Genomic DNA, 44,048 nt, shown 5'->3' with positions numbered 1-44,048 from the left:
GCCCCGGGCCGGGCCCGGGGCCCGGCCCCGGCCCGGGGCCCGGGCCGGGGCGGGGGGGTCGCCCGCCCGGGCCGCCCCCGGCGCACGCCGTTCACCACCCTCGTGCATCATGTCCGTGATCATGCGGGGGGTGTGATGGCGTTGTTCGCGCCGAAGTGTCCGGTGGAGCCGGACGAACGGGTCTGGATCGAGGAGTCGATGGCCTGGCTGGCGGCCGAGTTCGGCCGCGGGGTGCTGGACCGTGCCCCGGTGCTGCCGACGGCGGACTTCTTCCCCGGGCCGTACCGGGGGTCCGCGGAGGACATCCGGCGGGTGATCGCCCAGATCTGCGGCTACCTGGAGGTGCCGCCCAACCGGCTGACCATCGAGATCGAGCCGGACGACGGCGAGCAGGCGATGGTCGACGAGCTCCGGCTCAACCACAGCTCCCGCTTCGCCGCCGGGCACTACCGGCGGGAGAACGGGCGCCCGGTGATCGCCGTCGCCCAGCGCCAGGCCGCCCGTCCCGTCGCCCTGGTCGCCACCGTCGCCCACGAGCTGGGCCACGTCCGGCTCCTCGACGAGCAGCGGATCTCCCGGGACCGGCGCGACCACGAACCGCTCACCGACCTGCTGACGGTGCACTTCGGCCTCGGCGTCTTCACCGCCAACTCCGCCTTCGAGTTCCGTCGGAGCGACCGCGGTTGGTCGTCCTCGCGGCTCGGCTACCTGTCCGAGCGGATGCTCGGCTACGCGCTGGCCTGCTACGCCCACCGGCGCGGCGAGAGCGGGCCCGAGTGGGCCCGGCACCTGACCACCAACCCGCGGGCCTACCTCAAGCAGGGCCTGCGCTACCTGGAGCGGAACCCGCCGAGCGCGTGACGGGGGCGGGCTCCGGCCGGGCCCGACGGCCGTCGGCCACTCCGCGAGTTCGGCCACTCCGGGAGTTCCACCGAGAGGGCGTGCCGGAACACGTTGCGCGGGTCCCAGCGGGCCTTGACTCCTTGCAGGCGCGGGTCGCCGGGGTGCACGGCGGCGAGGCCCCCGGCCGTGGTGAGCAGGGTGCGGCGGGTCGGCCGCGCGGCAGGTTCCTCGCTGTGACTCATCGTCAGCCCCCGTACGGTGACGCCGGGTTGCCCCATGGGCAGGTCGTCCCCTCAGCATGCCCGTACCCACCGGCCCGTGCCCAGGGGTGTGGCCGGACGGCCGGAAGTGGCGCCTGCGGGCCCGCCCGACCCCCGGTCCGGGGCGGCCCGCCGGGGCCCGCCGGGGGTGCGTCGGAGGTACGTCGGAGGTACGTCGGCACAGGTCACGGCAGGGGGCCGGGGCGTCCGGCAACCCCCTCCCGGGCACCGGCAGTTGGGGATGATTTCAAATCTCGAGCACCTGTTTCACACATCCCCCTCATCGGGCGCCCCGGATGCTCTACATTGATTTTCGTGCCGCACGATCGGGCGTGAGGGGTGACACGTGATGATCTACGGATCGGTCGTTGCGGACTGCCGGTAGTCGCGTTTTCCGGCGGCGGGCGGGGGGTGTCCCATTCTCGACGCCCGAGCAGAGGTTTTGAGTGTGGAGAGCAACCGTCGACGTTTTTCCGCGCACTCCGGGAATTCGGCAGGACGCACCAGTCTGCCGGTGCCCGGTGGGAAGTCCACGTAGCGCCGCAATGGCGGATCCGCCATTTCCGGGGGCGCTGCCGTGCGCGGCCAGGAACGGCGCGACACGGGAGGCAGGGCCTCCCGGGGGGAGGAATCAGGTGCGGGAGGCAGCCGCCTCCCGGGGGGAGGAACCGTGTGGAGCGAGCACGTCGAACCCACTGACGGCCTGGCGGGGGCGGGAGCAGGAGCGGTCGAGCAGAAGGAGGGGGAATTAGTCGGCCGGTTCGCGCCGACCCGGGTGAGCCATCCGGGGAGCGGGAAATTCGGCCGGCCCGAGAGCGATTGGGAGCAGCAGTACCGCCGTACCGTGATCATCAGCGATACGGTGGCCACCGCCTTCGTGGTGGCGGCCATCGGCGGCTTCTTCGGGGTCCGGGACGCGGCCAACTGGCACGAGAAATGGGGAATTCTGGCCTTCGGCACCGAACTGTTGGTGCTGGGGGCGCTCGGGACGACCCGGGCGTGGGCACCGGCGGTTCTCGGCCAGGGGGCGGAGGAATTCCGCCGACTCGGCCGTTCGCTGTTCACGGCCGCCGTCGTCCTGGCGCTCGGCGGGATCGCCCTCTCCTCGCACAACATCAGGCTCTGGATCTTCGTCGCGATCCCGGCGATCACGATCGTCACCATGACGGAGCGCTACCTGCTGCGGCTGTGGCTGCACGAGCAGCGCAACCGGGGGCGGTGCCTGCGCCCGGTGCTCGCCGCCGGGAGTCCGGCCACCGTGCGCGACCTGATCGCCCGGACCCGCAAGTTCCCGCACCTGGGCTGGCGGGTGGAGGCGGTCTGCACGCCGTACGCGCTGGGCCCCGACGGCGACCGGCTGGACGGCGTGCCGGTGGTCGGCCGGCTGGCGGACGTCGCCAACCACGTCCGGCGGGACGGCTACCGGGTGGTCGCGATCACGCCGGACCCGCACTGGTCACCGGACCGGCTGCAACGGCTGGCCTGGAACCTGGAGGGCGGCGACGCCGAGATGGTGGTGGCGCCGGTGCTGATGGAGGTGGCCGGACCGCGGCTGCACGTCGACGCGGTGCTCGGCATCCCGATGCTGCGGGTCAGCATGCCCGCCTTCACCGGCGGGCCCCGGGCGGTCAAGGCGGTCGTCGACCGGCTGGGCGCCGCGGTCCTGCTGGTGCTGTTCTCGCCGCTGATGCTGTTCGTCGGACTGCTCGTCGCGCTGGACAGCCGCGGCGGGGTGCTCTACCGGCAGCACCGGGTCGGCAAGGACGGCCGCCAGTTCACCCTGGTCAAGTTCCGCACCATGGTGGCCGGGGCCGACCGGGCCAAGGCCGGGCTGGCCGACCGCAACGAGGGCGCCGGCCTGCTGTTCAAGCTCCGCCGGGACCCCCGGGTGACCAGGGTCGGCGGAGTGCTGCGCCGGTACTCGCTGGACGAGCTGCCGCAGCTGCTCAACGTGCTGGCCGGCTCGATGTCGCTGGTCGGCCCGCGCCCGCCGCTGCCGGAGGAGTCCGCCGCGTACGGCCCGGACATCCGGCGGCGACTGCTCGTCAAGCCCGGGCTCACCGGCCTGTGGCAGATCAGCGGGCGCAGCGACCTGCCCTGGGAGGAGGCGGTCCGACTGGACCTGCGCTACGTGGCGTCCGGGCGGCCGGCCGTGCACGGGGTGATCCGCTTGACGCCGCGGGGGGGGGTCCCCGGGGGGCGGGGGGCGTCCTGCGGGCGAGTGGGGGGGGGGGGCGGGGGGCCGCCGCGCGGACGGTCGGCCGCGAGGGCCGGCCCGAGGGGAGGAACGGGTCATGAGGGTCAGCGTCCTGGGGCTCGGCTACGTGGGCTGCGTGTCGGCCGCGTGCCTGGCCAGCCTCGGTCACGAGGTCATCGGCGTGGACGTCAACCAGGTGAAGGTCGACCTGGTCAACGAGGGCAGGGCCCCGGTCGTCGAGGAGCGGATCGGCGAGCTGACCGCCGAGATGGTGCGGTCCGGGGCGCTGCGCGCCACCGCGGACGTCCGCGAGGCGATCCTGGGCAGCGACGTGTCGCTGGTCTGCGTGGGCACGCCCTCGGCGGCCAACGGCAGCCTGTGCACCACCTACCTGGAGCGGGTCACCGAGCAGATCGGTGCGGCGGCGGCCGAGAAGGGCGGGCGGCACACCGTCGTGTTCCGCAGCACCATGCTCCCGGGCACCTGCCTCGACCTGCTGGTGCCGATCCTGGAGAAGCACCTCGGCGGCACCGCCGGGGTGGACGTCGGGGTCGCGGTCAACCCGGAGTTCCTGCGCGAGGGCACCAGCGTGCGGGACTTCTTCGACCCGCCGAAGACGGTGATCGGCGAGCTCGACGCGGCCAGCGGCGACGTGGTCGCGGCGCTCTACGAGGGCCTGCCGGGCGAGGTGTTCCGGGTGCCCGTTCCGGTGGCCGAGGCGATCAAGTACGCGGACAACGCCTTCCACGGCCTCAAGATCGGCTTCGCCAACGAGCTGGGCGCGGTGTGCCAGGCGCTCGGGGTGGACTCGCACCAGGTGGTCGACGTCTTCCTGGCCGACCGCAAGCTCAACATCAGCCCCGCCTACCTGCGGCCCGGCTTCGCCTTCGGCGGCTCCTGCCTGCCCAAGGACCTGCGCAGCCTGGTGCACGCCGCGCACCGGGCCGACGTCTCGGTGCCGATCCTCTCGCACGTGCTGGCCTCCAACGCCGACCACCTCCAGCGCGCGGTGGAGCTGGTCGAGCGCACCGGCAAGCGCCGGGTGGGCCTGTTCGGCCTGTCCTTCAAGCCCGGCACCGACGACCTCCGGGAGAGCCCGCTGGTCGAACTCGCCGAGCGGCTCTTCGGCAAGGGCTACGACCTGCGGATCTACGACCCCAACGTGCACCTCTCCCGGCTGCTCGGGGCGAACCGGGAGTACATCGAGACCCGGCTGCCGCACCTCGCGCAGCTGCTGGTGCCCTCCGTCGCCGAGGTGCTGGAGCACGCCGAGGTGTGCGTGGTCGGCACCAGGGACGAGGCCGTGCTGTCGGCCCTGCCGCAGGGCGACGGAGCGGTGATCGTCGACCTCATCCGCCTTCCGGACGCCGAGCGGCGCCGGACCGAACCGGGGTACGTGGGCCTTGCCTGGTGACGCGATGTTCGATGACGCGGTCGGCGACGGGCGGGGACGCCGCGCGCTGATCCTGGTGGAGAACCTGTCGGTGCCGTTCGACCGGCGGGTGTGGCAGGAGTGCACCACCCTGCGCGACGCGGGCTGGCGGGTGGACGTCATCTGCCCGCAGGGCAGCAAGCGGGACACCGAGCCGGAGGCCGTGATCGACGGGGTGCGGATCCACCGCTACCCGCTCCGGGCGGCCACCGGCGGCCCGGCCGGCTACCTGCGGGAGTACGGGAGCGCGCTCTGGCACACTGCCCGGCTGGCCCGCAAGGTCGGCCCGGTCGACGTCGTGCACGCCTGCAACCCGCCCGACCTGCTGTTCCTGCCCGCGCTGTGGCTGAAACGGCGCGGCGCACGGTTCGTCTTCGACCAGCACGACCTGGTGCCGGAGCTGTACCTCTCCCGCTTCGACCGCGGCGAGGACCTGCTCTACCGGGGCGTGTGCGCGCTGGAGCGGATGACCTACCGGGCCGCGGACGTCGTGCTCGCCACCAACGAGAGCTACCGGGACGTCGCGCTGCGCCGCGGCGGCAAGCGGCCGGAGTCCGTCTTCGTGGTGCGCAGCGCGCCCGACACCGCCCGACACCGCCCGCTTCCGCCCGAGCCCGAGCTCAAGCGCGGACAGCCCCATCTGCTGTGCTACCTGGGCGTGATGGGGCCGCAGGACGGTGTCGACTACGCCCTGCGGGCGCTGGCGAAGCTGCGCGACGAGCAGGGCCGGACCGACTGGCACGCGGTGTTCGTGGGCGGCGGCGACACCTTCGACGCGATGGTCGAGCTGTCCCGGCGGCTCGGACTCGACGACCGGGTGCAGTTCACCGGCCGGGTGTCCGACGCCGACCTGGCGCGCTACCTGTCCACCGCGGACGTCTGCCTCTCCCCGGACCCGCGCAACCCGCTCAACGACGTGTCGACCATGAACAAGGTCCTGGAGTACATGGTGATGGGCCGGCCGATGGTCTCCTTCGACCTCCGGGAGGCCCGGGTCTCCGCCGGTGACGCGGCCCTCTACGCGCCCGCCAACGACGAGTCCGAGTTCGCCCGGCTGGTCGCGCAGCTGATGGACGACCCGGAGCGGCGGGCCCTGATGGGCAAGGTCGGCCAGGAGCGGATCAACGGGCCGCTCGCCTGGCGGAACTCCCAGCGGGCCCTGCTCGCCGCCTACGCCGCCGCCTGCGGTGACGGCGCCCCGGCGGTGGGCGGCCGGGGCAGGGCGGGGAGAAGGCAGCGCCGTTGAGCGAGGACACGATCCGCCTGGTCACGATCGGCCGGATCCTCCGTCGGCGGTGGCGGCTGCTCGCCGTCCTCACCGTCCTGGGGGCGCTGGTCGGCTACGGCAGCTCACTGCTGTTCCCGCCGAGCTACACCACCTCGTCGTCCGTGCTGCTGCCGGGGGTCTGGCAGGAGCGCGAGCTGATGACCCAGGCGGAGATCGCGACCAGTTCGGTGGTGGTCGACCGGGCGGCCGCCGCGCTCAAGTGGAGCGGGGTCAACGGCGGCAAGCTGCAGAGCCGGGTGAGCGCCACCGCCGCGGACGGGAACATCATCAAGATCTCGGGCACCGCGGAGACCCCGGAGCGCGCCCAGCAGCTCGCCGACCAGATGGCCAAGCAGTTCGTCGGCTTCGCCGCGCGGATGGCGGGCGACGGCACCGACCCCGAGGCGGCCCAGCCCGAGCAGCTGCGCCAGCTGGTCGTCCAGACCGGCCAGCGCATCACCGACCTCGCCAACTCGGTCGGGCCGGGGCAGACCGTGGAGAGCGTGCAGGTCCGCACCGAGCTGGAGAAGCTGCGCACCGCGCTGCAGGACGCCGTCAAGAAGCTGGACCAGGTCGACCTGGCCGCCAACAAGGCCAACATGGTCGTCATGGGCACGGCGGCCCGGCCGACCGGCCAGGCACCGCCGACCCGGGTCCAACTCGTCGCCGCCGGCGCGCTGGTGTTCCTCCTGCTCGGGGTGGTCGGGCACCTCACGGCCGCCCGGATGAGCCGTCGGCTGCGCACCGAGCCGGAGATCGCCGCGGCGCTGGGCACCGAACTGCTCGGCACCGTCGACGTCCCCGGCGGGCGGGCCGCGCGGCGGCCGGCGGCGCGCGGCCCGCGCGCTCTGCTCCGCCGGGTGCTGGGCACCGACGTCCGGTGGGACCTGCCGACCCCGCACGCCTCCGGCGACGAGGCCGGCCGGCAGCTGCGCTACCGGCGGGTCTGCACCCGGATCCGGGAGCAACTGCCGCCCTCGCGCGGGCTGTTGGTCGTCGTCCCGGAGGGCGACGAGCCGGCCCGCCGGGCCGCCGACCAGCTGGCCGCCGAGGCGGGCGGCGAGCCGCGGCTGCGGGTGGTGGGGGTGCCGGTCACCCGGCCGCTGGTGCCGGACCGCGAGGAGGAGGCCGGCGCCCTGGTCGTGCTCAGCGCGGGCAGCTGGACGGCGGGGGAGCTGGCCGGCCTGGCCGGGGCGTGCGCGGACGCCGAGCACGAGCTGGTCGGCATCGTGGTGGCCGACCTGGTCCAGGGCGGCCCCAAGCGCCCGGCCGGGCGCCGTACGGGCGGGGCCGAGCCGGTGCTCGCGGGCGCCGCCGCCGCGCGCTCCGAAGCCGATGACGAAACGGGGGGATGATCGGGGTGACGACGAGTACGACGGGGGAGTCGTCGACCGCCGCTCCACTGCTGGACCTCCAGTCGCTGGTGGTCGCGGTGCGCAGGCGCCGCCGCCTCTGGTGCGCCCTGGCGCTGCTCGGCCTGCTGGCCGGCGCGGCACTGGCCGTCCTGCGGCCGCCGCCGCCCAGCGCGACGGCCAAGGTGCTGGTCGCCCACGCGGCGGACCAGCCGAACGATCCCGGAACGCTGATCCGCACCGACGCCGCCCTGCTGCAGACCACCGGGATCGCCGGCGCGGCGCTGAAAGCCCTCGGATCCGCCGAGAAGCCCGAGGACTTCATGAAGGAGTACGCGGGGGCGGGCCTGACCAACAACCTGCTGGAGATCACCGTGACCGGGAAGAGCGACGCCGAGGCCCAGGCCCGCGCCAAGGCGCTGGCCGAGGCCTTCGTCGCCGACCACGTGCAGCGGATCCAGGAGGCCGCGGACGCCGAGTCCAAGGCCCTGCTCGACCAGCGCGACCGGATGCGCCAGGAACTCGACCAGGTCAACCAGCAGATCGGCACCGGCACGCAGCCGAACGGCGCCAAGGGGCCGGCCAACCTGGAGTCGCTCTACGCCAGCCGGGCCGAACTCACCGCCCGGATCACCGACTTCGGCCAGCGCGCCGCCGAGGCCAAGGTCGGCGCGCCCCGGCTGGTGGCCGGCACCCAGATCGTGGACGCCCCGCACGCGGTGCGGCAGTCGCTGCCGAAGACGGCCGCCACCGACGCCGGGATCGGAGCCGTCCTCGGACTGTTCCTCGGGATCGCCGTGGCCGCCGTCGGCGCGGTGGTGGCGGACCGCCCGGTGCTGCGCCGGGAGATCGCGGCCCACCTCGGCGCCTCCGTGATCGCGGAGCTGGCGCAGGTGCCGCGCCGCTCGCGCGGCCGCTGGCAGCTGCGCCGGACCAGGGCGGCCCGGGAGCGGGTCACCGCCACCCTGGCCCGCACCGTGCGCGGCTGCGCCGAGCCGGTGTCGCTGCTCGAACTGGGCTGCGCGCACAGCACCGGCGCGCTCGCCCTGGACCTCGCCGGGGCGCTGACCGAGCAGGACGGCCCCGTGGTCGTCGTCGACGGGCTGCCCGGACCGCAGCTCGCCCGGCGCACCGCGAAGCCGGGGGAGCCGACCGTGGTCCGCGGCGAGCAGGCCGGGGCCGTTCCGCAGCCGCAGGAGCGCCGGGTCGGCGTCGGCTCGGTGGCGCCCGGCACGGCCTGGACCGACCTCCGGTACCTCGGCACCCGGACGGTGCTGGTCGTCCGGGCCGGGGCCGGCAGCGCCGCCTGGCTGCACACCGTGGCCCGCCAGCTCGCCGAGCAGCACATCCCGGTGCTCGGCGTGGTGCTGATCGACCCCGACCCGCGCGACCGCACCGACGGCACCCGCTGGGACGGGCCGCCCGCCGCGCCGCCCGACCGCGACGAACGACCCGCCCGGCTGATCCGGCTGGGCCGACGGCGGACCGAACGACTACCGGCCTGGACCGCACGGGTCCCGGACATCGACCAGGAGGCGAGGTAGGACATGTGCGGCATCGCAGGAACGTACCGGTGGCCGGACGGGAAGGTCGTGACCGACCTGCTCACCGACACCCTCGCCCACCGCGGCCCGGACGGCGCCGGCCGGTACGGCCACTCCCTCGGCGACGGCGAGGTGCACCTCGGGCACCGCCGGCTGGCCATCGTCGACCTCTCCGGGACGGGCGCCCAGCCGATGGCCAAGGACGGCCTGGTGCTGACCTACAACGGCGAGCTGTACAACGCCCCCGAGCTGCGCGCCGAACTGGCCGCCACCGGGGTGCGCTTCCGCGGCACCTCCGACACCGAGGTGCTGCTGGAGGCCTGGCGGCGCTGGGGCACCGACTGCCTGCCCCGGCTGCGCGGCATGTTCGCCTTCGGGGTCTTCGACGAGCGGACCGGCGAGCTGGTGCTCGCCCGCGACCAGCTCGGCATCAAGCCGCTGTTCCTGCTCCGGCGCGGCGAGGGCCTGGTGTTCGCCTCCGAGCTCAAGGCGCTGGCCGCCGCGACCGGCGGCTCGCTGGAGGTGGACCACGCGGCGATGGTGGCCTCGCTGCTCTACTACTGGGTGCCGGACTCCCGGTGCGCGTACCGCGAGGCGGAGAAGCTGCCGCCGGGCAGCTGGCTGCGCTGCCGGCCCGACGGCCGGGTGGAGCGCGGCAGGTACTGGCACCTGCGGGAGGTCGCCGCCGAGGGCCGCGAGCGGGCCCGGGCCGGCGAACTGCCGGACCTCGCCGCGATCGTCGAGGAGTCGACGCGGCGCCACCTGCTCTCCGACGTCCCGGTGGCGACCTTCCTCTCCGGCGGACTGGACTCCAGCTACCTGACCGCACTGGCGGCCCGCGACCGCCCGGGGATCTCCGCCTACACGATCGGCTTCCGCGCCGAGGACGCCAGGTTCGAGGCGATGCCGGACGACCTGCGCTACGCCCGGCAGGTGGCGGCGCAGTTCGGCGTCGACCTGCACGAGATCGAGATCGCCCCGGACGTGCTGGACCTGCTGCCGCGGATGACGTACCACCTGGACGAGCCGATCGGCGACCCGGCCGCCATCAACACCTTCCTGATCTGCTCGGCCGCCCGGGAGGCCGGGGTCAAGGTGCTGCTCTCCGGGATGGGCGCCGACGAGCTGTTCGCCGGCTACCGCAAGCACCTGGCCAACCAGCTGGCGCTGCGCTACCAGCGCGTGCCGCGGCCGCTGCGGCGCGGCCTGTCCGCCGCGGTGGACCGGCTGCCGGTGGCCACCGCCAACCGGGGGCTGCGCTCGGTGCGGTTCGCCAAGCGCTTCCTCTCCTTCGCCGATCTGCCGGAGGAGACGGCGTTCCGGCGCAGCTACACCATGTACGACCGGGAGGAGCTGCTCGCCCTGGTCGACCCGGACCTCGCCGGGACGGTCCAGGACGTGCTGGACGAGCACGCGGACGTCTACCGGGACAACGAGCTCGACGACTTCGTCAACCGGATGTGCCTGGGCGACGCCCGGATGTTCCTGCCGGGCCTCAACCTCGCCTACACGGACCGCTCCAGCATGGCCGCGTCGACCGAGGTGCGGGTGCCGTACGTGGACGTCGAGGTGGTCAGGGCCGCGTTCACGGTGCCCGGCGACCGCAAGATCGTCGGACGCCAGGGCAAGGCCGTGCTCAAGGAGGCGGCCACCTCCGTGCTGCCCCGGGAGATCGTGTACCGGCCCAAGGGCCTGTTCAGCGCGCCGCTGCGGGCCTGGATGAGCCGGGACCTCGCCCCGCTGGTGCGCGAGGTGATCAACGACGGCGAGCTGGTGCGCTCCGGCTTCCTGCGCCGTGACGCGCTGGCCCGGCTGGCTGCCGAGGACGCCGCCGGGCAGCAGGACTTCTCCAAGCACCTGTGGCACGTGCTGACCCTGGAGTACTGGTACCGCGGCGCGACCTCCGGCTCCGCCGCCCACTGAACTGCGAGAGAAGCAAGGGGACTTCCGGTGAAACAGGTTGTGCAGAACTACAAGAGCGGCGAACTGTCGGTGCTCGACGTGCCGGTGCCGGGGTGCAAGCCGGGCGGGGTGCTGGTGCGCAGCGCCTTCTCGCTGATCTCCACCGGGACCGAGCTGATGAAGGTGTCCGAGGCCGGGATGTCGATGGTGGGCAAGGCCCGCTCGCGCCCCGACCAGGTGGCCAAGGTTATGCAGAGCGTCGCCACCAACGGCCTGCCCGCCACCTACCGCAAGGTGATGGGCAAGCTGGACTCCTACACGCCGCTGGGCTACTCGCTGTGCGGGGTGGTGGAGCAGGTCGGCGCCGGGGTCGACGACGTCAAGGTCGGGGACCTGGTGGCCTGCGCGGGCAACGAGCACGCGCTGCACGCCGAACTGAACTGGGTGCCGAAGAACCTCTACACCCCGGTCCCGGACGGCCTCGCGCCGCAGCACGCGGCCTTCGGCACCGTCGGGTCGATCGCCCTCCAGGGCGTGCGCCAGGGCGAGCCGCAGCTCGGCGAGGTGGCGCTGGTGATCGGCCTGGGGCTGATCGGCCAGCTGGTGGTGCAGCTGCTCACCGCCGCGGGCGTCCGGGTGGTCGGGGCGGACCCCGACCCGGTGCGCTGCGAACTCGCCGAGCGGCTGGGCGCGGTGGCCTGCGGCGATCCCGGCTCCGCGGTGGTGGAGACCGCCGTCGCCGAGCTGACCGACGGCCACGGCGTGGACCAGGTGTACCTGGCGGCCGGCGGCGGCAGCAACCAACCCGTCGAGCTGGCCGCGCAGTTGAGCCGGGACCGCGGCCGGGTGGTGGACATCGGCAAGTGCCGCCTCGACCTGCCGTGGAACGCCTACTACGAGAAGGAGCTGGACGTCCGGTTCTCCCGCTCGTACGGCCCCGGGCGCTACGACCCGGAGTACGAGCTGGCGGGCCGGGACTACCCGATCGGCTACGTGCGCTGGACCGAGCGCCGCAACCTGGCCTGCTTCCTCGACCTCGCCGCCCGCGGCCGGGTGGACGTGGCGCCGCTGATCTCCCACATCGCCGACTTCGACGACGCGGTGGAGACCTACCGGCGTTTGAAGGACGGCGAGTTGAAGGCCGTGGCGGTGCTGTTCCGGTACCCGGGCGCCGAGGCCGGGCAGGCGGCGCAGGCCCCGACGCTGGCCGTCCCCGAGGTACGGCGCCCCGGCCGGGCCACCGCCCCCGCCCGGCCGGCCGGGACGCCGGTGCGGCTGGCGTTCGTCGGCGCGGGGAACTACGCGACGTCGATGCTGCTGCCGCACCTGGCCCAGCGCGAGGGCGTCGCGCTGTCCACCGTCGTCACCACCACGGCGCTGTCCGCGGCCAACGCCCAGCGCAAGTTCGGCTTCGACCGGGCGACCACCGACCTGGACGCCGTGCTCGGCGACGACTCGATCGACGCGGTCTTCGTGGTCACCCGGCACAGCTCGCACGCCGCGCTGACCGAGCGGGCGCTGCTGGCCGGCAAGCCGGTGTTCGTGGAGAAGCCGCTGGCCCTCACCGAGGCCGAACTGGCGCGCGTGCTCGCCGCGGTGGAGGAGTCCGGCAACGACCGCCTCCAGGTGGGCTTCAACCGCCGCTTCGCGCCGCTGCTGCGCGAGGCCAGGAGCCACTTCGGCGCCCGCGGCGGCCCGGCGAGCCTGCGCTACCTGGTCAACGCCGGGCGGCTCCAGCACGGCAGCTGGTACCTCCAACAGGGCACCGAGGGCTCGCGGTTCGCGGGCGAGGGCGGGCACTTCATCGACACGGCGAGCTGGCTGCTGGGCGCCGACCCGGTCTCGGTGTACGCCGTCGCCCCGGCCGGCAACGAGGACCTGCAGATCGTGCTGGGCTACCCGGACGGCTCCACCGCCACCCTCAGCTACGTCACCACCGGCGCGCCCGGCTTCCCCAAGGAGACGCTGGACCTGGTCGCGGACGGCAAGGTGCTCAAGCTCGACGACTTCGTCCGCGCCTCGGTGCACTTCAGCGGCACGGCCGGGCGCAAGCGCTGGGTCAGCTCCCGGCTGCCGAAGGCCCGGGACAAGGGCCAGTCCGCCGAACTGGCCTCGTTCATCAAGGCGGTGCGGACCGGCGGGCCGATGCCGGTGCCGCTGGAGTCGCTGGTCGCCACCACGGCGGCCACCCTCGCCGTCCAGGCCGCCCTGGCCGGCGGCGCGCCGGTGACCCTGGCGGGGCCGAAGTGACCATGAGCCCGGGCTGGTACCTGCGCCGGCTGTCCCGGATGGGACCGCGGGAGGTCGGCGGCCGGGCCGGCGACGTGCTGCGCCGGCGGCGGTGGCGCTCGGCGCCGCCGAGCGCCCCGGCCGTCACCGGCGCCCGGTTCACCGCCGTCCTGCCCGCCGGGGCGCTCGCCGCCGTCCCGGCGGACGCCGCCAAGCGGCTGGTCGCCGCGGCGGACCGGCTGATGGACGGGCACGCCGAGTACTTCGGGGTGGAGCGCGCCGACCTGGCCGCCCCGGACTGGTGGCTCGACCCGAAGACCGGCCGACGCGCACCGGACGGCTACGCCTTCGACCTGCCCTACCGGGACGAGGACGCCGTCGGCGACATCAAGCAGATCTGGGAGCCGTCCCGGCACCAGCACCTGACGGTGCTCGCCGCCGCCTACGCGCTGACCCGCAACGAGCGGTACGCCGAGCGGGCGGCCGAGCACCTGCAGTCCTGGTGGCAGGCCAACCCGCCGCTGCGCGGCGTGCACTGGATCAGCGGCATCGAGCTGGGCATCCGGCTGCTGTCCTGGGTGTGGGTGCGCCGACTGCTCGACGGCTGGCCCGGTGCGGCCGGGCTGTTCGAGGACAACCCGGTGGCGCTGGAGCAGATCTGGCACCACCAGCACTGGCTGGCCGCCTTCCCCAGCCGGGGCTCCTCGGCGAACAACCACGTGATCGCCGAGGACGCCGGGCAGTTCGCGGCGGCCTGCGCGTTCGACTGGTTCCCCGCCTCGGAGCGCTGGCGCGCCGACGCGCTGCGCTCGCTGGAGCGGCAGCTGCGCGCCAACACCTTCCCCTCCGGGCTCAACCGCGAACTGGCCACCGAGTACCACGGACTGGTCCTGGAACTCGGCCTGGCCGCGGTGGCCGAGGCGGACGCGGCCGCCGTGCCCGTCCCCGGGACCGTCCGGCTGGTGCTGCTGCGGATGACCGACGCCCTCGCGGCCGTGGTGGACGAGCGCCTGCGCCCGCCCCGCCAGGGGGACGCCGACGACGGGCACGGCCTGGTCCTGGACGGCGCGGGCAGCGACCGCTGGGCCTCGCTGCTGGCCACCGGGGAGGCCGTGTTCGGCCGGCTCGCCTGGTGGCCGGCGGTGACCGGCACCGATGTGCGCACCCCGCTGCTGGCCGCGCTGCTGCGGCCGTACGCCCAGGACGGCACGGTGGCCCGCCCGGCGGCGCGGCCGGTGCACTTCCCGGACGCGGGCATGACGGTGCTGCGGGCCCCGGCGTGGAGCGGCCGGGCGGAGACCGGCCCCGGCGAGACTCGTACGGGCGAGATCTGGTGCCGCTGCGACGGCGGCCCGCACGGCTTCCTGTCCATCGCCGCGCACGGCCACGCCGACGCGCTGTCCGTGGAGGTCCGCTACGAGGGCGTCGACGTGCTCGCCGACCCGGGGACGTACTGCTACCACGGGCAGCCCGAGTGGCGGCGCTACTTCCGCTCGACGCTGGGCCACAACACCCTGGAGCTGGCCGGCACCGACCAGTCCGTCCCCGGCGGCCCGTTCCTGTGGACCAGGCACGCCCGCACCCGCGTCCTGGTCGCGGACACCTCCGACCCGGCGGTGGCCCGCTGGTGCGCCGAGCACGACGGCTACCAGGACACGGTGCACCGCCGCCGGGTGGAGCTGACGGCCGCCACCCGGGAGCTGCGGGTGGTCGACCAGGTGCGCGGCCCGGCGCGGGCCGTACGCCTGGCGTTCCACCTCGGCCCGGCGGTCAGCGCCGAACTGACCGGCCACCGGGCCGTGCTGACCTGGACCAGGGACGGCCAGGACCGCTCCGCGGTGCTCGACCTGCCCGGGCAGCTGACCTGGCGGGCGCACCGCGGCGAGAGCACGCCGCCGCTGGGCTGGTACTCGGTCGGCTTCGGCCGCAAGGAGCCCGCCACCACGCTGATCGGCACCGGAACCGCCGACGGCGAGCGGGAGTTCATCAGCGTCCTCGGGTTCCGGGGCTAGCGGGAGGATGGGGACGGTGGGGATCACCAGGTGGCGCCGGGCGGCGTCGGCCGCGTCGGTGCTGGTGCTGGCGCTGCTGGCGGCGGCGGGCTGCACCAGCACGTCGGACGCCCCGGCGGAGCCGACCGCCCCGCCGTCCCCGGCCACGGCGGTGGCCCGGGTGTGCGACCACACCGAGGCCGGGCCGGCCACCGCGCCCGCCGGCGCGGTGACGGTCGACCCCGAGGTGGTCAACGACCTGGCGGCGAAGACCAAGGCCAGCCCGCCGAACACCACGTTCTGGCTCGGACCGGGGACGCACAGCCTCGAAGCGGACCGCTACGCCCAGGTCGTCCCCAAGGACGGCGACAGCTACCTCGGCGCGCCCGGCGCGGTGCTCGACGGCCACGGGACCAACCAGTACGCCTTCGGCGGCGGCGCCGGGAACGTCACCCTCCGCTACCTGACCGTGCAGGGCTTCGTCGCCCCGCAGAACGAGGGCGTGGTCAACCACGACTCGGCCGACGGCTGGGTGATCGAGCACGCGACGATCCAGCGCAACTCCGGCGCCGGGCTGATGGCGGGCGCCCACCAGAAGGTCCGCGCCAGCTGCCTGCGCGGCAACGGGCAGTACGGCATGAACGCCTACAAGTCCGGCGCGCCGCTGGGCGACCTGCTGGTCGAGGGCAACGAGATCACCGGCAACGACACCGACCAGTGGGAGAAGCGCCAGCCCGGCTGCGGCTGCACCGGCGGCGTCAAGTTCTGGGCCGTCAACGGCGCCGACGTGCTCGGCAACTGGGTGCACGACAACCGCGGGACGGGCCTGTGGGCCGACACGAACAACAACGACTTCCGGATCGAGGGCAACCTGCTGGAGTCCAACGACGGCGCCGCGCTGATCTACGAGACCAGCTACAACGCCGTCATCCGCGACAACACGATCCGGCGCAACAACTGGGTGGACGGCCGCCGTTCCGCCGACCGCGGCGACACCTTCCCGTTCGCCACCGTCTACCTGTCCGAGTCCGGCGGCGAACCGCGGATCAAGGCCCGCACCGACAAGATCGAGATCGACCGGAACACGCTGGAGGACAACTGGTCCGGCATCACCCTGTGGGAGAACGCCGACCGGTTCTGCAACAGCCCGGCCAACACCTCCTCCGGCGCCTGCACCCTGCTGGTCCAGGACACCGCCCGCTGCGCCCGGCCGGGCATCGCCGCCGCACCGCTGTACGACGACTGCCGCTGGAAGACCCAGCGCGTCGACGTCCACGACAACCGCTTCACGCTGGACCCGTCCGTGGTCGGCTGCACCTCGACCTGCGGCCGGATGGCGGTGCTGGCCAACTACGGCACCTTCCCGGACTGGTCGCCGTACAAGGGCGAACCGGTGGCCGACGCCGTCACCGGCAAGCAGCAGAACCGCTGGCACGACAACACCTACGTCGGGCCGTGGAGCTTCGTCGCCCACGACCCGAGCCGCACCCTCGACTTCGAGCAGTGGCAGGGCGCGCCGTACCAGCAGGACCAGGGCAGCACCCTCAAGCCCGGGGCCGGTGGTTGAGATGGCCGCGACCGCGACCCGCGCCCGGGACCTCACCCGCGAGGGGCGCCCGGCCGGCCCGCCGAGGACCGTCGAGCTGATCTGGGGCCTGCTGATCCTCAACACCCTCGGCTCCGCCGGGGCACAGACGATCATCCCGCTGCCCCGCTCGCTGATCCAGATGGCCACCATGGGCGCCCTGGTCTCCGCCTTCGCGCTGGCCCTGCTGCTCAACCTGCGGCTGCGGATCCGGCCCAGCGCCCTCCTGTTCCTGCTCACCCTGCTGCTGGTGCTGAGCGTGATCTCCAGCGCCAACCTGCACTCCGGTTACGGCGCGCTGTTCCGCTGCTTCCGGCTGACGCTCTTCGTCGCCACCCTGTGGCTGCTCAGCCGCTGGTGGGACGGCAGCCAGAGCTTCGTCCGGTTCCACATCCGGATGTACTTCGTGGTGCTGGTCTCGGTGGCCGCCGGCCTGGTCGCCTCACCGGGCGCGGCCTTCCCCGACGTCTACGGCGGGCGGCTGGTCGGCGCGCTGTGGCCGCTCACCCCGCCGCAGATCGGGCAGTACGCGGCGGTGATCATCGGGCTCACCGTGCTGCTCCTGCTGGACCGCCGCACCACCGGGGCGAGCGCGGCGACGATCATCGTGCCCTCGCTCGTCCTGCTCGCGCTGACCCACACCCGCACCGCTACCATCGGACTGATCGCCGGGCTGCTGCTGGCGATCGGCTCGCTGCTGCTGACCAGCGCCGCCGCCCGCCGGCTGTTCAGCTGGGCGGTGCTGCTCGCCACCGTGGTCGGGGTGGGCCTGAACTCCCTGCTCCAGGCCTGGTTCCTGCGCGGCCAGACCCAGGAGAACATCTCCAACCTCACCGGCCGGGCCAAGGTCTGGGACGCCCTGCTGGCGGCGCCCCGGACCACCGTCGAGCAGGTCTTCGGCATGGGGCTGGGCGACAAATCCTTCGGCGGGCTGCCGATCGACAACAGCTGGCTGGCCGTCTACAACGAACAGGGCCTGGCCGGGGTCGCCGTGGTGGCCGTGGTCTTCGTGGTGCTGGGCGGCGTCGCGCTGCTGCGGCCGCCCTCGCTCGCCCGGGCCGGTGCGATCTTCCTGATCAGCTACTGCGCGATCGCCTCGTACACCGAGGCCGGGCTGGGCGACGCCTCGCCGTACCTGCTGCACCTGACCGTGGCCGCCTCGCTGCTGGCGGCGCCCGCCGGGCCCGCCGCCCTGCCGTCGCCCGCCCTCCTCCCGACCCCTGCTGCTCCCCGGCGGCGCACCGCGCCCCGGGCCCGGCGAACGGAGCTCACCTGACATGCGCGTCCTCGTGGTGCACAACCGCTACGCCTCGGCGCAGCCGAGCGGGGAGAACAAGGTCGTCGACCAGGAGGTGGGCCTGCTGCGGGAGGCCGGCCACCGGGTCGAGCTGTTCGAGCGGCGCAGCGACGACATCGCCCGCCGCTCGCTGCCGGGCAAGGTCGCGGTGCCGCTGCTGGTGCCCTGGAACCCGGCGGTGCGCACGGAGTTGGCCGCCCGGCTGCGGGCCGCGCGGCCGGACGTGGTGCACGTCCACAACGTCTTCCCGCTGCTGTCGCCCGCGGTGCTGGCGGCCTGCGCCGACGCGGGCGTGCCCGCCGTCGCGACGCTGCACAACTACACCCAGGTCTGCCCGCCGGGCACCCTCCAGCGGGACGGCCGGCCGTGCACCGAGTGCGTCGGCGGCTCGCCGCTGCCCGCCGTGCGGCACGGCTGCTACCGGGGCTCCCGGCTGGCGACGGTGCCGCTCGCGGTGGGCCTGGTGGTCAACCGGCGGCGCTGGTGGACGGGGGTGGAGCGGTTCTTCTGCATCTCCGCGGCGCAGCGCGAGGTCCTGGTGCGGTCCGGGCTGCCGGCCGAACGGCTGGCGGTGAAGCACAACTTCGTGCCGGAGCCGGGCACCGTCCGCACCGGCGCGGGGGAGCACCTGCTCTACCTGGGCCGGCTCGCGGAGGCCAAGGGCGTGCGGCTGCTGATGGCGGCCTGGGACCGGCTCGCCGCCGAGGGCGGGGTCGGGGTGCCGCTGGTGATCGCGGGCGCCGGGCCGCTGGAGGCGGAGGTGCGGGCCTGGGCGGCCGGCCGGGCGGACGTGCGCTGCGTCGGCCTGTACGACCAGGCGCAGTGCCGGGAGGCCGTCGCCCGGGCGGTCGCCGTGGTGGCGCCGTCGACCTGGCTGGAGGCCTTCGGGCTGGTGGTGGTGGAGGCGATGGCGGCCGGGGTGCCGGCCGTCGCCGCCGGTCACGGCGCCTTCGTCGAACTCGTCGAGGACGGGGTGACCGGGCTGCTGCACCGGCCGGGCGAGGCGGCCTCGCTCGCGGCCTGCCTGCGCCGGATCACGGCCGACCCGGCGGCCAACCGGGCGCTGGGCCGGGCCGCCCGGCGCCGGTACGAGCAGGGGTTCAGCCCGGCCGTCGGGCTGGAGCACCTGGTGGAGGGGTACCGGGCCGCGATCGCGGCCCGGTCCGGCGGCGCGGTCGGCGCGCCGCCGGTGGGGAACGGACACGCTGGCCCGCGGCGGGGCACCCGCGCGGGCAGGAATGGGAGCAGTCAATGACACGATGCCGACTGTGCGGCTCGACGGCGATGGGGAGCGTCGTCGACCTGGGGGCGACCCCGCCGTGCGAGAGCTTCCTCGCCGCCGACCAGTTGGACCGGCCGGAGCCGGCGTACCCGCTGCACCTGCGGGTCTGCACGGACTGCTGGCTGGCGCAGATCCCGCCGCTGATCACGCCCGAGGAGACCTTCCAGGAGTACGCGTACTTCTCCTCCTTCTCGACCTCCTGGGTGGAGCACGCCCGCGGCTTCGTCGCCGGGGCCGTGGAGCGGCTCGGGCTGGGCGCCGACGCCTTCGTGGTCGAGGTGGCCAGCAACGACGGCTACCTGCTGCGGCACGTGGTGGAGCGCGGGATCCGCTGCCTGGGCGTCGAACCGTCGGTGAACGTCGGCGCCGCCGCGCGCGAGGCCGGGGTGCCCACCCTCACCGCGTTCCTGGACCCGGACACCGGCGCGGACGTCCGCGCCGAACACGGCCCGGCGGACCTGGTGGTGGCCAACAACGTCTACGCCCACATCCCCGACGTGGTCGGCTTCACCCGGGGGCTGCGCGCCTTGGTCGCCGACGACGGCTGGGTCTCGATCGAGGTGCAGCACCTGCTGACCCTGATCGAGGAGAACCAGTACGACACCATCTACCACGAGCACTTCCAGTACTACACGGTCGCCTCCGCGATCCGGGCGCTGGCCAGCGGCGGGCTCACCCTGGTCGACGTCGAGCTGCTGCCCACCCACGGCGGCTCGATCCGGCTGTGGGCCCGGCCGGCCGAGGCGGCCGGCGAGCCGACCCCGCGGGTGGCCGACGTGCTGGCCCGGGAGAAGGCCGCCGGGCTCCAGGAGCTGGCCGGCTACACCGAGTTCTCGGCCCGGGTCGCCAAGGTCCGCCGGGACGTGCTGAGCTTCCTGATCGGGGTGGCCGAGCGCGGCGAGAGCGTCGTCGGCTACGGCGCCCCCGGCAAGGGCAACACCCTGCTCAACCACTGCGGCATCCGGCCCGACCTGCTCCCGTACACCGTCGACCGGAACCCGTACAAGCACGGCCGGTTCACCCCGGGCACCCGCATCCCGATCCTGGCGCCCGAGCAGATCGCCGCCGACCGGCCGGACTACGTGCTGGTCCTGCCGTGGAACCTGCGGGCCGAACTGGTCGAGCAGTTGTCCTTCGTGCACGAGTGGGGCGGCCGCCTGGTCTTCCCCATCCCGGAACTGAGCATCGTCGAGGGGGAGCGGTGAAGGTCGTCCTGTTCTGCGGCGGTTACGGGCTGCGGATGCGCAGCGGAGCCTCCGACGACGTGCCCAAGCCGATGGCGATGGTCGGCCCCCGGCCGCTGATCTGGCACGTGATGCGCTACTACGCCTACTACGGGCACACCGAGTTCATCCTCTGCCTCGGCTACGGCGCCCACCACATCAAGGACTTCTTCCTCAACTACCAGGAGACGACGTCCAACGACTTCGTGCTGCGGGGCGGGCGCACGGAACTGCTGTCGACCGACATCGCCTCCTGGACGATCACCTTCGCGCAGACCGGCATCGAGTCGCCGATCGGCGAGCGGCTGCGCCGGGTGCGCCACCACCTGGACGGCGACGAGATGTTCCTCGCCAACTACGCCGATGTGCTCACCGATGCGCCGCTGCCGGAGATGATCGACCGCTTCGTCGAGCGGGACGCCGGGGCGTCGATGATGGTGGTGCCGCCGCAGTCCTCCTTCCACTGCGTGGACCTGGGCGAGGACGGCCTGGTCGGGGGCATCACCGCGGTCAGCGACATGCCGCTGTGGGAGAACGGCGGGTACTTCGTGCTCCGCCAGGAGATCTTCGACCACATCCCGGAGAACGGCGACCTGGTCGCCGACGGCTGCACCGAACTCGCCAAGCGCGGCCGCCTGGTGGCCCACCAGCACCGCGGCTTCTGGAAGCCCACCGACACCGTGAAGGAGCGGGCCGCCCTGGACGCCGCCTACGCCCACGGCGACCGCCCCTGGGCCGTCTGGGAGCGGGACGGGGCCGCGGTGAGGTCCTCGTGATCCGGCTCGGCCCCGGGCCGCTGGAGCGGATCGCCGCGGTCGGCGCGCACTGCGACGACATCGCCATCGGCGCCGGCGGCACGCTGCTGACGCTGTGCGAGGCGCGTCCCGGGCTGCGGGTGGACGCGCTGGTGCTCTCCGGCGGCGGCAGCGCCCGGGAGCAGGAGGAGCAGGCCGCGCTGGCCGCCTTCTGCCCCGGCGCCGACCTGCGGCTGACCGTGCTCAAGCTGCCGGACGGCCGGCTGCCCGCGCACTGGGAGGAGGCCAAGGCCGCCGTCGAGGAACTGCGCGGGCGCACCGACCCGCAGCTGGTCCTCGCCCCGCGCACCGCCGACGCCCACCAGGACCACCGCGGCCTGGCCCGGCTGGTCCCCACCGCGTTCCGCGACCACCTGGTGCTCGGCTACGAGATCGTCAAGTGGGACGCCGACCTCGGCCGCCCGACGGCCTACCAGCCGCTGAGCCCGGAGACCGCCGAACGGAAGGGGCGGCTGCTGCAGGAGCACTACCCCTCGCAGCGGCACCGCCCCTGGTACGACCGGGAGGCCTTCCTCGGGCTCGCCCGGATCCGCGGCATCGAATGCCACGCCCGCTACGCCGAGGCCTTCGACGCCACCAAAGTCACTCTCAACCTGGGGGGTTGAACCATGCGCGTACTGCTGACCGGACACCAGGGCTACCTGGGCACCGTGATGGCCCCGGTGCTCGCCGCCGCCGGCCACGACGTCGTCGGCCTGGACGCCGGCCTGTTCGCGGAGTGCGTCCTCGGCCCGAAGCCCGCGGACCCGCCGGGCCGGCGGGTGGACCTGCGCGACGTGACCGCCGAGCACGTGGCCGGGGTGGACGCCGTGATCCACCTGGCCGCGCTCTCCAACGACCCGCTCGGCTCGCTTGCGCCGGACCTCACCTACGACATCAACCACCACGCCTCGGTGCGGCTGGCCGAGCTGGCCCGCGAGGCCGGGGTGAAGCGCTTCCTGTACGCCTCGACCTGCTCCGTCTACGGCGCGGCCGGCGGCGACGAGCTGGTGACCGAGGACGCCCCGCTGCGCCCGGTGACCCCGTACGCGGAGTCCAAGGTGCGGGTGGAGGACGACCTGCACGCCCTGGCCGACGGCGACTTCAGCCCGGTGTACATGCGCAACGCCACCGCCTTCGGCTACTCGCCCCGGCTGCGCGCCGACATCGTGCTGAACAACCTGGTCGGCCACGCGCTGCTCTCCGGCGAGGTGCTGGTGCTCTCCGACGGCACCCCCTGGCGCCCGCTGGTGCACGCCGCCGACATCGCCCGGGCCTTCACGGCCGCGCTGGAGGCGCCGCGCGAGGCGGTGCACGACCGGGCCTTCAACATCGGCAGCGAGGCCAACAACGTCACGGTCGCCGAGATCGCCGAGCAGGTCGCCGAGGCGGTGGCCGGCGCCCAGGTGGTGATCACCGGGGAGAACGGCGCCGACCCGCGCTCCTACCGGGTGGACTTCTCCCGGTTCCGGGCCGCCCTGCCCGGCTTCGACTGCGAGTGGACGGTCAAGCAGGGCGCGGTCGAACTCGCCGAGGCCTACCGGAAGTTCGGGCTGACCAGGGAGGACTTCGAGCGGCGCTTCACCCGGCTGGCGGTGCTCCGCGAGGCCACCGGCGCCGGCGCCGTCGACGACACCCTGCGGTGGCGCCGGTGACCGGGGTCGGCGAGCGGATGCACGCCCTGGTGGAGCGGCTGTACCCGCTCCGCCGGAGCATCACCGGCGACGGCGTGCGCGCCACCCTGGACGTCGTCGGCGAGTACGTCCCGCTGACGGTGCACGAGGTGCCGACCGGGACGCAGGTGCTCGACTGGACGGTGCCCCAGGAGTGGAACGTCCGGGACGCCTACGTCGCCGACGCCGCGGGCCGCCGGGTCGTCGACCTCGCCGCGTCCAGCCTGCACGTGCTCGGCTACAGCGTGCCGGTCGCGGCCACCATGCCGCTGAGCGAGCTGCGCCCGCACCTCCACACCCTGCCGGACCACCCCACCTGGGTGCCCTACCGCACCAGCTACTACACCCCGGAGTGGGGGTTCTGCCTGGCCCAGGAGACCTTGGACGCGCTGCCCGAGGGCGACTACGAGGTGCGGATCGACTCCACCCTCGCGGACGGCCACCTCACCTACGCCGAGCACGTCGTCCCCGGGCAGGTCGCCGACGAGGTGCTGGTCTCCTGCCACGTCTGCCACCCCGCGCTGGCCAACGACAACCTGGCCGGCATCGCGGTGGCGACCTTCCTGGCCCGCGAACTGGCCGAGCGGACGCCCTACTACACCTACCGGTTCGTCTTCGCCCCGGGCACCATCGGGGCGATCACCTGGCTGGCCCGCAACCGGGAGCGGGTGGACCGGGTCAAGCACGGCCTGGTGCTGGCCTGCGCCGGGGACCGGGGGCAGCTGACGTACAAGCAGAGCCGGCGCGGCGACGCGGAGATCGACCGGGTGCTGGGGCATGTCCTGCGCACCTCCGAACGCCCGCACCGCGTCACCGAGTTCACGCCGTACGGCTACGACGAGCGGCAGTACTGCTCGCCCGGGTTCGACCTCGGCGTCGGTTCGCTCAGCCGGACCCCGTACGCCGGGTACCCCGAGTACCACACCTCGGCGGACGACCTGGACTTCGTGCGGCCCGAGGCGATGGCGGACACCCTCGCGGTCTGCCGGGAGGCCTTCGCCGTGCTCGACCGCAACCGGCGCTACCTCAACCTCAGCCCCTACGGCGAACCGCAGTTGGGCCGGCGCGGGCTGTACGACTCGCTCGGCGGGCGCAGCGACGCCAAGCAGGCCCAGCTGGCCATGCTGTGGGTGCTCAGCCTCTCCGACGGCGAGCACGGCCTGCTGGACGTGGCCGAGCGCTCCGGGCTGCCGTTCGACACCGTGGCCGCCGCGGCCGACGCCCTGCGGGGCGCCGGGCTGATCAAGGCCTGACGCCGATGACCACCGAGGAGGTGAGGACGACGGCATCGGCGGGCCGGGACGGGGCGCAGGCCCGGCCCGCCGGGCGGGGCGTGCTCGGCCGGGTGTCCTGGGGGCTGGCCGACCAGGCGGTCACCAGCATGATCAACTTCGCGGTGGGCATCTACGTCGCCCGGGAGCTGGGGGTGCACGCGTTCGGCGTGTTCAGCCTGGCCTGGCTGACCTACGGCGTGGTGCTCAACGTCTCCCGCGGGCTGGCCACCGACCCGCTGATGGTGCGGTTCAGCGGCGTGCCGGAGGCGACCTGGCGCGCCGCGGCGGCCCGGTCCTCCGGCACCGCGCTCGCCGTCGGCGCCACCCTCGGCGCCGTCTGCCTGCTGGTCGGGCTCGGCCTCGGCGGCGACGTGGGGCCCGCGTTCGCGAGCCTCGGCCTCGCCCTGCCGGCGCTGCTGCTCCAGGACTCCCGTCGGTTCGCCTTCTTCGCCGCCGGCACCGGGCGGAAGGCCTTCGCCAACGACCTGGTGCAGGGCCTCGCGCTGATCCCGGCCATGGTGGTGGCGGCCCGGGTGGGCACCGTGGCCGCCTTCCTGCTGGCCTGGGGCGCCGCCGCGGCGGCCGCCGCCGGGTACGGCTTCCTCCAGTCCGGCGTCCGGCCCCGGGTCACCCAGGCCCGCGGCTGGCTGCGCGAGCAGCGCGACCTCGGCAGCCGCTACCTGGTCGAGAACGTCAGCCTCAGCGGCGCCGGCCAGCTGCGGGCGTACGGGCTCGGCGCGATCGTCGGCGTCGGCGCGGTCGGCGCCGTCCGGGGCGCCGAACTCCTCCAGGGGCCGTTCCTCGCCCTGCTGATGGGGCTCTCCCTGGTCACCGTGGCGGAGGCCGCCCGGGTCCTGCGGCAGACACCGCGCCGGCTCGGCCGGTTCTGCCTGCTGCTCGGCGGCGGACAGGCCGGCGCCGCCCTGCTGTGGGGCTCGGCGCTGCTGCTGATGCCCGACCGGGCCGGACAGTTCGTCCTCGGCGACGTCTGGCACTCCGCCTCGCCGCTCATCCTCCCCGCCACCCTCGGCGTCGCGGGCGCCGGCCTCGGCAGCGGCGCGGCCGCCGGGCTGCGCGCCCTCGCCGCCGCCCGGCGCAGCCTGCGCTGCCAACTCTTCGCCTCCGCCTGCTACCTGGGCGGCGGGCTCGGCGGCGCCGCCGCGGCCGGCACCGTCGGCTCCGCCTGGGGCGTCGCCACCGCCACCGCCTGCGGCGCCGCCGTCTGGTGGCTCCAACTGCGCGCCGCCCTGCGCGAGCACCACCGCACCCCCGTCCCCGAAACGGAGGACGACATCCCCGAAGTGAGGACGCCTTGACCGCCGTTCCCCGACTGAGCATCGGCCTGCCCGTCTACAACGGCCAGGAGTACCTCGCCGAGTCGCTCGACGCCCTGCTCGGCCAGACCTACCAGGACTTCGAACTGGTCATCTCCGACAACGCCTCGACCGACGCCACCGAGTCCATCTGCCGCGAGTACGCCGCGCAGGACTCCCGGATCCGCTACCTCCGGCTGCCCCGGAACATCGGCGCCGCGCCCAACCACAACTACGTCTTCACCCAGTGCCGCGGCGAACTCTTCAAGTGGGCCTCGCACGACGACCTCTACGCCCGGGACCTCCTGCTGCGCTGCGTCGAGGCGCTGGACGACCGGCCCGAGGTCATCCTCGCCCACTCCGGCCAGGCGGTCATCGACGAGCACGGCCGGGTGAAGGTCCCCTACGCGTACGGCCTCGCCACCGACTCCCCGCGCGCCCCGGAGCGCTTCCGCAGCCTGCTGTTCGAGCCCGGCGGCGACGACTTCTACGGGGTGATGCGGGCCGACGTGCTGCGCCGGGTCAAGCCGCACGACAGCTACCACCACGCCGACCGCACCTTCGTCGCCGAGATCACCCTGCACGGCCCCTTCCACCAGGTACCGGAACTGCTCTACTTCCGCCGCGACCACCCCACCCGGGCCGAGCGGGCCAACCCCTCCAAGCGCTCCCGCTGCGTCAACCTGGACCCGCGCCGGGCCGGGCCGCTGCACCCCACGCCCCGGCTGCTCGCCGAGTACGTCTGGGGCTTCGCCGCGGCCGTCCGCCGGGCGCCGCTGTCCACCGCCGACCGGCGGGCCTGCTACGGCCACCTGGCCGCCTGGATGACCAGCCGGGCCCGGCCGGGCGCCGGCGAACGGGTCGAGGACCGCACCCCCGTGCCGTCCTCGGACGGCTCCGCCGCCTCCGTCGACGACCTGGTGGCCGGACGCGGGGGGAGGCGGGCATGACCGCGCGAACCCCGGTGCGCGTCGGGGTGTTCGGCCTGCTCGGCTCCGGCAACCTCGGCAACGACGGCTCGCTGGAGGCCGTGCTCGGCCACCTCCGCGCCGAGCACCCGGACGCCGCGGTGGACGCGCTCTGCGGCGGCCCGGAGGTGGTCACCGCCCGCTACCGCATCCCCGCCACCCGGCTGCACTGGTACCGCGGCGAGTACCGCACCGCCTCCCGGGCCGGCGCCGTCCTCGGCAAGGGCCTGGGCAAGCTCGTCGACGCCGCCCGCACCGCCGCCTGGGTGCGCCGGCACGACGTGGTGATCGTCCCGGGCATGGGGGTCCTGGAGGCCACCCTGCCGCTGCGCCCCTGGGGCTTCCCGTACGCGCTGTTCCTGCTCTGCGCCTCCGGCCGGCTGCTGCGCACCCCGGTGGCGCTGGTCGGCGTCGGCGCCGCCCGGATCGGCAACCCGGCCACCCGGGCGCTGGTGCGCTGGTCCGCCCGGCTGGCCGCGCACCGCTCGTACCGGGACGAGCTGTCCCGCGACGCCATGCGGGCGATGGGCGTGGACACCGCGCGCGACGCCGTCCACCCGGACATCGCCTTCGCCCTCCCGGCACCGCCCGCCACCGGCTCCCCCGACGGGCGGGTCTGCGTCGGCGTCATGGACTTCCACGGCGGCGACGACGACCGCGCCCGGTCCGAGCAGGTCCACCGGCAATACCTCGACGGCACCACCCGCTTCGTCCGCGCGCTGGTCGAGGACGGCCGGCCGGTCCGGCTGCTCACCGGCGACGCGGTCGACGCCCGGGTGGTCGCCGCGATCGTCGAGGCCGTCGACTCCCCGCTGGTCTCCGTCTCCGGGGCCGCCTCGCTGGCCGAGCTGATGGCGGAGACGGCCGCCGCCGACGCCGTGGTGGCCACCAGGTACCACAACCTGGTCTGCGCGCTGCGGACCGGCACCCCGACGCTCGCCCTGAGCTACGCGGCCAAGAGCGACGCGCTGATGGCCCGGATGGGGCTGGGGGAGTACTGCCACCCCGCCCGCGAGGTCGACGCCGACCGGCTGATCGAGCAGTTCCGGGCGCTGGAGAAGCACGCGACGGAGCTGCGGCAGACCCTCGCCGAGCGGAACCTGGAGGCCACCCGGAGCCTCGACCACCAGTTCACCGCCCTGACCACGGCCGTCTTCCCCAACTCGCCCAAGGAACCCTCGTGAAGGCCACCGAAATCCCGGCGATCGCCGGTGCCTACCTCTTCGAACCGACCCCCTACGCCGACGAACGCGGCTTCTTCTGCCGCACCTTCGACGCCGAGGTGCTCCGCTCGGTGGGCCTCGACCCCGAGGCCTTCGTGCAGCACAGCGTCTCCCGTTCGGTGCGGGGCGTGCTGCGCGGCCTGCACCTGCGCTCCGGCGCCGGGGAGGCGAAGATCGTGCGCTGCTCGCACGGGGAGGTGTTCGACGTGGTCGTGGACCTGCGCCCCGACTCGCCGACCTACCGCAACGTGGCCACCTTCGAGCTCTCCGGCGAGACCCAGGTCAGCGTCTACATCCCGGCGGGGTGCGCGCACGGCTTCCAGGCACTCACCGACGCCGACGTCTCGTACCGGATCGACCGCCCGCACGACCCGGCCGAGGACGTCACCATCGCCTTCGACGACCCGGAGCTCGCCATCCCCTGGCCGCTGCCCGCCACGTCGATGTCCAAGCGGGACCGGGAGGCGCCCAGCCTCGCCGAGGCCCTGCGCGCGGAGGAGAACTGAGCGCCGTGACCGTCGACTTCACTCTTCCGAAATCCCGGGCGGCCAACGAGCGGCTGCACGCCCTGATCCCCGGCGGCGCCCACACCTACGCCAAGGGCGACGACCAGTACCCCGAGCACCTGGCCCCGGTCATCAGCCACGGCCACGGCGCCCACGTCTGGGACGTCGACGGCAACCGCTACGTCGAGTACGGCTCCGGCCTGCGCTCCGTCAGCCTCGGCCACGCCCACCCGCGGGTGACCGAGGCGGTACGGCGGGAACTCGACCGGGGCAGCAACTTCACCCGCCCGTCCATCCTCGAACTCGAGGCCGCGGAACGCTTCCTGGACACCGTGCCCACCGCCGAGATGGTCAAGTTCGCCAAGAACGGCTCCGACGTCACGACGGCCGCCGTGCGCCTCGCCCGCGCCGTCACCGGGCGGACCCTGGTGGCCGTCTGCGGCGACCACCCGTTCTTCTCGGTCGACGACTGGTTCATCGGCACCACCCCGATGGACGCCGGGATCCCGTCGGCGATCACCGACCTCACCGTCTCCTTCCCCTACGGCGATCTCTCCGCCACCGAGGAACTGCTCACCCGCCACCGCGGCGAGATCGCCTGCCTGATCCTCGAACCCGCCGGCCACGCCGAGCCGCCGCCCGGCTACCTGGCCGGCCTGCGCGAACTGGCCGACCGGCACGGCTGCCTGCTGGTCTTCGACGAGATGATCACCGGCCTGCGCTGGTCCGCGGCGGGCGCCCAGGGCCTCTACGGCGTCGCCCCCGACCTCTCCACCTTCGGCAAGGCGCTCGGCAACGGCTTCGCCGTCTCCGCGCTCGCCGGGCGCCGCGACCTGATGGAACACGGCGGGCTGCGCCACCCCGGCGACCGGGTGTTCCTGCTCTCCACCACCCACGGCGCCGAAACCCACGCGCTGGCCGCCGCGATGGCCGTGCAGACCACGTACGTCGAGGAGGGCATCACCGCCCGACTGCACGCCCTCGGCGACCAACTCGCCGCCGGCGTACGGGAGGCCGCCGCCGGCATGGGCGTCGCCGACCACGTGGTGGTCCGAGGCCGGGCCAGCAACCTGGTCTTCGCCACCCTCGACGAACTGGGGCAGCCCTCCCAGCCCTACCGCACCCTCTTCCTGCGCCAACTCCTCGCAGGCGGGGTGCTGGCCCCCTCCTTCGTGGTGAGCAGCGCCCTGACGGACGCCGACATCGCCCACACCATCGACGCCGTCTCCGCCGCCTGCGCCGTCTACCGCAAGGCCCTCGACGCCGGCGACCCCACCCCCTGGCTCGGCGGCCGCCCGGTCAAGCCGGTCTTCCGGCAGCGGGTCTGAGGCTACGTCATCCCGCCGGACGCCGACCGGGCCGCCAGTCGGTCGGCGGCCCGGTCCACCAGCCATCCGGTGGCCGGGACCAGCGCCAGGGCGGTGCACCCGCCGGCCAGGGTGTCGGTGGCGTAGTGCGCGCCCAGGGCGACCTGGGCCCAGGCCATGGCCGCCCCGACGGCCGCCGCGACGGCGAGCACCGGCAGCGGGCGGGCCCTCCCGCCGGCTGCCAGCAGCCCCAGTACGAGGGCGACGGCGGTCAGGAAGGTCGTGTGCCCGCTCGGGTAGGACAGGTTGTCGCCGCCGTGGATGGTGCGGCCCACCAGGTGTTTGAGCAGCGTCGCCGCCAGCACCGGCAGGGCGACGCCGACGACCGCGAACACCGCGGCGCGCGGTCGCCGGAGCAGCAGGCAGCCCGCCGCCACGGCTCCGACCAGCAGCGCGGCGCCCAGCGGTTCCCCCAGGGAGTCCAGGCCCCGGGCGGCGTACCGCCACGGCGGTTCCACCCCGTACACGGCGTCCTGGATCCGCCCGTCCACCGGGCCGGGCTCGCCCTTTCCCGCGTACCAGGCCCCGAGCAGGACCACCACCAGAGCGGCGAGCCCCGAGGCGAGTCCGAGCCATCCGCGCAGCACCACCAGCGGTGGTTCCGCGCGCCCGGCCGGCCCGAGGGGGCGTCCCCAGTGCTCGCGCTCCCGGGTCGCGCCCGTCCCGCTGCGGCCGGCCGATCCCACGCGCGCCCCCGTCGTGTCCAGGTGTCGTCCGGTCGTAGTAACGGTATGACGGAGCGTCAGATCGTGCTTTCCGTAGGCCACTTGCCCGGAGGGTCGGGATCCAGGATACGGGTGCGCTACCCGCCCAGCACCCCGTTCGCCCGCAGGGCGGCGATGCGGGTGGCGGGGTAGCCGAGGGCGCGCAGGGCGGAGTCGGTGTGGGCGCCCAGGGCGGGGACGGGCCCCATCGGGAGTTCGACCTCCGCGAAGTCGAACGGGGGGAGCAGGGAGCGGACCTCACCGGCCGGGGTGGCCACCGGGCGCCAGCGGTCGCGGGCGGCGAGCTGGGGGTGGTGCAGCAGGTCGCCGATGCCGTTCAGCCGGGCCGAGGCGATCGCGAGGGCGTCCAGGCGCTTGACCGCCTCCTCGGCCGTCATGGTCGCCGTCCGGCCGCCCACCAGGGCGTCGACCAGCCGGCGGCGCCGCACTCGGGCGACGTTGGTGGCCCACTCGGGGTGGTCGGCGAGGTCGGGGCGGTCCAGGAAGCCGGTGGCGAGCCGGGCCCACTCGCGGTCGTTCTGGATGCCGATCATGACCTCGTGGCCGTCGGCCGTCGGGTACGCGTCGTAGGGGGCGATGGCCGGGTGGGAGAGTCCGGCGCGGTCCGGTGCCCGCCCCGTGCCCTGGGTGTGGTGGAGCTGGTGGCCCAGCCACTCGGCGGTCGCCTCGAACATCGACACCTCGATCCCGGTGCCGCGCCCGCTGCCGGCCCGGCCGAGCAGGGCGGCGAGCGTCGCCGTCAGGGCGTACATCCCGGCGGCGATGTCCGAGGCGGGCAGGCCGGTCTTGGCGGGTCGCTCCGGTGGGCCGGTCACCGAGGCGAGCCCGGACTCGCACTGGATCAGCATGTCGTAGGCGCGCTTGTCCCGGTACGGGCCGCCGGTGCCGTAGCCGGACAGGTCGACAGTGACCAACCGGGGGTGCCGGGCCCGCAGTTCGGCGGAGCCGAAGCCGAGCCGGGCGGCCGCCCCGGGGGCCAGGTTCTGCAGGAAGACGTCGGCGCCGGCCACCAGGTCGGCCAGGACGGCGCGGCCCTCGGGCGCCTTGAGGTCGAGGACGACCGACTCCTTGCCGCGGTTCAGCCAGACGAAGTGGCTGGCCAGGCCGTTGACGCTGCGGTCGTAACCGCGCGCGAAGTCGCCGCCTTCCGGGCGCTCGATCTTCACCACCCGGGCGCCCAGGTCGCACAGGTGCCTGGTGGCCAGCGGCGCGGCCACCGCCTGTTCCAGCGCGATCACCGTGGTGCCGGTCAGCGGCAGCGACATCCGGACTCCCTCCCTGGCGGATCCCCGAGCCCTACCCGCCCCCGGCGGCGTTCAGTCAGCGGCGTTCAGTCAGCGGTGTTCCGTCAGCGGCGCTCCGGCAGGCCCGGGTCCGGCGCGGGGGACGCCTCGTCCAGCCCGGTGAGGGCGTCGCGCAGCGCCGCCCTGGTGGTGATGCCCAGCTTGGGGAAGATCCGGTACAGGTGGGCGCTGACGGTCCGGGGTGACAGCCGGGTCTGCTCGCCGATCTCCTTGTTGGTCAGGCCGCCCGCGGCGAGGTCGGCGATCCGGCGCTCCTGCCAGGTCAGCAGGCTCGCGGTGCGCGCCGCCGGCCGGGTCGGGACGCCGCCGACCCGTAGTTCGGCCCGGGCCCGGGCGGCCCAGGCGACCGCGCCCAGCCGCTCGAAGGAGTCGGCGGCCGGGGCGAGGAACTCCCGTGCCACGGTGGCGCCCCGGGCGCGGCGCACCCGGATGCCGTGCGCCAGGCGGATCCGGGCCAGCTCGAACGGGAAGTGTGCCGCGGCCGGGTGGGAGGCGGCGTGCGCGTAGGCCCCGGCGGCCTCGTCCTCGTCCTCGGCGGTCATGGCCAGGGCCCCGTGGGTGACCAGGGACAGCCGGGGGGAGACGGCGGGCAGGCCGGCCTCCCGGGCGGCCAGCGCGTGGGCGCGGGCCTGCGCGGTGCGCCCGGTGTGGACGGCGGCCTCGACGAGGTCGAGCAGGGTGCGGGAGGCCTGGTGGGCGTAGGGCTGGAAGGCGCCCGGCGCGGTGATGCCGATGGCCTGGAGGTACGCGCCCTCGTAGTCGCCGTCGCTCAGCGCCGCCGTGGTGCCGGCCGCGTCGGCGAGCTGGGTGAGGAAGCCGATGCCGCGCGGGCGGGCCCAGGCGTCGACCACCGCCTGGAGCTCGCGCGCGGTCGCCGTCTGCCCGCGCATCGCGGCGAGTTGGGCCAGGTAGGCCCGGGTCTGCTGGGCGAACAGCTCGTGCCCGTGCTCGTCGGAGCGCAGCAGGGCCCGCCGTCCGGTCCGTTCGGCGGCCTCCCACTCCCCGACGGCCATCTGGTCCAGCATGATCAGGTGCAGCATCACCATGCCGGTGGAGACCGCGCCGGTCTCCAGCTCGCGGGAGACGACGCGCTGCAGGTGCGGGCGGAGCGGGCTGAGGACGTCGAGGTGGTAGGCGGAGACGGCCAACCGGGCGACGTCCCAGGGCTCCTGGCCCGGTAGGTCGGCGGCGGCCCGCTCCACCGGTGCGGTCCAGCCGGCGCCGTGCCGGACGACGTCGCTCCAGGTGGCGCTGTAGATCCGGGCCCGCTCGCCGACCCGTTCGCCGAGCGTGGCGAGCAGGGCGTGGGTGCGTTCCCACAGGGTCCGGTCGGCGGCGAACTGGCTGGTGGCGAGCAGCAGGGCGAGCAGCCGGTCCAGCACCTCGGGGTCGTACCCAACAGTGGGCTCGGAGGCGTGGCCGGGCAGCCCGCCGACCAGCCGCTCGACAGCGGCGGCGATCTGCCGGTGGGTGGAGCGCACGTCGCCGTCCTGGTAGAGCGCCTGGTAGCCGGAGGCCAGCGCGGCGGCGGGGGAGCGGTCGGCGTCGGGCCCGGGGTCGGCCCGCAGGATCCGGCGGGCGTGGCCGAGGCGGGCCGCGTGCCCCGCGATGAACGCCGTGTCGCCGAGCCGCCGGGACCGCTCCGCCGGGTGCTCGCTCAGCTCGGCGGCGCGGGTCAGCCAGGTGACCGCCGTGAGCGCGCCGCCGCGACGGGTCGCGGACTCGGCGGCGGCCTCCAGGACCCGGGCCACCTCCTCGTCCGGGTCCAGGGTGGCCTCGGCCAGGTGGGCGGCCCGCCGTTCGAGGTTGTCCCGGTGGAGCTGCGCCAGCGTCCGGTGGGCCTCGCGGCGCTGGTCGGGGGTCGCCAGCTGGACGACACTGGAGCGCACCAGCGGGTGCCGGAAGGCGAACTCGCCGCTGGCGGGCTCGATCACCAGCAGGCCGCGGGTGACGGCCTCGTCGGCGTCGCGCATCCGGTACCGGCCGGCGGGCACCGCACCGTCGCCGGGCCCGGCCGCGACGCCGTCGAGGGCGCCCTTGAGCAACTCGGCCCGGACGGTGGCGTCCAGGGCGGCGATCCGGGTGCCGTAGAGGTACTGGAGGCGCCGGGACGGCGAGGCGCCGCGCAGGGCCTGCGGCTCGGCGGCGGCACCTTCCGGGTGGCGGCCGGCCGTGTGGCCGGGCAGTTCCAGCAGGGCGAGCGGGTTGCCCTGGGCCTGGCCCAGTACGAGGCGGCGCAACTGCCGGTCCAGCGCGGGGTAGTGGCCGTCCAGCAGGAGGGCGGCGTCCTCGTCGGTGAGGGTGCCGACGGCCAGCTCGGGCAGTGCGGCGGTGTCGAAGGGGGAGGCGATGTCGGAGCGGACCGCGAGCAGCAGCTTCAACCGGCTGCCGGTCAGCCGGCGGCCGACGAATCCGCAGACCGCGGCGCTGGAGTCGTCCAGCCACTGGCCGTCGTCCAGGACGAGGAACAGCGGCTGCTCGACCGAGGCCGAGGACAGCAGGCCGAGGACCGCGATGCCGAGGGTCATCAGGGACGGCGGCGTGCTCCCGGCGCCGGTGTGGCCGAAGACGGCGTCGAGGGCCGCCCGGGAGTTGTGCTCCAGTCCGGCGGTGTGTGGCAGCAGCGGGTAGAGGAGCTGGTGCAGTCCGGCGTACGGCAGTTCCGACTCGGCCTCGACCCCGGTGGCCCGGACCACGAGCCGCCCCTCCCGGGCGGCCAGGTCGGCGGCGTAGTCGAGCAGGGTGCTCTTGCCGACCCCGGTCTCGCCGCGGAGGAGGAGGGTGCGGCCCTCCACGGACCGGGCGAACTCGGCGAGTTGCTCGCGTTCGCTGTCCCGACCGAGCAACGGCACGGCTGATCCCACGGTCCAGTTCCCTCCCCGATCGAACCTCCAGGCCGTTCGAAGACCGCGAGCCATGGACGCCGGCCAACTTTCAACTACCTGGTTGGTTGATTACACCCGGACAAGGAACCCGCTGTCAACCAACCGGTTAGTCGGTGCTGGGCTAAGGTCTGCGCATGCAACGCGACGCCGAAGCCACCAAGCAGAGACTCATCGCGGCCGGGCGGGCCGAGTTCGCCGCCCACGGACTCCACGGCGCCCGGGTCGACCGCATCGCCGAGGCCGCCCGGAGCAACAAGGCGCAGATCTACCACTACTTCCACAGCAAGGTGGGCCTGTTCGACGCGGTCTGGAACTCCGCGGTGGAGCAGATCATCGGCAGCCTGCCCTTCGACGGGGACGACGACCTCCCCGAGTTCGCGGCCCGGCTCAGCGACATCTACGCCGAGCACCCGGAGATCCCCCGGCTGATCACCTGGCAGAACCTGGAGCGCGGCGACGAGGCGCTCAACGGCTACGCCGTCGACGAGGTCCGCAGGCGGACCGGCATCCTCGCCGACGCCCAGGCCCGGGGCGTGGTGTCGGACCGGTTCGAGGCCCGGTTCCTGTTCGCGCTGATGGTCCACCTCGCCATGCTGTGGCCCGCCATGGCCCCCGAGGTGCGCACGGTGGTGGACTTCGACGACGCGGCGCAGCGCCGGGAGCTGGTCCGGCGGGTGGCCGCCGGACTGCTGGATTGACCCCGGCCGTGCACCGCGCACCGCTCGCGGTGAGCCGGTCCGGACGTACGGAGTCACCGGACGTACGGAGTCACCGGACGTACGGAGTCATTCGACCGATCCCGCTTTCGTGCCGATACCGGTGATGTGCAGTCAGATGACCGATGCCGCGCTTCCGGCCCCTGCGCCAGGGTGGAGGCGGGTAGGACCCGGCGGGGTCCGAATCGTTCGGCATCCCGGCACACCCACGGAAGGCGGTTCCCACATGTCCACCTCGAAGAGGATGCTCTGCGGCTCGGCCGCGGCGGCCGTCGCGGCCGCGGCCCTGATCGGTTTCGGTGCCGGTTCGGCGCAGGCGGCCGGCTGGCCGCCGTTGCAGCCGGGCGCGCACCTGTACACCGGCACCGACGGGAGCGGCGCGGTGACCACGGTCGACCTGGGCGACCTCGGCACCTGCCACACCCTGGCGGCGCCCGTCCGCTCGGTGCAGGTCGCCGACGGCTCCGCGTCCGTGGTGCTGTACCCGGGCCGGGGCTGCGCGGGTGCGGTCCCGTGGGGCACCGGCTCGCTGGCCCAGTCCAACACGCCCTGGGCGATGCTGAGTTACCGGGTGGTCCCGGCCTGAAGGAGGCCGGGGCGCGGCGACGGACGCCGGTGCCGGGGGTGCGAGCCGCGCCCCCGGCACCGGCGTTCCCTGGCGTTGTCAGCGCGCCTGGGCCCACTCGTAGAGGCGGTGGGCGCTGTCACCGAAGCGGGTGGCGTAGAGCGTGCCCGGCTGCCCGCCCACGAGTTCGTCCGTGGTGGTGGTGACGCCGACGACGGTTCCGGTGCCGGTCCGGGTGTCGAACCGGGCCATGTGCGGGCCGCCGCTCGCCCCGTGGCCCATGTTGCAGGACTCGCCCCACAGGAGGGGCGCCTTGGGGCTCTGCCGGTTCGGGCCGGCGCAGTGGATCATGCGCGAACCGGCGTACTGGGCAGCGGGATCGTTGAGCCGGTCCTTCGGGTAGCCGAAGGCGTGGACGAACTCCGCGTCGACGGGATCGGAGAAGGAGATCCGCTGGTTCCCCGTGACGTCCGCGAGCCGCCGCCCGTCGGGAGACGGGTTCGCCACCAGGACCCCCGTGTCGAAACCGGCCGCGGCGACGTCCGAGGAGCCGGTGCCGTTCCGGTCGGCGTCCCAACGGGAGGACGTGGCCATGGACTTGATGCTGAACCCGCCGAGCGGCTTGGTCCCGTTGCGGTAGCCGGGGACGAAGTAGACGTTGTGCGTCCAGGTGCCGTCGGCGGTGGGCGCCCCGACACCCCGCAGGCAGTGCGCCGCGGTGACGAGGGTGCTGCGGTTCGCGCCGGTGACGACGGTCGCGGTGCAGCTGCCGTCGTAGCCGTCGGAGAAGGTGAAGAAGAGCCGGCCGACGCTCCTGTTCACCGAGCCGCCGTGGGTCCAGACCGCCCCGGGATCCGGGGTGTTGGGGGCCAGCGGGCGCGGGTCGTCGGGCGTGTTGTCGTCCGCGGGCACGGGGGTGTTCTCGGGGACCATGGCGCCCGCCAGCTTCATCCGGTCGGCCGTCCAGTAGGCGTCGATCCGGTTGCGCTCCTGGGTGGTGGTGGCGCCGGCGTGCGAGGTGACGGTGTCCGGCTCCGTGGCGAGTGCGGCGGTGGGCAGCAGGGCCGCCGCGGTGGCCGCGCTCAGCAGGAGGGCTGCTGCGGTGGGGAGTCGGCGGGGGAGTGCTCGGCGTGTGGTTGACATCGTCGCCCATCTCGGTCGGTGCGGTCGGTGTGCAGGGGCGGCCGCGGTCCGCCCCTGCTCACCGGGGATGTCCGGCACTGTACGAACGGAACGTCAGGTCCATGTCTGGACCGCGTATCGCCCGTCCATCGGTAGCGTCAGGTTCCGGTAACGGCGGCGCGGCCCGGCAGCGGTGCCGGCTGCTCACTCCGGTCCGCTCCTCGGTCCTCCGAGGGCACGTCACGGCTACTCCAGCAGAAGCGGGCCCCGTTTCGTCACCTGTCTGCCAGGTGACGGAACGGTCCCTTCGGGCCCGGCCCGGTCAGCCGAGCCGATAGCGGACGGGGAGGGTGAGCACGCCGCGGATGATGCCGGAGCCGATCCAGTCGAGCGAGTCCACCGGGACGGCGAGTTCCAGCTCCGGGACGCGGGCGAGCAGGACGCGCAGGGCGATGGTGGCCTCCAGCCGGGCGAGCGGGGCGCCGAGGCAGTGGTGGATGCCGTGGCCGAAGGCGAGGTGGCGGGCGTCGGGTCGGCCCACGTCGAGGGCGGCCGGGTCGGCGGGGCAGCTCTGCGGGGCGTCCTGGCCGGCGGAGCCGAGGGCGACCACGACCACGCCGCCCCGGGGGATCCTCACCCCGCCCAGGTCCAGGTCCTGCGCCGCGTAGCGGTTGGTGGAGAGCTCCACGGAGGTGTCGTGGCGCAGGAACTCCTCCACCGCGCCGGGCAGCAGCTCCGGCCGTTCGCGCAACTGCCGTAGCTGGTCCGGGTGCTGGAGCAGGGCGAGTTGGGCGTTTCCGAGCAGGTTGACGGTGCTCTCGTGGCCCGCGACGACCAGCATCAGCGCGGTGCCGACCAGCTCCTCCTCGGTGAGGCGGCCCGCCTCCCGGTCGCGGACGGAGACCAGGGCGGACAGCAGGTCGTCCTGCGGGTGGCGGCGCTTGGCCGCGACCAGGTCGGCCAGCAGGTGGTGCAGCGCGGCCAGTGCGGGGCGGTGCTCGGGGGAGGCGGGCCGCAGCGCCTGCGCGGACCAGTGGCGGAAGTCGCGGTGGTGCGCGGCCGGGACGCCGAGGAGTTCGGCGATGACGGTGGCGGGCAGCGGGGCGTTGTAGGCCTCGACGAGGTCGGCCGTGCCCGAGGGCGGCAGGGCGTCGAGCAGCCGGTGGGCGATCTGCTCGATCCGTGGGGCGAGTTCGGCCGTGCGACGCGGGGTGAAGGCGGCCGCGGCGAGGCGGCGCAGCCGGGTGTGCTCGGGCGGGTCGGCCTCCATCATCTGGGCGCCGAGGCCGACGGAGGGGCGGTGCAGGACGAAGCCGGCCGCGTCGAGGGCGTCGGCGGCGGGGGTGGCGTCCTTGAGCAGGCCGGGGTGGGTCAGCGCCGTCCTGGCGAGGTCGTGGCCGACCACCACCCAGCCCTCCAGGCCGGGTTGGAACTCGGCCCGGTGGATCGGGCCGAGCTCCCGCAGCCGGGCGTACCGGGCGGGGGCGTCCGCCTTGAAGGCGGCGTCGAGGACCACCGTGGCCGGCCTGTGGGCGGGTTCGTCGTTCGCGTCCATGGGAGCGACTCCTGTCGGGGGAAGGGAGGTCGGCGGGGGTGGGACCGGGCCGACGTCCGTGACCTGGGGGTCTCCATCGTTCGGGCGGCCCGGGAGCCCCGCATCGGTCATCTGACGTCCGGGCCGGTCGGCGGCGGGCCGCTCCATGACTGCACGTCGGTTCCGGAGTCATCTGACCGAAGCCCCGGCACCCGCCGGTGGGCCACGGTGGTGGCAGCACGAACCACCCATGAACCACCGACGTGCCCGTGGCGCGCACCCGACGTGCATACGACGTGCGCCCGACGCGCTTACGACGTGCATGCGCTGCGCACGCGGTCTGCCGATCGACAGGAAGAGGCCCCGGATGGCCAGGTCAGAGATCCGCTTCGACAGCGCCGGCATCGAGATCGCCGCGCACCTGTACCTCCCCGACACCCCGGCCCCCGGTCCGCACCCGGCCCTGGTGGTCGGCCACCCGGGGACGGGGGTGAAGGAGCAGACGTCCGGCACCTACGCGCGGCTGATGGCCGGGCGCGGCTTCGTCACCCTCGCCTTCGACGCGGCCCACCAGGGCGAGTCCGGCGGTCTGCCGCGCGGGCTGGAGGACCCCGCCCAGCGGGTGGAGGACTTCAAGGCCGCCGTGTCCCACCTGGTCACCCGCCCGGAGGTGGACGCCGAGCGGATCGGCCTGCTCGGCATCTGCGCGTCCGGCGGGTACTCCCTGGCCGCCACCGGTGGCGACAGCCGGGTCCGGGCGGTGGCCACCGTGTGCACCGCCGACCCGTCCCGCCAGTTCCGGCTCGGCGCCGACGGCGGCCAGGACCCGGCGGTCTTCCGGGCCCTGCTGGACGCGGCCGCCCGGGCCCGCACCGCCGCCGCCCGGGGGCAGGACCCCGGCGGGCTGACGGTGTTCCCGGAGACGGCCGAGCAGGCGCGCGAGCTCGGCGGCGAGCACGGCGCCGAGGGCTTCGCGTACTACTGCACCTCGCGCGGCGCGCACGAGCGGTCCGCGAAGTCCCTGGCCTGGGAGAGCGTCGACCGCCTGGCCGGCTACGACCCCTTCTTCGCCGTCCCGCTGATCGGCCCGCGCCCGATGCTGCAGATCGTCGGCGAGCGTGCCGTCACCGCCTGGATGGCCGTCGAGGCCCACCAACGCGCCACCGGCCCGGCCGAGGTGCACCGGATCGCGGGGGCGAGCCATGTCGACCTCTACGACCAGCAGGAGTACATCGACCGGGCCGTCGACAAGCTGGCCGGCTTCTTCACCGCCCACCTGGACGCCGCCCACCCGGACGCCGCCCACCCGGGCACCGCGCACCTGGGCACCGCGCACTGAACGGCCGCGCCGGTGCCCCGGCGTCCGCACCGCACCTCCCGTCCCGTTCCGAACCCGAGGAGTCCTCGATGGCAGCATCCGGAAACACCGACCGCCCCTCCACCGGCCGACGCCGGTTCCTCGGCCTCGCCGCGGCCGGTGTCGTCGCCGGGCAGGTCGGCGTGTCCGCCCAGGCCCAGGCGCAGACCCCGCTCCAGGCCCCGACCCCGGCTCCGGCCCAGGCATCCGCCCCGGCTCCGCGGCCCGCGCCGGGCGTCCGCCCCTTCCGCATCAAGGTCGCGCAGAGCGAGCTCGACGAACTCCGCCGCCGCGTCCGGGCGACCAGGTGGCCCGACCGCGAGACCGTCGACGACCGCAGCCAGGGCGCCCAGTTGGCGAAGCTGCGCCCGCTGGTGGAGCACTGGGGCACCCGGTACGACTGGCGGACCGTGGAACGGCGCCTCAACGGGCTGCCGCAGTTCGTCACCGAACTCGACGGACTGGACGTCCAGTTCGCCCACATCCGCTCCCCGCACCCCGGCGCGATGCCGATGCTGATGACCCACGGCTGGCCCGGCTCGATCGTCGAACTGCTCAAGGTCATCGGCCCGCTGACCGACCCCACCGCCCACGGCGGCCGCGCCGAGGACGCCTTCCACCTGGTGCTGCCGACCCTGCCCGGCTACGGCTTCTCCGGCAACCCCGGCAGGGCCGGCTGGAACTTCGCCCGGATCGCGCGGGCCTTCCACGCGCTGATGCTGCGCCTCGGCTACCCGGAGTACGTCTCGCAGGGCGGCGACCACGGCGCGATCCTCTCCGAGGTGCTCGCCGTCCAGCAGCCGAAGGGGCTGCTCGGCATCCACGTCAACATGCCCGGGACCGTGCCGGAGGACCTGCTGCGCCGGCTGCGCAACTTCGACCCGGCCCCGGCGAACCTGTCGGCCGAGGAGGTGCGGGCGTACGACCGGCTGCTGCACTTCTACCGCGACGGCTTCGGCTACGCGGCGATGATGAACCGCAGCCCGCAGACGATCGGTTACTCCCTCGCCGACTCCCCGGTCGGCATGGCGGCCTACTACTACGACAAGTTCGCTGAGTGGACGGACTCCGACGGCGAGCCCGAGAAGGTCCTCACGTACGACGAGATGCTGGACGCGATCTCGCTGTACTGGCTGACCGGTACCGGCGCCTCCTCCTCCCGGCTCTACTGGGAGGGCACCCGGGCCGGCGGCGGGCCGTTCAACGCGGTGCCGATCCCCAAGCTGCCGGTCGCGGTGACGGTCTTTCCCGCCGAGATCTACCCGGCGCCGCGCAGTTGGGGCGAGCGGACCTTCGGCAACATCATCCACTGGAACGAGGTCGACCGGGGCGGCCACTTCGCCGCCTGGGAGCAGCCGCAGCTGCTGGCGGAGGAACTCCGCACCGCCTTCCGCGCGCTGCGCTGACGCATCGGCCCCGGAGCAGCGCTCCGGGGCCGACCCGGGGCCGACGGCGGGACGGCGGATCGGGAGGGCGGCTCGGGGGCGCCGCCCTCCCTGCTCAGGGCCGCCGGTCAGCGGGTGGCGCGGGCGGCCTGCTCGACGACGCCCGCCACCACGCCGGGGTGGGACACCGCGACGGAGTGCGACGCGGCCACCTCGGTGGTGTGGGCGTGGGCCCGCCCGGCCATGAACCGCTGGGCGTCGGCCGGGATGTTGCGGTCCTCGGTGGTGATGACGTCCCAGCTGGGCACGGTCTGCCAGGCGGCGGAGGTGGCCTGCTCGGTCAGCGCGGCCTGGGCGATCGGCCGCTGGGCGGCGGCCGCCAGCGCGGCCCGGTCGGCGGGGACGTCGGCGGCGAACTGGGCCCGGAACCGGTCCTGCCGGATGTACAGGTCGGTGCCGGTGCTGCCGTCGGCGTTGGTGACCGGCACCGGGTCCAGCGTGCCGGACAGGGTGGAGCCCGGGAACGCGTCGGTCAGCTGGAGCGCGGACTCGCCCGGCGCGGGCAGGAACGCCGCGACGTAGACCAGCGCCTTGACCTGCGGCCGGCCGACGGCGGCGGCGCTGATCACCGAGCCGCCGTAGGAGTGGCCGACCAGCACGACGGGGCCCTTGACGTGGTCGATCACGCTGCGCAGCGCGGCCGCGTCGGAGGCCGGGCCGCGCAGCGGGTTGGCGGCGGCCACCACCGGGTAGCCGTCGTGGCGCAGCCGGGCGACGACGCCGTCCCAGCTGGAGCCGTCGGCGAACGCGCCGTGCTCCAGGACGACGGTCGGCTTCGGGCCCCGGTCGGCGGCCGCGTCCTCGGTCGCGGCGCTCGCGGTGCCGGCGACGGCGAAGGCGATGGCGCCGACCCCGGCGGCGGCACCGGTGACGAGGCGACGCAGGCGGCCGTGCTCAAGGCTGAACATGCAAGTGCTCCAAGGGGTTTCGAACGGTGAGTGGATCCAGCGGGCCCCACTGTGGTCCGCCGTCCGGGCCCGGCGCATCGGTCATGTGACTCCATCCTCCCGGCCGCTCGGGCACGCCCCGGGCGGCGTCGGCGGAGCGTCAGGTGACTGATGTGCCGTCACCGCCGGCGCGGCCAGAGTGAGGGGGCCAAGCCCGATACCGAGGAGAGATCATGAAGAGACGGTTCCTGGCCGTCGTCGCGGCGGCCGTCCCCCTGGTGGCCGCCGCTGCGGTGTCCACTCCGGTGAGCGCGTCACCGGAGCTCGTCGCCGCCGTCGGCCCCACCACCGTGAGCACCGCCACCGTGAGCACCGCCACGAGTGCCACCGCCGCGAGCGCCACCGCAGGCCCGTCGGCGTTCAGCTGCGCCCCGGCCGGGATCCCGGCCCCGGCGGGCACCGCCGTGGAGTCCGTCACGGCGGTCGCGGTGCCGGCGGGGACCTTCCAGGTGCCCGGGGAACCGCCGCTCGGCGGCTTCCCGGTGCCCGACGTCCCGGCGCACTGCGCGGTGACGGTCACCCTGACCCACCCCGGCGCGAACGACCACGCCAAGGTCGACGTCTGGCTGCCGCAGGCGGGTTGGAGCGGCCGATTCCAGGCGGTGGGCGGCAGCGCCTACGCCGCCGGGGACAACGGCGCCGGGCTCGCCGCGGCCGTCAAGCAGGGCTACGCCGCCGCCACGACCGACGCGGGCGTCGGCGGGGCCCTGGACACCAGCTGGGCGCTGGACGCCGCCGGGCGGGTCGACACCGCGCTGCTGGACAACTTCGCCTCCCGCTCGGCGCACGAGATGGCGCTGGTCGGCAAGGAGGTGGTGGCCGCGGTCTACGGCCGGGCGGCGTCCTACTCCTACTGGAACGGCTGCTCCACCGGCGGCCGCCAGGGCTACCTGGAGGCCCAGCGCTACCCGACGGACTTCGACGGCATCAAGGCCGCCGCGCCGGGCGTCAACTGGAACCAGTTCGAGGTCGCCACCCTGTGGCCCCAGGTGGTGATGAACGAGACCCGCACCTACCCGACCGGGTGCGAGTTCGACGCCTTCAACCGGGCCGCCCTCAAGGCCTGCGACACGCTCGACGGCGTCGCCGACGGCCTGATCAGCGACCCGCAGCGGTGCGACTTCGACCCGCGCCGCCTGGTCGGCACCAGGGTCGAGTGCGACGGCAAGCAGGTCACCGTCACGGCGGCGGACGCCGAGGTGGTCCGCCGGATCTGGGACGGCCCGCGCGACGTCAACGGCAAGCGGCTCTGGTACGGCCTGCCGATCGGCGCCGACTTCCGCTACCTGGCGGCCAGCAGGACCGATGCGAACGGCGTCACCACCGGCGTGCCGTTCGTCGTCCCGGCCGCGTGGGTCGCCACCTTCGTGCAGAAGCAGCCCGGGTTCGACGCCGCGCACCTCGGCCGGGCGCAGTTCGACCGGATCTTCCGGGCGGCCCGCGCCGAGTACGACCAGGTCATCGGCACCCGCGACGCGGACCTCTCGGCGTTCCGCGACGCCGGCGGCAAGCTGCTCAGCTGGCACGGCGACGCCGACCAGCTGATCCCCACCGCCGGTACGGTCGACTACCGCAAGCGGGTGGAGGAGCGGATGGGCGGTGCGAAGAAGGTCGACGACTTCTACCGGCTGTTCCTGGCCCCCGGCGTCGAGCACTGCGGCCTGGACGGCGGCAAGGTCGACGACCTGGCGGCGCTGACCGCCTGGGTGGAGCAGGGCAGCGCGCCGTCGGTGCTGCACGCCACCCTGACCACCGGCACCACTGGTACCACCGGCACCGGCGGCACCGTCGCCCGGGACCTGTGCCGGTACCCGATGGTCTCCCGCTACAGCGGCCACGGGGACCCGGGCGCCGCGAGCAGCTTCCGCTGCGTCCAGCCGCCGCGGCACTGACCCCTTCGGATCCGGCCGGTGGCCCGGGAGCAGC

At 74.5% G+C, this 44,048-nt stretch carries 32 protein-coding genes and 2 pseudogenes; 27 read left to right on the top strand and 7 right to left on the bottom strand.

The genetic code is table 11. The features are described 5' to 3' along the window. Nucleotides 1-135: 135 nt before the first annotated feature. Nucleotides 136-861, top strand: coding sequence for a hypothetical protein (locus tag ACFV8H_RS31535; RefSeq protein WP_380406841.1), 726 nt, complete (start codon nt 136-138; stop codon nt 859-861). 59 nt (nt 862-920) lie between these two features. Here ACFV8H_RS31535 and ACFV8H_RS31530 read toward each other — a convergent pair. Further along, nucleotides 921-995, bottom strand: a pseudogene (locus ACFV8H_RS31530) (BBE domain-containing protein); the annotation flags it as partial. Nucleotides 996-1,878: 883 nt separating this feature from the next. Between ACFV8H_RS31530 and ACFV8H_RS31525 the strand changes: the two are divergent. The 21 genes and pseudogenes from ACFV8H_RS31525 to ACFV8H_RS31425 form a co-directional block, all read left to right on the top strand. Then, nucleotides 1,879-3,241, top strand: a pseudogene (locus tag ACFV8H_RS31525) (sugar transferase); the annotation flags it as partial. Between the two features lie 156 nt (nt 3,242-3,397). Next, nucleotides 3,398-4,714 carry a nucleotide sugar dehydrogenase gene (locus tag ACFV8H_RS31520; protein WP_380406840.1) on the top strand — a complete coding sequence of 439 codons (1,317 nt, stop codon included), beginning with the start codon at nt 3,398-3,400 and terminating at the stop codon, nt 4,712-4,714. A gap of 4 nt (nt 4,715-4,718) precedes the next feature. Continuing rightward, nucleotides 4,719-5,978 (top strand): glycosyltransferase family 4 protein, encoded by a 1,260-nt coding sequence (locus ACFV8H_RS31515; RefSeq protein WP_380406838.1) that lies wholly within the window; start codon nt 4,719-4,721, stop codon nt 5,976-5,978. After that, nucleotides 5,975-7,354, top strand: a complete 1,380-nt coding sequence (locus tag ACFV8H_RS31510; protein WP_380406837.1) for a Wzz/FepE/Etk N-terminal domain-containing protein — start codon at nt 5,975-5,977, stop codon at nt 7,352-7,354. Before ACFV8H_RS31515 ends, ACFV8H_RS31510 begins: the two co-directional genes overlap by 4 nt. A 5-nt stretch (nt 7,355-7,359) precedes the next feature. Then, the gene (locus ACFV8H_RS31505) at nt 7,360-8,895 is read left to right on the top strand and encodes a Wzz/FepE/Etk N-terminal domain-containing protein (RefSeq protein ID WP_380406835.1); all 1,536 of its coding nucleotides are present in this window, start codon (nt 7,360-7,362) and stop codon (nt 8,893-8,895) included. A gap of 3 nt (nt 8,896-8,898) precedes the next feature. Beyond that, on the top strand, nt 8,899-10,818 hold the full coding sequence (asnB, locus tag ACFV8H_RS31500) for an asparagine synthase (glutamine-hydrolyzing) (RefSeq protein ID WP_380406834.1): 1,920 nt from the start codon (nt 8,899-8,901) through the stop codon (nt 10,816-10,818). Between the two features lie 27 nt (nt 10,819-10,845). After that, nucleotides 10,846-13,047, top strand: a complete 2,202-nt coding sequence (locus ACFV8H_RS31495; RefSeq protein ID WP_380406832.1) for a bi-domain-containing oxidoreductase — start codon at nt 10,846-10,848, stop codon at nt 13,045-13,047. Nucleotides 13,048-13,049: 2 nt separating this feature from the next. Further along, complete coding sequence (locus ACFV8H_RS31490; RefSeq protein WP_380406846.1) at nt 13,050-15,038, top strand: alginate lyase family protein; 1,989 nt, start codon at nt 13,050-13,052, stop codon at nt 15,036-15,038. Nucleotides 15,039-15,054: 16 nt separating this feature from the next. Continuing rightward, nucleotides 15,055-16,584: a right-handed parallel beta-helix repeat-containing protein gene (locus tag ACFV8H_RS31485; protein ID WP_380406830.1), complete on the top strand. Its 1,530-nt coding sequence runs from the start codon at nt 15,055-15,057 to the stop codon at nt 16,582-16,584. Nucleotide 16,585: 1 nt separating this feature from the next. Then, nucleotides 16,586-17,878 carry an O-antigen ligase domain-containing protein gene (locus ACFV8H_RS31480; RefSeq protein ID WP_380406828.1) on the top strand — a complete coding sequence of 431 codons (1,293 nt, stop codon included), beginning with the start codon at nt 16,586-16,588 and terminating at the stop codon, nt 17,876-17,878. Nucleotide 17,879: 1 nt separating this feature from the next. Further along, nucleotides 17,880-19,154 carry a glycosyltransferase gene (locus tag ACFV8H_RS31475; RefSeq protein ID WP_380406826.1) on the top strand — a complete coding sequence of 425 codons (1,275 nt, stop codon included), beginning with the start codon at nt 17,880-17,882 and terminating at the stop codon, nt 19,152-19,154. Further along, nucleotides 19,151-20,386, top strand: a complete 1,236-nt coding sequence (locus tag ACFV8H_RS31470; RefSeq protein WP_380406824.1) for a class I SAM-dependent methyltransferase — start codon at nt 19,151-19,153, stop codon at nt 20,384-20,386. Before ACFV8H_RS31475 ends, ACFV8H_RS31470 begins: the two co-directional genes overlap by 4 nt. Then, nucleotides 20,383-21,180 (top strand): glucose-1-phosphate cytidylyltransferase, encoded by a 798-nt coding sequence (locus tag ACFV8H_RS31465; protein WP_380406822.1) that lies wholly within the window; start codon nt 20,383-20,385, stop codon nt 21,178-21,180. Before ACFV8H_RS31470 ends, ACFV8H_RS31465 begins: the two co-directional genes overlap by 4 nt. Beyond that, on the top strand, nt 21,177-21,824 hold the full coding sequence (locus ACFV8H_RS31460; RefSeq protein ID WP_380406820.1) for a PIG-L deacetylase family protein: 648 nt from the start codon (nt 21,177-21,179) through the stop codon (nt 21,822-21,824). The genes ACFV8H_RS31465 and ACFV8H_RS31460 overlap by 4 nt, the downstream gene beginning before the upstream one ends. Before the next feature lie 3 nt (nt 21,825-21,827). Further along, entirely contained in the window at nt 21,828-22,853 is a 1,026-nt protein-coding gene (locus ACFV8H_RS31455) for an NAD-dependent epimerase/dehydratase family protein (RefSeq protein WP_380406818.1), read from the top strand. Continuing rightward, nucleotides 22,841-24,124 (top strand): DUF4910 domain-containing protein, encoded by a 1,284-nt coding sequence (locus ACFV8H_RS31450; protein WP_380406816.1) that lies wholly within the window; start codon nt 22,841-22,843, stop codon nt 24,122-24,124. Before ACFV8H_RS31455 ends, ACFV8H_RS31450 begins: the two co-directional genes overlap by 13 nt. 5 nt (nt 24,125-24,129) lie before the next feature. After that, nucleotides 24,130-25,461, top strand: a complete 1,332-nt coding sequence (locus ACFV8H_RS31445) for a hypothetical protein (RefSeq protein ID WP_380406814.1) — start codon at nt 24,130-24,132, stop codon at nt 25,459-25,461. Next, nucleotides 25,458-26,408, top strand: coding sequence for a glycosyltransferase family 2 protein (locus ACFV8H_RS31440; RefSeq protein WP_380406812.1), 951 nt, complete (start codon nt 25,458-25,460; stop codon nt 26,406-26,408). The genes ACFV8H_RS31445 and ACFV8H_RS31440 overlap by 4 nt, the downstream gene beginning before the upstream one ends. After that, a complete protein-coding gene (locus tag ACFV8H_RS31435; RefSeq protein ID WP_380406810.1) occupies nt 26,405-27,610 on the top strand; it encodes a polysaccharide pyruvyl transferase family protein in 1,206 nt (401 codons plus the stop codon). Before ACFV8H_RS31440 ends, ACFV8H_RS31435 begins: the two co-directional genes overlap by 4 nt. Continuing rightward, on the top strand, nt 27,607-28,155 hold the full coding sequence (rfbC, locus tag ACFV8H_RS31430; protein WP_380406808.1) for a dTDP-4-dehydrorhamnose 3,5-epimerase: 549 nt from the start codon (nt 27,607-27,609) through the stop codon (nt 28,153-28,155). Before ACFV8H_RS31435 ends, rfbC begins: the two co-directional genes overlap by 4 nt. Before the next feature lie 5 nt (nt 28,156-28,160). Further along, a complete protein-coding gene (locus tag ACFV8H_RS31425; RefSeq protein WP_380406806.1) occupies nt 28,161-29,483 on the top strand; it encodes a glutamate-1-semialdehyde 2,1-aminomutase in 1,323 nt (440 codons plus the stop codon). A 2-nt stretch (nt 29,484-29,485) separates the two neighbouring features. Here the strand turns inward: ACFV8H_RS31425 and ACFV8H_RS31420 are convergent, their stop codons facing one another. The 3 genes from ACFV8H_RS31420 to ACFV8H_RS31410 all read right to left on the bottom strand — a co-directional run bounded on the left by ACFV8H_RS31420 (nt 29,486) and on the right by ACFV8H_RS31410 (nt 34,397). Then, nucleotides 29,486-30,115 carry a phosphatase PAP2 family protein gene (locus ACFV8H_RS31420; RefSeq protein ID WP_380406845.1) on the bottom strand — a complete coding sequence of 210 codons (630 nt, stop codon included), beginning with the start codon at nt 30,113-30,115 and terminating at the stop codon, nt 29,486-29,488. 209 nt (nt 30,116-30,324) lie between these two features. Beyond that, the gene (locus tag ACFV8H_RS31415; protein ID WP_380406804.1) at nt 30,325-31,512 is read right to left on the bottom strand and encodes a CaiB/BaiF CoA transferase family protein; all 1,188 of its coding nucleotides are present in this window, start codon (nt 31,510-31,512) and stop codon (nt 30,325-30,327) included. 83 nt (nt 31,513-31,595) lie between these two features. Beyond that, nucleotides 31,596-34,397, bottom strand: a complete 2,802-nt coding sequence (locus tag ACFV8H_RS31410) for an AAA family ATPase (RefSeq protein ID WP_380406843.1) — start codon at nt 34,395-34,397, stop codon at nt 31,596-31,598. A gap of 173 nt (nt 34,398-34,570) precedes the next feature. Between ACFV8H_RS31410 and ACFV8H_RS31405 the strand changes: the two genes are divergently transcribed. Both ACFV8H_RS31405 and ACFV8H_RS31400 read left to right on the top strand, forming a co-directional pair. After that, nucleotides 34,571-35,134 carry a TetR family transcriptional regulator gene (locus ACFV8H_RS31405; RefSeq protein ID WP_380406802.1) on the top strand — a complete coding sequence of 188 codons (564 nt, stop codon included), beginning with the start codon at nt 34,571-34,573 and terminating at the stop codon, nt 35,132-35,134. A gap of 244 nt (nt 35,135-35,378) precedes the next feature. Next, the gene (locus ACFV8H_RS31400) at nt 35,379-35,738 is read left to right on the top strand and encodes a hypothetical protein (protein ID WP_380406800.1); all 360 of its coding nucleotides are present in this window, start codon (nt 35,379-35,381) and stop codon (nt 35,736-35,738) included. Between the two features lie 78 nt (nt 35,739-35,816). Here the strand turns inward: ACFV8H_RS31400 and ACFV8H_RS31395 are convergent, their stop codons facing one another. Further along, nucleotides 35,817-36,860 (bottom strand): trypsin-like serine peptidase, encoded by a 1,044-nt coding sequence (locus ACFV8H_RS31395; RefSeq protein ID WP_380406798.1) that lies wholly within the window; start codon nt 36,858-36,860, stop codon nt 35,817-35,819. Nucleotides 36,861-37,161: 301 nt separating this feature from the next. Further along, complete coding sequence (locus ACFV8H_RS31390; protein ID WP_380406796.1) at nt 37,162-38,394, bottom strand: cytochrome P450; 1,233 nt, start codon at nt 38,392-38,394, stop codon at nt 37,162-37,164. Nucleotides 38,395-38,740: 346 nt separating this feature from the next. On the opposite strand from ACFV8H_RS31390, the gene ACFV8H_RS31385 reads away from it, so the two are divergent. Then, entirely contained in the window at nt 38,741-39,712 is a 972-nt protein-coding gene (locus ACFV8H_RS31385; protein ID WP_380406794.1) for an alpha/beta hydrolase, read from the top strand. Nucleotides 39,713-39,780: 68 nt separating this feature from the next. Next, complete coding sequence (locus tag ACFV8H_RS31380; RefSeq protein ID WP_380406792.1) at nt 39,781-41,136, top strand: alpha/beta fold hydrolase; 1,356 nt, start codon at nt 39,781-39,783, stop codon at nt 41,134-41,136. Nucleotides 41,137-41,243: 107 nt separating this feature from the next. Here ACFV8H_RS31380 and ACFV8H_RS31375 read toward each other — a convergent pair whose 3' ends face one another. After that, nucleotides 41,244-42,083, bottom strand: a complete 840-nt coding sequence (locus ACFV8H_RS31375; RefSeq protein ID WP_380406790.1) for an alpha/beta fold hydrolase — start codon at nt 42,081-42,083, stop codon at nt 41,244-41,246. 212 nt (nt 42,084-42,295) lie between these two features. Between ACFV8H_RS31375 and ACFV8H_RS31370 the strand changes: the two genes are divergently transcribed. Beyond that, nucleotides 42,296-44,014 carry a tannase/feruloyl esterase family alpha/beta hydrolase gene (locus tag ACFV8H_RS31370; RefSeq protein WP_380406788.1) on the top strand — a complete coding sequence of 573 codons (1,719 nt, stop codon included), beginning with the start codon at nt 42,296-42,298 and terminating at the stop codon, nt 44,012-44,014. Nucleotides 44,015-44,048: the final 34 nt, after the last annotated feature.

The organism is Kitasatospora sp. NPDC059827 (assembly GCF_042731675.1).
Lineage (GTDB): Bacteria > Actinomycetota > Actinomycetes > Streptomycetales > Streptomycetaceae > Kitasatospora.
This window is presented reverse-complemented; position numbering and strand designations above follow the sequence as displayed.

Excerpts from the sequence above, each read along its gene's own strand:
- ACFV8H_RS31445 (WP_380406814.1), top strand. The coding sequence starts at position 24,130 with ATGACCACCGAGGAGGTGAGGACGACGGCATCGGCGGGCCGGGACGGG.
- ACFV8H_RS31435 (WP_380406810.1), top strand. The coding sequence starts at position 26,405 with ATGACCGCGCGAACCCCGGTGCGCGTCGGGGTGTTCGGCCTGCTCGGC.
- ACFV8H_RS31370 (WP_380406788.1), top strand. The coding sequence starts at position 42,296 with ATGAAGAGACGGTTCCTGGCCGTCGTCGCGGCGGCCGTCCCCCTGGTG.
- ACFV8H_RS31375 (WP_380406790.1), bottom strand. The coding sequence starts at position 42,083 with ATGTTCAGCCTTGAGCACGGCCGCCTGCGTCGCCTCGTCACCGGTGCC.
- ACFV8H_RS31400 (WP_380406800.1), top strand. The coding sequence starts at position 35,379 with ATGTCCACCTCGAAGAGGATGCTCTGCGGCTCGGCCGCGGCGGCCGTC.
- ACFV8H_RS31405 (WP_380406802.1), top strand. The coding sequence starts at position 34,571 with ATGCAACGCGACGCCGAAGCCACCAAGCAGAGACTCATCGCGGCCGGG.
- ACFV8H_RS31455 (WP_380406818.1), top strand. The coding sequence starts at position 21,828 with ATGCGCGTACTGCTGACCGGACACCAGGGCTACCTGGGCACCGTGATG.
- ACFV8H_RS31390 (WP_380406796.1), bottom strand. The coding sequence starts at position 38,394 with ATGGACGCGAACGACGAACCCGCCCACAGGCCGGCCACGGTGGTCCTC.
- ACFV8H_RS31520 (WP_380406840.1), top strand. The coding sequence starts at position 3,398 with ATGAGGGTCAGCGTCCTGGGGCTCGGCTACGTGGGCTGCGTGTCGGCC.
- ACFV8H_RS31385 (WP_380406794.1), top strand. The coding sequence starts at position 38,741 with ATGGCCAGGTCAGAGATCCGCTTCGACAGCGCCGGCATCGAGATCGCC.
- ACFV8H_RS31475 (WP_380406826.1), top strand. The coding sequence starts at position 17,880 with ATGCGCGTCCTCGTGGTGCACAACCGCTACGCCTCGGCGCAGCCGAGC.
- ACFV8H_RS31470 (WP_380406824.1), top strand. The coding sequence starts at position 19,151 with ATGACACGATGCCGACTGTGCGGCTCGACGGCGATGGGGAGCGTCGTC.
- ACFV8H_RS31535 (WP_380406841.1), top strand. The coding sequence starts at position 136 with ATGGCGTTGTTCGCGCCGAAGTGTCCGGTGGAGCCGGACGAACGGGTC.
- ACFV8H_RS31380 (WP_380406792.1), top strand. The coding sequence starts at position 39,781 with ATGGCAGCATCCGGAAACACCGACCGCCCCTCCACCGGCCGACGCCGG.
- ACFV8H_RS31395 (WP_380406798.1), bottom strand. The coding sequence starts at position 36,860 with ATGTCAACCACACGCCGAGCACTCCCCCGCCGACTCCCCACCGCAGCA.
- asnB (WP_380406834.1), top strand. The coding sequence starts at position 8,899 with ATGTGCGGCATCGCAGGAACGTACCGGTGGCCGGACGGGAAGGTCGTG.
- ACFV8H_RS31490 (WP_380406846.1), top strand. The coding sequence starts at position 13,050 with ATGAGCCCGGGCTGGTACCTGCGCCGGCTGTCCCGGATGGGACCGCGG.
- ACFV8H_RS31515 (WP_380406838.1), top strand. The coding sequence starts at position 4,719 with ATGTTCGATGACGCGGTCGGCGACGGGCGGGGACGCCGCGCGCTGATC.
- ACFV8H_RS31480 (WP_380406828.1), top strand. The coding sequence starts at position 16,586 with ATGGCCGCGACCGCGACCCGCGCCCGGGACCTCACCCGCGAGGGGCGC.
- ACFV8H_RS31415 (WP_380406804.1), bottom strand. The coding sequence starts at position 31,512 with ATGTCGCTGCCGCTGACCGGCACCACGGTGATCGCGCTGGAACAGGCG.